Below are 41,810 nucleotides of genomic sequence, written 5' to 3'. Positions count from 1 at the left end.
CCCAATAAGCCCGAGGCCGAACGCAGGTATTGCGGAGCGGGTAAACCGGCAGGACGCCGGTTTAGCCGCGACGGGCCATGGATGGCCCGTCGCGGCGGCCCGCGGAGTAATGCCGGAGTGAACACCGAGCCTAGGCGAGGTGCCGACAGGCGGGGCAGAGCCCTTTGCTTACTTTGGGGCTTTTCCAAAGTGAGTCGCTGTAAGAGCGAAACCATAGGTAGCCGTTACCTAAATAACGGATATACACCCAGAGCCCCCCTCACCCCTCCTTCAACTCTTCAATCATAATTTCCCGCATCCGAAACTTCTGAATCTTCCCCGTCACCGTCATCGGAAACTCATCCACAAATTTAAAATGCTTGGGCATCTTGAAGTGCGCAATCCGCCCCTTGCACCACGTCTGCAGCTCAAGCTCATTAGCCACATGCCCCGGATGAAACTTGATCCACGCCACAATCGCCTCACCATAGCGCTCATCCGGAATCCCGATCACCTGCACATCCGCCACCGCCGGATGAGTAAAGAAAAACTCCTCCAACTCCCGCGGGTAAACGTTCTCGCCACCACGAATGATCATGTCCTTGTTACGCCCGGCGATGCACACATACCCATGTTCATCCATGGTCGCCAGGTCGCCGGTGTGCATCCAGCCCGCCTCGTCGATAGCCTCACGAGTGCTGTCAGGATTGTTCCAGTAACCCAGCATCACACTGTAGCCACGGGTACACAGCTCACCTATCTGGCCCCGCGCAACCGTGTTACCCGCCTCGTCGATGATCTTGCTTTCCAGCTGTGGCTGGGTACGACCGACGGTGGTCACCCGCCGCTCAAGGTCGTCATCCGGCCCGGTCTGCAACGACACCGGGCTGGTTTCAGTCATGCCATAGGCAATCTGCACCTCACTCATGTGCATCTCGCTGATGACCCGGCGCATCACTTCGATCGGGCAGGTGGCGCCGGCCATGATCCCGGTACGCAGGTGCGACAGATCGAATTCAGCGCGGCGCGGGTGATCAAGCATGGCGATAAACATCGTGGGCACGCCGTAAAGCCCGGTGGCCTGTTCTTCGGCGACGGCGCTCAGGGTCAGCAGGGGGTCGAAACCGTCATTCGGGTAGATCATTGTGGTGCCATGGGTGATACAGCCCAGGTTGCCCATCACCATGCCGAAGCAGTGGTACAGCGGCACCGGGATCACCAGGCGGTCTTGGGCGGTCAGGCCCAGACTTTCGCCAACCATGTAGCCGTTATTGAGGATGTTGTGGTGACTGAGGGTGGCGCCTTTGGGAAAGCCGGTGGTGCCGGAGGTGTACTGGATGTTGACGGGTTGATCGAAGTGCAGGCTGGCCTGGCGGGTTTGCAGTTGCTCGGGCGGAGTGCCAGCGCCGAGCGCCGCCAATTGCGACCAGGGCGTGAACCCTGGGGGCGGGCTGGGATCGAGGCTGACGATGCCGCGCAGGTCGGGCTTCAATTCCTGCAGCATGCCGTGGTAATCGGAGGCCTTGAACGACTCGGCGCACACCAGCCACTGGCAACCGGACTGCTTGAGTACGTACTCCAGTTCACTGCTGCGATACGCCGGGTTGATGTTGACCAGAATCACGCCGAGCTTGGCGCTGGCGATCTGGCTGATGCACCACTCGGCGCAATTCGGGGCCCAGATGCCCAGGCGGTCGCCGGCTTGCATCCCCATGGCCAGGAACGCACGTGCATGCAAATCAACCGTCTCTGCCAGTTGCCGCCAAGTATAGCGACGCTGTTGATGGCGCACGACCAACGCTTCGCCGTCGGGGTAGCGCGAAACCGTTTGATCAAAGGCTTGGCCGATAGTCATGGCCAGCAAGGCCTTGTCCTGAGAGCCACGGCTGTAGCTCTGATTCGATTGATCCATAACGACCCCTGTTGTCTTTTTTGTAGGTTGACGTAAACGTAAACTACGATTGACAGGCCTGCAACGCAAGCTTACGTTAACGTAAAGGTGATCGCCCTCCCCGGGCGCATTGGCCACACAAAAACAACGTTAGAAGGTGCCCGTCCATGAGTTACCCCTCCCTGAACTTCGCCCTCGGTGAAACCATCGACATGCTGCGCGACCAGGTGCAGTCCTTCGTGGCCAAGGAGCTGGCGCCACGGGCTACGCAGATCGATATCGACAACCTGTTCCCCGCCGACATGTGGCGCAAATTCGGCGACATGGGCCTGCTGGGCATCACCGTGCCGGAAGAATACGGCGGCGCCGGCCTGGGCTACCTGGCCCACGTGGTGGCCATGGAAGAGATCAGCCGGGGTTCGGCTTCGGTGGCGTTGTCCTACGGCGCCCACTCCAACCTCTGCGTCAACCAGATCAACCGCAACGGCACCCACGAACAAAAACTCAAGTACCTGCCCAAGCTGATCAGCGGTGAACACATCGGCGCCCTGGCCATGAGCGAACCGAACGCCGGTTCCGACGTGGTCTCCATGAAGCTGCGCGCCGACAAACGCGGCAGTATGTATGTGCTCAACGGCAGCAAGACCTGGATCACCAACGGCCCCGACGCCAACACCTACGTGATCTACGCCAAGACGGACCTCGAAAAAGGTGCCCACGGCATCACCGCGTTTATCGTCGAGCGCGACTCGAAAGGCTTCAGCCGCAGCAACAAGTTCGACAAGCTCGGCATGCGCGGCTCCAACACCTGTGAGCTGTTTTTCGATGACGTCGAAGTGCCGGAAGAAAACATCCTCGGCGCGCTGAATGGCGGCGTGAAAGTGCTGATGAGCGGCCTTGATTACGAACGCGTGGTGCTCTCCGGGGGCCCGACCGGGATCATGCAGGCGTGCATGGATTTGATCGTGCCCTACATCCACGACCGCAAGCAGTTCGGCCAGAGCATCGGCGAGTTCCAGCTGATCCAGGGCAAGGTCGCCGACATGTACACCCAACTCAACGCCAGCCGCGCCTACCTGTACGCGGTGGCCCAGGCCTGCGAACGCGGCGAAACCACGCGCAAGGACGCCGCCGGGGTGATCCTGTACAGCGCCGAACGTGCTACCCAGATGGCCCTCGACGCGATCCAGATTCTCGGCGGCAATGGCTATATCAATGAATTCCCGGCGGGCCGCCTGCTGCGTGACGCCAAGCTGTATGAAATCGGCGCCGGCACCAGTGAGATCCGGCGCATGTTGATCGGTCGCGAACTGTTTAACGAAACCCGCTGAACGGAGCGCGCACCATGGCTACCCTGCACACCCAGCTCAACCCGCGCTCGGCGGAATTCGCCGCCAACAGCGCGGCGATGCTCCAACAGGTCGACGCCCTGCACAGCCTGCTCGCCCAAGTGCAGCAAGGCGGCGGCGCCAAGGCTCAGGAGCGGCATACATCCCGAGGCAAACTGTTGCCCCGCGAGCGGATCAATCGCTTGCTCGATCCTGGCTCGCCGTTCCTTGAACTCAGCCAACTGGCCGCTTACCAGGTGTATGGCGAAGACGTGCCGGCGGCCGGGGTGATTGCCGGGATTGGTCGGGTGGAAGGCGTCGAGTGCATGATCGTCGCCAACGACGCCACGGTGAAAGGCGGTTCGTACTACCCGCTGACAGTCAAAAAACACCTGCGCGCCCAGACCATCGCCGAGCAGAACCGTTTGCCGTGCATCTACCTGGTGGACTCCGGCGGCGCCAACCTGCCGCGCCAGGATGAAGTGTTCCCGGACCGCGAGCACTTCGGGCGGATCTTCTTCAACCAGGCCAACATGAGCGCCCAGGGCATCCCGCAGATCGCGGTGGTGATGGGTTCCTGCACCGCCGGTGGCGCCTATGTGCCGGCGATGGCGGACGAAGCAATCATGGTTCGCCAGCAAGCCACCATCTTCCTCGCCGGCCCGCCGCTGGTGAAGGCGGCGACCGGTGAAGTGGTCAGCGCCGAAGACCTGGGCGGTGCCGATGTGCACTGCAAGATTTCCGGGGTGGCCGACCACTATGCCGACAGCGACGAACATGCGCTGGCCCTGGCCCGGCGCAGTGTGGCCAACCTCAACTGGCGCAAGCTGGGGCACTTGCAACAACGCACGCCGCTGGCGCCGCTTTATAGCAGCGAAGAGCTGTACGGCGTGATCCCGGCCGACGCCAAGCAACCGTTCGACGTGCGCGAAGTGATCGCGCGGCTGGTGGACGGCTCGGTGTTCGATGAATTCAAGGCACTGTTCGGCACCACCCTGGTGTGCGGCTTTGCGCACCTGCACGGCTACCCGATTGCGATCCTGGCCAACAACGGCATTCTCTTCGCCGAGGCTGCGCAAAAAGGAGCGCACTTTATCGAGCTGGCCTGTCAACGCGGGATTCCGCTGCTGTTCCTGCAAAACATCACCGGTTTCATGGTCGGCCAGAAATACGAAGCCGGCGGCATTGCCAAGCACGGCGCCAAACTGGTCACGGCGGTGGCCTGCGCCAAGGTGCCGAAATTCACCGTGATCATCGGCGGCAGCTTCGGCGCCGGTAATTACGGCATGTGTGGCCGCGCCTACGACCCGCGCTTCTTGTGGATGTGGCCCAACGCACGCATCGGCGTAATGGGCGCCGAACAGGCGGCCGGCGTGCTGGTACAGGTCAAGCGTGAGCAGGCCGAGCGCACGGGCCAGGGTTTCAGCAGCGACGAGGAAACGGCGATCAAGCAGCCGATACTCGACCAGTACGAAACTCAGGGCCACCCCTACTACTCCAGCGCACGACTGTGGGACGACGGCGTCATCGATCCGTTGCAGACCCGCTACGTGCTGGCCCTGGCCTTGTCCGCTTCGCTGAACGCCCCCATCGAGCCGAGCCGCTTCGGCGTGTTCCGCATGTAAATGGAGCTGCACCCCATGACCGATTTCAACACCCTCGAACTGATCACCGACCCCCGTGGTTTTGCCACCCTGTGGCTCAGTCGTGAAGCCAAGAACAACGCGTTCAACGCCGAAATGATCCGCGAATTGATCATTGCCCTGGACCAGGTGCAAGGCGACCCGGCCCTGCGCTTCCTGGTACTGCGCGGGCGCGGCAAACACTTCAGCGCCGGTGCCGACCTGGCCTGGATGCAGCAGTCGGCCGAGCTGGATTACCACACCAACCTGGACGATGCCCGTGAACTGGCGGAGCTGATGTACAACCTCGCCAAGCTGAAGATCCCGACGCTGGCGGTGGTTCAGGGCGCGGCCTACGGCGGGGCCCTCGGGTTGATCAGTTGCTGCGACATGGCAATTGGTGCCGATGATGCGCAATTCTGCCTGTCGGAAGTACGCATTGGTCTGGCGCCGGCGGTGATCAGCCCATTCGTGGTACAGGCGATCGGTGAGCGGGCTGCCCGCCGCTATGCCCTGACGGCGGAGCGCTTTGGCGGTCAGCGGGCGCGGGAAATCGGTTTGCTGGCGGAAAGTTATCCCGCTGATGATTTGGACGTACACGTCGAATTGTGGATTGCCAATCTGCTGCTCAACAGCCCGGCGGCCATGCGCGCCAGCAAGGACCTGCTACGGGAAGTCGGCCATGGCGCCCTGACGCCGGCGTTGCGTCGCTATTGCGAAAACTCCATCGCCCGGATCCGCGTCAGCGCCGAAGGCCAGGAAGGCCTGCGCGCCTTTCTGCAAAAACGCGCGCCCAACTGGCAGCCTCAGGAGCCGCGTTCATGAAGACGCTTACCACTGTATTGGTGGCCAATCGCGGTGAAATCGCTTGCCGTGTCATGCGCACCGCCAAGGCCATGGGCTTGACCACCGTGGCCGTGCACAGCGCCACGGACCGCGACGCACGGCATGCCCGCGAGGCGGATATTCGTGTGGACCTGGGCGGCAGCAAGGCCGCCGACAGTTACCTGCAAATCGACAAGCTGATCGCCGCAGCCCAGTCCAGCGGCGCCCAGGCAATTCACCCGGGTTATGGGTTTCTCTCCGAGAATGCCGGTTTCGCCCGCGCCATCGAAGCGGCCGGGCTGATCTTCCTCGGGCCGCCCGCCTCGGCCATTGATGCCATGGGCAGCAAGTCTGCAGCCAAGGCGTTGATGGAGACCGCCGGCGTACCGCTGGTACCCGGTTACCACGGCGACGCCCAGGACCTGGAGACCTTCCGTCAGGCGGCCGAGCGCATCGGTTACCCGGTGCTGCTCAAGGCGACGGCGGGCGGTGGCGGCAAGGGCATGAAAGTGGTCGAAGACGTCAGTCAGTTGGCCGAAGCGTTGGCCTCGGCACAGCGTGAAGCACTTTCATCCTTTGGCAACGCGCAGATGCTGGTGGAGAAGTACCTGCTCAAGCCGCGCCACGTGGAAATCCAGGTGTTCGCCGACCAGCACGGTCATTGCCTGTACCTCAACGAACGCGATTGTTCGATCCAGCGCCGCCATCAAAAAGTCGTGGAAGAAGCCCCGGCGCCCGGCCTGAGCGCCGAACAGCGCAAGGCCATGGGCGAAGCAGCGGTGCGGGCCGCCCAGGCCATCGGATACGTGGGCGCGGGCACCGTGGAGTTTCTGCTGGACGCACGGGGCGAGTTTTTCTTCATGGAAATGAATACCCGGCTGCAGGTGGAACACCCGGTGACCGAAGCCATCACCGGCCTGGACCTGGTGGCCTGGCAGATCCGCGTGGCCCAGGGCGAGCCGCTGCCAATGACTCAGGAGCAAGTGCCGCTGCTGGGGCATGCGATAGAAGTGCGCCTGTACGCCGAAGACCCGGCCAACGATTTCCTGCCGGCCACCGGGCACCTGGCGCTGTACCGCGAATCCACGCCAGGTCCGGGGCGACGAGTGGACAGCGGTGTCGAGCAAGGCGACAGCGTCTCACCGTTCTACGACCCGATGCTGGGCAAGCTGATTGCCTGGGGCGAGGACCGCGAGCAAGCGCGCCTGCGGCTGCTGGGCATGCTCGATGAGTTTGCCGTGGGCGGGCTGAAAACCAATCTGGGCTTTTTGCGGCGCATCATCGGCCATCCGGCGTTTGCCGCTGCCGAGCTGGATACCGGGTTTATCCCGCGTTATCAGGATGAGCTGCTACCTGTGCCAGGCGAGTTGAGCGATGAGTTCTGGCAAGCAGCCGGCCAGGCGTTCATGCAGACCCAACCGCTCAATGACGCCCGTTCACCGTGGGCAGATACCCACGGCTTTCGCGCCGGTTTGCCGGCCGAGGTTTCCCTGCATTTGAGCTGCAGCGGCCAGGATCGCCTGGTGACGTTGCAAGCTGGCGTCAACCCGCCACAGTTGCATGGCGAACAGTTGCTGATCGACCAGCAAGGTGTGCGCCGTTCCCATCTGGCGGTACGCGAGGGCGGCAGTGTGTTTTTGCGTTGGGATGGCGAGGTGCATAGCGTCAGCCTGTTCGACCCGATTGCCGTCGTAGACGCCAGCCAGTCCCATCAGGGCGGCCTGACCGCACCGATGAATGGCAGCATCGTGCGGGTGCTGGTGGAGGTCGGGCAATCGGTTGAAGCCGGTACGCAGTTGGTGGTGCTGGAAGCCATGAAGATGGAACACAGCATCCGCGCGCCCCATGCCGGAGTGGTCAAGGCGCTGTATTGCCAGGAAGGGGAAATGGTCGGCGAAGGCAGCGCACTGGTGGAGCTGGAAGCCGCGAGCTAAAACCTCGTGACCGCCTGCACCACCACGCCGATGATCCGGCATTCTTCGCTGAAGAGCATTTTCGGGTAGGTCGGGTTGAGCGGTACCAGGTAAAGCTGGCCGCTTTGCTTCACCAGTTTGCGCAAGGTCGCCTGGGGATTGAATGCCCATTGGGCCACCACCAATTTTCCGGGCTCGGCCTTGATGCCCGGGTCCACGAGAACCATCATGCCCTCGATGATGCTCAAGCCGCTGGGGGCAGCCATGGCATCGCCAATCACCCGCATCCAGAATGCCTTGCCACGGGCGTGGTAGTCGCTCATCTGGAAACGAGTCGCGCCATATGGCCGAGGTTCTTCCTGCAAGGGGTACCCTCCCTTCCCTTCGCTCACCGGGTAACGGTAATTCGGGTTGTAGTGCGGCGTCAGTTCCAGTTCCTCAGGAGATGGCGCAACCGCCTTTTCGCGGACCACCAGCGCCACCTCGAGGTCATCCAGGCCCAGCTCCTGCATCACCCGGTTCATGTCAGCCAGGCTCGGCACCCGACGCTTGTTCAGCCAATGGCCGACCCCGCCCTGGGACATGCCCAAGCGCGACGCCAGTTGATCCTGTGTGACCTTGCGGTCTTTCATGCTGGCCTTGACCAACGCTATCCACTTATCCATGGGGCCTGACAATACGTTGTGTACTCCCAACGACAATAAACAGTTTGTAGTAATCAATAAAACGCCATAAATACGATTAGTACTAATATCGGTTGCAGGCTTTCGACATCCACCCAGAGCACCGACCTTTATGACGACAACCCCATATTCCCTGCCCGAAATCTGCGATGAAGACGAGCTGCTGTTCATGCGCAGCAGTGGCGCCGCCCAACGCGCGCTGGACTATTACCTGAAAGAGGACGGTACGCCGCCCTCCGTTGACGACACCTTGTTCGAGGTCAAGCCCGGCATCAGCGACGAGGAAGCCCTGGTCCACGCTTCCGACCTGCTGCGTAGCGCGGCGGCCACTGCGTACGAATCGGCAAACAGCGCCCACGGCAATAGCCGGGACCTGGCATTTTCAGTGGTCTATTTGATTGATATGGCGAAGGTGATGGTGGAGCGGTCGCTGCGGCTTTCGGCAAGGGACACCGAACACCCGGCCAGGATGTAGCAGACACAAAGGAAAAATATTTCTATCGGACGGATAAAAACATTTGACTTGCAAATGATAATGATTATTATTGGACCCAGCTGATCGCGAGATCAGTCGATAGACCAAGAGACCTTAGGTCGGACTCTTGGAATATCTCCTCATCAGGCTAATCACGGTTTTTGACCCGGCTCTTTGGCCGGGTCTTTTTTTTGCCAGTTTTTCCTGGCGTGGCTTCAGGCTAATGAAGACTGTGTGTTGCTTGATGGCGCGCATGGTAGCAAAAGACTATCGCCCAATGAAAGTCGATCGAGCGCTCTAGGCCGGTTCTTTCAAAAATAGCACTTGAGAATCAATCTCATAGATCCTAAGCTGCTGCAGCGTCAAGGAGGACGCCCCCTCTTTCCCCTGCAAAAATTGCATCCAGGCTTTACCCCGCTCCGGTGTAAAATGCCCGCCACAACACTCATATTCAGGCAACCAGACTATGACCGTGGCCTTGACCTCTATCAAGATCAGCACCGACTTCGACAGCGGCAATATTCAGGTACTCGATGCCAGTGATGCCCACCAGTTGCTGCTGGCCATCAAGCCCGATACGCGCAGCCAGCACTTCCAGTGGTTCCACTTCAAGGCCGAAGGCATGCATGTGGGGCACACCCACACTTTCCGCCTGAGCAACGCGGGCCATTCTTCCTACAAGCACGCCTGGAGCGGCTACAACGCAGTGGTGTCCTACGACCATATCAACTGGTTCCGGGTGCCCACCCGCTTTGATGGCGAGACGCTGCACATCACCCTCGAAACCCGCGAAAAACAAGCCTGGTTCGCCTACTTCGAACCCTACAGCCGCGAGCGCCACAACTGGCTGATCGACCAGGCGCTGAACCGCGCTGGCACGCAATTGCTGGCCACCGGCAAAAGTGCCGAAGGCCGGGATATCCAACTGCTGCGCCGTGGCAAAGGCGAGGCCAATAAGCGCAAGGTCTGGATCATCGCCCAGCAACATCCCGGCGAGCATATGGCCGAATGGTTTATGGAAGGCATCATCGAGCGCCTGCAGCAGGACGGAGACGCCGAGCTGAAAAAGCTCCTGGCCGCCGCTGACCTGTACCTGGTGCCGAACATGAATCCCGATGGCGCCTTCCATGGCCATCTGCGCACCAACGCCATGGGCCAGGACCTCAACCGCGCCTGGCAGAACGCTAGCCAGGAGATCAGTCCCGAAGTGCTGTTCGTCCAGGAGCAAATGGAAAAATACGGCGTTGACCTGTTCCTGGATATCCACGGCGACGAGGAAATCCCCTACGTGTTCACCGCCGGTTGTGAAGGTAACCCCGGCTACACGCCGCGCATCGAGCAGTTGGAGAAACACTTCCGCAGCCACTTGAGCGGCCTCACCCGGGACTTCCAGACCGTTCACGGCTACACCCGCGACCTGCCGGGCGAAGCCAACATGACCTTGGCGTGCAACAGCGTCGGCGAGAAGTTCGATTGCCTGTCCCTGACCCTGGAAATGCCCTTCAAGGACAACGACGACGCGCCCAACCCGCACACTGGCTGGTCGGGTAAACGCTCGATGCAGTTGGGCAAGGATGTGTTGAGCAGCGTGGCGGATATCGTCAGCGTACTGCGCTAGGAATCCACCCTCCCGGCGACGGCTGCACCACGGCAGTCGTCGCCGGGCAAGGCTTCAGTCCTTGCTGCCGGTCATGCTTTGCAGCACGCCGTCACGCCGGATCAAACCGTGGAACAGCGCCGCCGCCAGGTGCAGCAGCACCGTCAGAAACAGCAAATACGCCAGATAACCGTGAGCCTTGCGCAACACCGCAAACAGTGGCGCATTCGCCCCCACCAGCGCCGGCAACTGCACCGAACTGCTGAGCATCACCGGATCGCCGGCCGCCGAAATCATCGCCCAACCCAGCAGCGGCAACACCAGCATCAACGCATACAGCACCACATGGGAGGCCTTGGCCGCCAACGCTTGCCACAGCGGCAAGTCCGCCGGAAGCGGCGGCTGACGGGTTGAAAACCGTACCACCAAGCGCACGATCACCAGTGCCAGGATCGCAATCCCCAGCGGCTTGTGCAGGTGGATCAGCCACTCATGACGTTCCGATACCGAGGCCACCATGCCCGCGCCGATAAACAGCATGGCGATGATCATCAACGCCATCAGCCAGTGCAGCAGGCGCGCCAGCGGGGCGAAAAACCGAGGTTGGACATTCATGGCTTCGACTCCTGAGGGGCGCTGTGCAACTGGCTGACTTCGCTGGTGCGACGCAGGTAGGAACTGGCGTACGCCGCCGAACGGGCGGCCAGCAGTGGGTCATTCGAAGCTTCAATACCGCTCGGCAAAACCAGTGGATCAAAGTTGATGTCGCGGCAATCACCGTCCATTTGCGGCTCGCTGCTTTCCAGCACTAGCGTCCCGGCATTCAGCACCTTGTGCTCGCCGGCCCAGGTCTTGCTGGCATCATCCACCGGGTCTCCCGGGTTGGCCAGGGTGACGTTCAACTGCCAGCGCAACGGCCCGGCCACCAGACGCTGGGCCAGGTCTTTTTCGAGGAAATCGCTGCCGGCAGGCGCCGTGGCCCCCGCGGCATCCTGGCTTTGTGGCACGACGCCCCAGCGCACGGCCTGGCGTTGACCGCTGGCGTTTACCAGGTAGAACGCGTTGATGCCGTTATAGGTTTCGGTGGCGTAGCTGGCAGACGGCTTGGCAGTCTTCACCCAGGCCAGGAACGGCGCGGTCTCGGGGTGCGAAGCGAAGAACGCCGGCATACCCGCCGGGTTCGGCTTGCCGGTGGCCGGGTCAGGTGCGCCGGCCTTGAGCATCTCAAAGAAGGCCTCGGGCGTGCCCACCGGGAACACCGGCATGCTGTTCATCCCGGTGCGCCATTGCTGGCCGTTTGCCAAGCTGAATTGCAAGGCAAAGCTGCGGATCGGCACGCTGCTGTCCGGTGCATACGGGTTGCCGCTGGGCAGCGCAAAACGCCCGATGATCGGTGTACGCGCCTCGCTGAATACCTGGGCACTGGAGTACTGGCGCGCCTCGGGGCTGCTCTCGAAATAACCGGCCACGCACACGCCCTTGGCATGGTTGCGACGGTAGCCAGGGTGCAAACCATTGTTGGTTTCCAGGGCGTTGACCAAGGTTTTGGGGCGCAACCGCTGTGGGTCGAGGCTACCGTTGACGTAGGCAAACGCCCCGGCCACAACCGCAACCACCACGCCGATGCTGGCCAACCGAATTATCAGGCTTGCGGTGCTCAGCGGCGGACGGGGCGGTGATGAGTGATCTACCATGAAATAACTCCAGGGCCAGGGGCCTTGAGTGGGTGAAACATAAGGTCGGAACACTTGGGACGAACGCCAGCGCACTCTATTCCCTGGCCTGCTGTTTATTTTTATCGGCCTGGAATAACCTTCAACGCCGGACGTCTTCCTAGTCCCAGCGTAGTGACTAGCCAGAATCCCATGCACGAACTCGACGAACAGTTACGTGAACTCATCCCCAGACTGCGGCGATTTGCCGTGTCCCTGACGCGTAACAGCAGCAGCGCCGATGACCTGGTGCAGGCGAGCCTTGAACGGGCGATCATCAGTTGGGCCGACAAACGCCTCGAAGGCGACTTGCGCGCCTGGCTGTTCTCGATCCTCTACCGGCAGTTTCTCGATGCCCATCGACGCTCCCGGCGGTACACGCGCATGTTGGAATTTTTCACCGGCCGCGATGATTCGCAGCCGTCGGTCGAGCGCACGGTCATCGCGCAATCGACCCTGCAAGCCTTCGATAAGTTGAACACCGAACAGCGCGCCCTGCTGCTGTGGGTTTCGGTGGAAGGCTTGAGCTACAAAGAAGTCGCCGACATCCTTGAGGTGCCCCTGGGCACCGTGATGTCTCGCCTGTCCCGTGCGCGCCAGGCCCTGCGCCAGCTCAGCGACGGCGAAATCACCAGCCCTGCCCTGCGGATACTCAAATGATCAGCCTGCCTCCCAGCGAACGCGATTTGCATGCCTACGTCGATCACCAGCTCTTGGACGCTGACCGCCGCCAACTCGAAACCTGGCTGGCGGCCCACCCGGACGTCGCCGCCCAGGTGCACGCCTGGCAACAGGACGCGCAGCATCTGCGGGCATCGTTGAGCGGCGCACTGCAACAGCCCGCCAACCCCGAGCTGGACCCTGCCCTGATTCGCCAGCGGGTCAAGCGCCAGTCACGCCGCCATCTCGCAACCGCCGCCATGCTGTTGATTGCTGTCAGTGTCGGCGGCCTCGGTGGCTGGCAGGCCCGCCAGGCCACCCTTCTCGAGAGCATGGCGCCCATGAGCGACGCGATGCAGGCCTACCGCCTGTTTGCCCAGGACGGCATCTTGCCCGCCGACTACCACGTGCAAAGCGGTGGCGACATGCAAGGCTGGCTCGACCGTTACTTCAACCAGGCCTACCGCCTGCCGGACCTGAGCCAGGCCGGGTTCAAGGCGGTCAGCGGGCGCCTGCTCAGCACCGAACAGGGTGCAGCGGCCATGGTGCTGTATGAAGACCCTCAAGGGCGACGCATCAGTTTCTATATCCGTCCGCCAGGCCCGGAAAACAAATTCCTGCCCCGTGGCAGCCGCAGTGCTGACGGGCTGCAGGCCGAATACTGGTCAGGCGCGGGCTACAACTATGCGATGGTCAGCCCGCAAGACCCGTCGACCACGCAAATGCTCAAGCAGACGATGCGGTTCTAGAAGGCCACATCCAGCACCACGTTATCGACGTAGGTGCCGGCCGGCGGTGTGGTCTGGTTGGTATAGATCGCGGCGTTGTAGTTGAACACCTGGCTACCGGTACCCAAGCCATTCCCGGGATTCACCTCAGCCGTGGAGCTGGCGCGCCGGGCGGTGCTCACGCTGCCCCAACGGGTGGTGGTGGCGCTTTTGAAAATGTCGTAATTCAGGAAATTGCTGCCAGACACCATCCGCCGCTGCCCACCCACACTCACCGGGTTCTGGCCATCGCTGATGCCCACGGTGTAGGCGCTGCCCTTGGTGCAGGCAATGGTGGCCTGCCCGTTCACGCTGGAAAAACCACTGACTACCGGCGCACTGCCGAAGGCGATGTTGGGTGCAGAGATTGTGCAGTCGTTGGCCACGGTCATGCTGACGGTCAGGGAAGCCGTGCCACTGCCGGTGTCCCGTATGACACAGAGAGAACCCACACCGAGGACCGAGCAATAATTCCAGGTCCAGGCAATGCTTAGTGTCTCAGTGTAAAGGCCGGCCGCCACATTGCTGCCGATGATGGAACTCAGATAAAGCGGCACGGTTTTCGTGCCTGGCCCGGATACCAGGCCCAGGCTTTGGGCGATGCCGGTGGCGCCGAAATCGAATTGGGTACCACGGGTGATCGGGTAACTGGTGCTGTTATTGCCGTAGATCGTATAGCTGATGATATCCCCAGTGGGGCCGACCATGCCGCTGGTGGCCGACGTGATGGTTGCATAGAAGTGATCATTGGCTGCCAGCAACGAGATCAGCGTGGCCCCACAATTCAAGCCGGCATTGGTGGTGGAACTGGTCTGGGGAGCGGTGCGCACCGTCATCGAACTGATCGAGCCAAAGCCGGCCGGCGAGGTGGTTCCCGGCACCGAGCACGCGGCCATCACCTGTGTCGAAAAGCCCAGCCCCGCCAGCACCAGCAGCCCCACTATGCATTCCTTGCCCCGCACACCCACACTCCTTATCTCATTGGCAAACCAGCGGCCCGATCAGCGGCACCTGTGCTTCGTTGATATCCAGATCGAACGTTGCCTGGCAGGAACGGCCCTCACCCACAGTGACTTGCAAGGTGTTGTGGGCCGCCAGGTTCTCCAGGTACACCAGGCCATCCCAACCCACCACTGCCCGCGCCCCGGTTTGCTCGTGGCGCACCTGGCTGCCCAGGGGCAACTCCTGATGCTGGGCATCCACCAGGGTGATACTGGCCGCGATCACCCGGCGCACCGGGAACTCCAGCAAATAGCCGCTGCCGCGACGTACCGCCACCCGCTGCTCGACATTCGGGGTCTGCACGTCGACCGGCAGGTTCAGCGGGTCGATTTCATACTTGCCGCGGTAATAAGCGCTGCTCCACGGCACCAGCAGATGCCCGTTGCGATCGGTTTCACCCACTAGCTGGTTTTCGTAAAGCACCGGCACCCCGGCATAACCGTCAGTGCTCACCACCACAAACGCGTCATTCACCCGATTAGCCGCGAACACTTGCTTGTCCATCCACACCAACGAGCCACTGGCATCCGCCCAGCGTGTCTCGGCGTCGCTGCTGCCATAGACGCCCGCCTGCAATTGCACCGACTGCATGCGCCAGGTCAGGTCAGCCTGGCGGTAAGCCGGCCCGTCGCCGCTGGCATACCCCAGGTTGTAGCCCACGCCGCCCTCGGACGGCACCGCCCGGCTGTAGTTGACCCGCTGGCGACTCTCGCCCGCCTGGCTGCGCTCGTTGCTCAGGGCCAGGCTGCCGTAGACGTCGAACGGAATCACCAACTGCGCCTGCATGGCCCAGTTGCTGTCGCCGACCTCACGGTTGGCCGACAGGTAGAAACTGGTGTTGCGCCACAACTGCTTGCTCCACGTCAGGTTCAACAGCCGGGTGCGGGAGTCATCGGCCGCCTGCACATCGAAATAGCCAGCACCGATGCTGCCGAAATCGTTGAGGTTCAGGCTCAGGGTCACCTGCTCGCTGCGCTTGCTAAGGCTCGCATAAGGAGTGTCGACCAGGGTCAGGTCGGCGTACTGGTCGCGGCGCTCTACCCGTTGGTAAGACAGGCTATAGCGCTGGTTGCTGTATTGATAACCGAAGCTCAGTTGCTGGCCGGTCTCGCCGTCAAACTGGCTTTGGCTGAGGGCCGTGTTGAGCACCCCGAAGTTGCCCAGCCGCACGTTGCCGCCGAGCCCGCCCAGGGTCAGGTCGCCTGCGGCTTCGGCATGGCTTTCCAGGGTGAAGTAGTCCGATACCCCGTAACGAAACGTGCCGCTGGCCACACCGGCGCCGTAGCCAAAATCCCGAAGGGTGTAGTCCCGGCGCAAATTACCGGCCGCTACCGAAAAGTCCGACAGGCCTTTTTGCAATAACGTACTGGTGACGTAGAACGGCACCGTGGTTGAAACCTGCCGACCCAACGCATCGGTGGTGACTACCACGGCTTCGCCGGCACCGTTGATAAACGGCACGTTGGTCAGGGTGTAAGGGCCCGGCTGCAGGTCGGCACTGCTGGATTTGTAGCCGTTGATAAACAGGTCCACCGACGACGGCACCGCCGCCTCCCCGGCAAACTGCGGCAAGGGGTAAGTCACCAGGTCCGGGCGTACGCCGAAATCTCGCGATACCTGCACCCCGCCCAGGCGCACCGAGCTGCTCCACGGCAACGCGCCGCTGATCACATCGCCCGCCTCGTAGGTCAGCAGGCGTTCATCGTCGGAAAAGCGCCAGGTGGTGTCATAGCGCCGGTAGCCATTGTCCAGGGTACTGCCGCTGGTCTGGCCACCAAAGGTGGTGCGGTACTGGCCGGTATTGGACAGCGTGCCCCACGTGTCGAACAGCCGCACTTCGTTGAAGATCCCCAGGTAAGTGCCGGCATCGTCGGTGTCATTCAAGTAGGCATCGTAGTTGAGCAACGCACCAAAACTGGTGAGCGCCTGGGTGCGCGGGTAGTTATCGCGGTTGCCGATGAACTGCGCCGGCAACCATGCCGGCGGTACCGTCAGCATCAGGCGCTGGCCCTGGCTGTCGTAATCGGTGTGCAGGCCGGGCACGTGGTCCAGCGCGACTTCGCTGGTGATGTCGGCCGGCAGTTTCATGCCGATATCCCGCAAGGTGGCCGCCGGCACAAACAGGCCGCCGGCACGCTGATCCACGGCGACCACCCGGCCGGTGTCCATCTGGTTGACCACCAATTCAAGGAACAACTGTGCATCGGCCACAGCCTCCATGTTGCTGGGGGGCGGCGGCAACGGAGCGGCCACGCCAAGCGGCGCAAGCGCCAGGCCAGACAGGCCGCCCACCACCCACACCGATCGCCATCGACTACGAGCCTGCTCAAGGCTCACCAAGGCATTGTGTCCATCAATGGACATCTCCATCCGTTAAGACCAAGGGCGACTCCATGCCCTATTCCATTGCGTTACCGTCCCGGTGCAAGGTTCTCCAGTTGCGTTGCGCCATTGACTCGTACCTGCAACGGCTGGTCGCCGGCTACACCTTCCGGCACCGGCCAACGCATGGTTGCGCCCGGCAGCACGTAGCCCAGCAAGCCGTCCACCAGCGGCCGGGTTTGCCCGCCCTGCTTGAACGCCACGTCGGTCAGCCGCGCATGCACTGCGCCCTGGTTGCGCATCTCCACATAGTTGCGCCCGCCCACCGTGACTTTCTTCCAGCTCAGGTCAGGTTTGCCCGCGCCCTTGGGGTCGCGCTGGCGGGTCGCGTCGTCCTTGCTCCACAGGCCTGCGCCGTAGGCGAACAAGGGCACCGAATAGCGCATTTGAAAGCGGATCGCGGCGGCCGTCTTGCCATCGGCGGCAGGCGTTTCAGGAACGGCGCCAGGAATTTCGTCGATGATGATTCGATACGCCAGCTCCTGGCCCGGCGGTATTTCGCGGGTGCGGGTCAGGCGCACCAGTTGCTTCTGCCCCGGCTCGATCTTCGCCACCGGCGGGCTGCCGATCACGTCACGCTGGTTCTGGTACTGCTCGTCAAACCCGCCCTGGCTCCAGGCAAATACCCGGATCTGCAAATTGGCGGTCTCCGTACCGCGATTCTCCAACCACAAGGCGCTGGCCTGTTGATCGGCCTCCAGTACCGGATCAATGGGCCAGATCAGCACCGAGCTGGCCGCCTGGGCCTGCCCCGCGCCCAACGCCGCCAAGCCAATAACACCCGCAACCCAATACCACCGGGAAGCTGCAAACATAGAGTCCACTCCTCATGCCAATCGCCTTACCAGGACAGCTGCACCTGCAGCACGTCGCTGTACGTCCCCCCAGGCTGGTTACCCGGTAACACCACCCGGCCGTAAATCGGCAGGGTTATATTGTTTGCGTTGCTATAGGCCACGCTGACGCTCTGGCTGATCCCCAGGCTCTGACTGAACGCCGCGTCCCGAAACAGCTGATACGCGACTTGGGCACTGCCGCTATTGAGCTGCATGTGCCGCCCACTGACGTTGTGCAAACCACCATCCACGGTCATGTTCAAGGTGACTCCCGGCGTGCACTGCAGCGTCACCCCGCCGCTCAGCGCCACCGACACCGTGCTGGTGGACAACGATGAGTAGCTGCCGAACGCCAGGCTGCCGTAATTCGTGCCACCGCCCACCACCAGGCAGCCTGCGGCAATCGTCGCGCTGACCTGGATGGTCTGGCTGGTCACGGCCAGCAACGACAACGGCATTCCCCAACCCGTAATGACCGCCAGCGCCGCCCAGCAGGCCCGTTTCATGGCATTAGAACGTCAGTTGCACGGACACCGTATCGGTATAGGTACCCGCCGGCAGTCCCGCCTTGCCCACGGCCTGGCCGTAGATATTCACGGTTTGCGCAACGCCCGTGCTCGCGCCCACGTTGATGGTGCCGTTGATGGCCAGGAGCGTTGAATGCCCGGAGTCGGTGTAAAAGTCATACGGCACATAATTGGCCACGCCGTCATACAGCGCCCGGGTGCCGCCGGTGGACTGGCCGTCATGGGACCCGGCGCCCACGGTGATCACCGGCGAGGTACCCGAAGAACACTGGATCGACAGTGCGCCGCCGCCGCCGCCCAGCACTTGGCCGGACTGGGTGGTGAACTGGCTGTTGGTGGTGCCGAAATTGATCGTACCGAAGTTCAAACCGGTGGTACCGCCCACGCCGTTGACCAGGCAGCTGTTGGTCAGGATCAGCGTGGAGCTGATCTGCCCGGTCACGGTGGTGGCTGCCTGGATGCCCGATACCCACACCAGCGCCACCAATGGAAAAACTGCTTTCGATACAAGTGCATGCATGATGTCCATCCTCATGTTTTACCAATCCAGAGTCACCGTCAGGGTGTCTGTGTAGATGCCGGCCGGTAAGGCCCTGGTATTCGCCACCACCGAGCCGAATACCGGGATCGGTACCTGAGCGCCCTTGGTCACGACGAAATTGCGTTGCTGGCCGATGCTGTAGGTGCTCCGGCCTGCGGGGTCGGCCGACAGCCGATACGGTATGGTTTGCCGGCCATTGCTCAAGCGCCGGGTGACGCCGTCACCATGGGCGCCGCCGTCGATGGTCACGGTGAAACTGCTCACCACCGACGGGTTGCAGGACACCGCCAGCGCCGCCTTGTCGCCATCGCTGATGCCGGCGCCCAGGCCCTTGTCCCAGGTGGGCCCGTGGCTGCCGAAATCCAGCAAGGCCGAGCCGCCATCCGGGCTCACCGGCGCGCTTTCGGTGCCCTTGCTTACCTGGCAACTGGCGGTGATCACCAGCCGTGCATGAATCTGCCCGGCCACCGCCGCCTGGGCGTCCTCGGCCAGCAGCAACAGGCCGCCCAGCGCGATGCAGGCCAGGGCGCGGCTTACCATGTCACCGTCACTTTGAGCAGGTCGGAATAACGCCCTACGGCGGGAATGTCCTTGAGCGGTTCGATGCGCCCGTAAAGTGGCAAGTCCACCGTGCCGGAGTCGGGCACGCGGCCGCTCACCGGCACGTCCACGGCCAAGGGGATGCGGCGCGCGGCGTCGGCATAAATTCGGTAGGGAATGGGTTTGATCGAAGGGGCGGCGGCGCCCAGGTAACGCACTTCGCCGACGCCGCCATGCAGGCCGCCGTCGACGCGCATCTGATACGGCGTGTCCGGGTTGCACTCCAGGCGTGGCTGGCGCTGGCTGATCAAGGCTGCACTCAACGGGCCAGCCGGGTCATCCAGGCGGGAGCCGCTGCCAAAATCCAGCACGCCGAGCTGCTCGATACCGGCCTCACGCGTGGTGCCGACCAACTGGCAACCGCGCTGCACGTCGATGCGCACCTCAACCTGGAGCTGTGCACCATAAACCGTGTTGCAGAGCATCGCGCTCATGATTGCCAAGACTGCTTGTCCCTTCACTGCCCCAAATCCTTATACAGGGGTGACCGCTGTGTATGAGGTTAGTCACTTGAGGGGAATCCGCCAGTCAAGCCGTTGTTTTGGATCCATTCAGCCATGCCGTTTCCAGATAGCTGGCGGTGTGCTTCTCTATTGGTCAAACCGTAACCGGCGCTCTAAAGTGAGCGACCACCGACATACAGAGTGACTGACATTGGCTGCTTTACCGCCCCTGCTCAAACGGTTGCTGGGTAAACCTGCGGCGACCGACGCCGACCCCGGCATCGCGGCTTTTTTTCAAGGCAAGGCCCGGCAACAGGGCTATACCCTCAGCCCCAGCCAGTTGCAGGTCATCGAGGACATGGCCCGACAAACCGCCCACCTGCTGGCCGGGCGCCCCACCCGCAGCCTGTACCTGCACGGCGCCGTAGGCCGGGGCAAAAGCTGGCTGCTGGACGGTTTTTTCCAGGCACTGCCGGTTGCCGAGAAACAGCGCGTGCACTTCCACGACTTTTTCGCCCGCCTGCACCAGGGGATGTTTACCCATCGCCAGCAGCGCGATGCGCTGGCCGTGACCCTGGACAAGCTGCTCGAGGGTTGCCGCGTGCTGTGCTTCGACGAGTTTCATGTGCACGACATCGGCGACGCGATGCTGATCAGCCGCCTGTTCAAGGCGCTGTTCCGGCGCGGGGTGTGGGTGCTGGTGACCTCCAATTACCCGCCTGCCGGGTTGTTGCCGAATCCGTTGTACCACCAGCGATTCAAGCCGGTGATCGAGCTGATCAGTGCGCGCATGGACGTGATGGAAGTCAGTGCACCCCAGGATTATCGCGGCATGGCTCAGGCCCATGGCGATCAGCGCTTTACGGCAGGCCAGTTCGTCTGGCCCGGCACATCTGCGCAGCGCGAGGCCCTGGGCCTGCCGTCAGTGGATCACCCACCACTGAACCTGGCGGTGGGTGCCCGGCAACTGATTGCCCGCAGGCATCAGGGTCGCAGCATCGCCTTCAGCTTCAGCGACCTGTGCGAACAACCGACCGCGGTCATGGACTACCTGCAACTGTGCCGCGACTATGACCATTGGATCATCGATGGCCTGCCGCATCTGGCGGAGTGCCCGATTGCCACCCAGCAACGGTTCATCAATCTGGTAGACGTGCTCTACGACCAAGACAAACACTTAGTGCTGATCGGCGAACAGCCGCTGGAAAAATCCCTCAGTGGCCAGGCCATCGATTTGGCCCGCACCGCCAGCCGCCTCGGGCAGTTGCAGAAGATCGGCCCGCAACCCGCTATCATGAGCGCCATTCACGCCCCTATTGCCGAGTGACGCGCTGTTCATGGATACCCTTGCCCAACTCAAGGCCGGCCAATTGGCCGGCATCAAACGCCTGGACCTGCGCTGCGGGCTGACGGAGTTCCCCCGGGAAATCTTCGACCTGGCCGACTCCCTGGAAATCCTCAACCTCACCGGCAATGCCCTCAGTAGCCTGCCGGACGACCTGCACCGCCTGCCCCATTTGCGCGTGTTGTTCTGTTCGGAAAACGCTTTTACCGAACTGCCGGAATGCCTGGGCCAGTGTGCGCAGTTGAGCATGATCGGCTTCAAGTCGAACCAGATCAGCAGCGTCCCGGCGGCATCGCTGCCGCCCCTGCTGCGCTGGCTGATCCTCACCGATAACCGCATCAGCCAGTTGCCGAGGGAGCTGGGTGAACGGCCCTTGCTGCAAAAGCTGATGCTGGCCGGCAACCACCTGGAGCAGTTGCCGCAAAGCCTGGCCCAGTGCAAAAACCTCGAACTGATCCGCATCGCCTCCAACCGCCTGACCCGCTTGCCGGACTGGCTGCTGACCTTGCCGAGCCTGACCTGGCTGGCCTACGCCGGCAACCCGGTAGAGATGGCCGTGGAAGAGGCCCGGCATGACGCGACGCCAAACATTCCCTGGTCCGAGCTGGAATTGGGCGAAGTGTTGGGGGAAGGCGCTTCCGGAATCATCCGCAAAGCGTCCTGGACCTCGCCAAACGGGGCGGCCAAGGCGGTGGCGGTGAAACTCTATAAAGGCAGCATTACCAGTGACGGCTCGCCCCTGCACGAAATGCACGCCTGCATCGCCGCCGGGTTGCACGCCAACCTGATCAAGGTGGAAGGCCGAGTGGTCGAGCACCCCCAAGGCCAGGCGGCGCTGGTGATGCAATTGATCGAACCGAGCTACCGCAACCTCGCGGCCCTGCCGAGCCTGGCATCGTGCACCCGGGATATCTACGAGCCCACCACCCGTTTCAGCGCGGAGGTGGCGCTGCGCATGGCCCGGGGCATCGCTTCGGTGGCGGCGCACCTGCACGAGCAAGGCATCACCCACGGCGATCTGTACGGCCATAACATTCTGTGGAATGAAGCCGGTGAATGTTTGCTGGGGGACTTTGGTGCCGCGTCGTTTCACGCCACGGTCGACAGCCAGGAAACCCGCGCGTTGCAGCGTATAGAAGTGCGCGCGTTCGGCGTGTTGCTGGAGGAGTTGCTGGAAAGGATTGATACGGGATTGAGCGAGGAAAAGCGCGTGGCGCTGGAAGCCTTGCGGGATAACTGCTGCCAGCCGGAGGTGCTGGCCCGGCCTGGGTTCGAGGCAATCACAACCCTGTTGCAGTCTTCCACACTCCGCTAAACCCAATGTGGGAGCGGGCTTGCTCGCGAATACGGTGTGTCAGTCAATACATACTTGGCTGGTACACCGTATTCGCGAGCAAGCCCGCTCCCACATTTGGGCCGAGTTCACATCCGGTTAGAATTAACCCGCCAACCCGACGAACATGTCCTGCACGTCATCATGGTTGTCCAAGCCTTCCAGGAAGGCTTCGACTTCAGCCATCTGCTCATCGCTCAAACCGCTCACCGGGTTCTTCGCGATGTAGCCCAGCTTGGCCGACAACACGGTGAAACCCTGCTCCGGCAAGGCTTTCTGCACGGCGTCCAGGTCGGTGGTCTCGGTGATGAACAGGGTGGTGCCCTCTTCTTCGCCTTCTTCGAAATCCTGGGCACCGGCTTCAATCGCGGCCATTTCCGGATCGGCGTCCGGGCTGTCCGGCGACGCTTCGATCAGGCCCACATGGTTGAAGTCCCAGGCCACAGAGCCCGAAGCACCCAGTTGCCCCTTGCGGAACGCCACACGGATTTCCGCCACGGTGCGGTTGATGTTGTCGGTCACGCATTCAACGATCAGCGGCACCTGGTGCGGGGCAAAACCTTCGTAGGTCACACGGTGGTATTGCACGGTCTCACCGAGCAGACCGGCGCCTTTCTTGATCGCGCGTTCCAGGGTTTCCTTGGGCATCGAGGCCTTTTTGGCCTGCTCCACCACCAGGCGCAAATGTGCGTTGGTGGCAGTGTCGGCACCGTTGCGGGCGGCAATGGTGATCTCTTTCACCAGCTTGCCGAAGATCTTGCCCTTGGCATTGGATGCCGCTTCTTTATGTTTGACTTTCCACTGTGCGCCCATGACTCACTCTCTTCTGTCCATCGCGCCGAGACGTCTACTGGCCGGCGCTTTGGGGGCAGAGTTTATAGCGCTGAAACACTCTAATCCACCAAAAAACCGGCCATGCCCCTCAGGTCCGCAAGGGATTGATGGCGCGCTCACGGTCGGGCACGAAGTCGCCCACCTGCGCCAGCACCGCGGGCCTGGCGTTCCAGTACGGCATCAACACCAGCGAGGAAAACAGCGCGGCGCCGGCAAACACGATAAACACCGTGACCGTGTCGAAGTAGCCTGGCAACAAGCCGCCAAGAATCGCCCCCACCGAACCGCAGCCGTTGACGAACCCCGCCGCCGTCGCGCCGGCCTTGGCGGTGCCGAAGTCGATGGCGGCGGTGCTGCTGATCATCGAGTCCGGCCCATACAGGGTCAGGCCCATCACAAACAGCAACGCCATCACCAGCACCACGCTGCCGGTGTGCAAGGCGCCCATGAACAACGCCAGCGCCACCGTCAGCGCCAACAGGCTGAGGACACAGGCCGGCATGCGCCGGGCGCCGAACAGTTTGTCGGACGCCATCCCGATCATGATCGGCCCCAGCAACCCCGCCAGTTCGAACGCCGTGGGCACAATCGCTGCGCCGACCTTGCCCACCGAGGGCATCTGCTCATACACAATCACCGGCCCCCACAACAGGATCGCGTAACGCGCCGGTTTCAACAGAAAGTACGCCAGCCCCAGGGTCAACACCGTGCGGTTGCGCAAGATGGCCCGCAACGGCTCCAGCACACTGGCACTCTTTTCGGCAGCGGTCTGCTCCGGCTCGGGTTCCACCGCTGGCAATCCCACATCCTGTGGCGTGTTGCGCTGGAAAATGAAGAACAGCACCGCCACCACCGCGACCACGGCCGCACTTGAGATAAACGCTGCATGCCAGGTGCCGATCAGCGTATACGCCCACCAGCCGGCAAACGGCGACGCCACCAGGCCGCCGAAGGCGTAGCACGAACTCCATAGCCCCAGCACCCGCCCACGCTGCTGTGCCGGGAAGAAACTGCCAAGGTTCTTGCACAGCCCCGACCAGCCGGTGGACTGGGCCAGGCCCTGGATCAACATGCAGGTGACAAAGATCGGCAAGGTGGCAAACGTGCCCATCACCAGGGCGGCGGCGGCGGAAATCAGCAACCCGCCGAGTACCACCACACGCGGCCCGAAACGGTCGGCGAGCATGCCCCAGGTGAACTGGCCAACGGCGTAGGCCGCCAGGTAGATGCCATCCAGGTTGGCCATCATCATCTTGTCCAGCGGAAAACTCGGGTCGTCGACGATCCCCAGTTTGGCCACCGAAAAAGCTTTGCGGGTGAAATAGAAGGCCGCGTACGCCAGCCAGGTGATGGCGAAAATCTGCACGCGCCAACGCTTGATGTTACTCAAGGGAGTATTCATGGTGGTTCTGACCTCGGGTGTGAGTGTGCCGGCAGAATGAAAAGCAAACGCCTGTATTTTTATTGTTGAGCACTGCAGTACCGGCGCTTGGAAAGGCGCGGTATTGGTCAGATGAGTCCCGCTGGTAAGCACGGAGAAGACCCATGGCCGCCGAAGGTGTAGGACTCGACTTACGGCGACTGGGGGCTATCAAAGCAATGGCTGACTAATAGGTAAAATCGATTTATCGTATTTCAAATATAAGCTGAGCTTGTAAGAGGATTCGCGATGTCGGTGTCCCACGCCCAACTCAAAGCCTTCCATGCGGTGGCCGTCCACGGCAGCTTTACCCACGCCGCCGAGCGCTTGTTCCTCAGCCAGCCGGCCATTTCCGACCAGGTGCGCAAGCTCGAAGAACGCTTCGGCGTGCTGCTGTTTCATCGCAACAAACGCTCAGTACGGTTGACCGACCTTGGCGAGCGCCTGTTGAGCATCACCCAGCGCTTGTTTGCGGTCGCGGCGGAAGCCGAAGAGCTGTTACAGGATTCCCGGGCATTGCAAACCGGCACCCTGACACTCGCGGTCGATGCGCCCGTGCATGTGCTGCCGCAGATCGCGCGCTTTTGCCAGCTGTACCCGGGCATCAGCGTGAAGATCGAAACCGGCAACACCGATGAATCGCTGTTTCGCCTCTACAACTACCAGGCCGACCTGGCGCTGCTGGGGCGCGATGTGGACGACGAGCGGCTGCTGTCATTGCCATTGCCGGATGATCAATTGCTCGCGTTTGTCGCCCGCAACCACCCGTGGGCGGGCCGTGAGTCGATCTGCCTGGCGGACCTGGACGATACGCCGCTGGTGTTGCGGGAAATCGGCTCGGTGACCCGCCAGACCCTGGAGCAGGAAATGCACCAGGCCGGGCTGCGGATTCGCCCGGCAATTCAGGTGGAAGGCCGCGAAGCCGCACGGGAGGCGGTGGTGGTGGGGATTGGCGTGGGGGTGGTGTCGGCTGCGGAGTTTGGGGCCGATTCGCGGGTGTATGCGATGCCGATCCGTGACTGTACGCAGCGGATGAAGGAAACCCTGGTGTGTTTGAAAGAGCAGAGTTCGCGGCGGGTGGTGGCGACTTTTCTGGAGATTGTGCGGGAAAGTTTGCGGTGAACTCAGGGGCCTCATCGCGGGCAAGCCCGGCTCCCACATTAGACCGCGTATTCCAGAACAACTCGGTCAACTGTGGGAGCCGGGCTTGCCCGCGATGGCGCCAACTCGGTCTTCAGCCAACCCCCCTCAGGGCGCCAACTCGAAAAACGCCTGAATCAACCGCAACTCCCGCCGCCGCTCCATGCACCCGATCACATGCCGGTTCACCAGCCCCTCACCCTGGATCGGAATCGCATGCACCCGCGGGTCCCGGCTGACTTCCATCGACGACACCACACCAACCCCCAATTCAGCCGCCACTGCTTCCGTCACCGCCTCACGGCTGTCCAGCTCGAGCAACACCTTGGGCTGCACACCGGCCTGGGCGCAGGCATCGTCGAAGGTCCGCCGCGTAATCGAGCTGGGTTCACGCAACACCATGATCACCTGATCCAACTGCTCCAGCCGAATCCCCGCAGGCTCCGCCAACCACGGATGCCCGGCAGGCACCAACGCGCAAATCCGGGACTCGATCAACGGCTGCAAATGCAGGCCCTTTCGTGGCTCCACCTCCGTCAACACCGCCACATCGGCGCGCTCCGACAGCAACGCCGCGAGGGTTTCCTGAGCGTTGCCCAGGCGCAAATTGACGGTAATCCCCGGATACCGCTGCCTCAGGCTGGCCAGCATCGGCATGACCATGTGCGGCCCGTCCGCCGCCACTTCCAGGCGCCCGGTAAGCAATTGCCGGTTGGCCTCCAGCAAGGTCTGCGCCTCCTCCACCAGGCCGAAGATCGCCCGGGTGATCGCCGCCAGCTTGGTGCCCTCTTCGGTCAACTCCACCCGCCGCGCGGTACGCCGCAGCAGGGCAATCTGGTAGTGCTCCTCCAGCGCCTTGATATGCCCGGTTACCGCCGGCTGGCTGATGAACAGGCGCTCGGCCGCCCGGGTAAAACTGCCCTCGCGGGCTACGGCATCAAACGCACGCAGTTGAAACAGGTTCATAGCTATCGGCCTCACTGATAGCTCGCATAACAACAAACAATTTGATTGATGACAAGCCAAACTGCAATTTAGGCGCCGTAACTTCATCCCATTGTTTTGCGAGGACACACGAATGAGCACTGCCGCGCCGATCCTGCTGACCCCCGGGCCCTTGACCACCTCGGACCGTACCCGCCAGGCCATGATGGTCGACTGGGGTTCATGGGATGACCGCTTCAACCAACTGACCGCCAGCCTCTGCGAGCAACTGCTGGTGATCGTCAACGGCACCGCCAGTCACCATTGCGTGCCGTTGCAAGGCAGCGGCACCTTTGCCGTGGAAGCGGCCATCGGCACCCTGGTGCCACGGGACGGCAAGGTGCTGGTGCTGATCAACGGTGCCTACGGCAAACGCCTGGCGAAGATCTGCGAAGTGCTCGGCCGCGAGTTCAGTACCTTTGAAACCGCCGAAGACGAACCCACTACCGCCGCCGACGTCGACCGCCTGCTGCACGCCGACAAGGGCATCACCCACGTTGCACTGATCCATTGCGAAACCAGCACCGGGATTCTGAACCCGCTGCCCGAGATCGCCCAGGTCATCGCACGCCACGGCAAGCGCCTGATCATCGACGCCATGAGTTCCTTCGGCGCGCTGCCGATCGATGCCCGTGAAGTGCCGTTCGACGCGCTGATCGCCGCCTCCGGCAAGTGCCTGGAAGGCGTACCGGGGATGGGGTTTGTGTTCGCTGAAAAGCGGGCGCTGGCCGCTGCCCAAGGCAACAGCCATTCCCTGGCGATGGACCTGTTCGACCAGCACAGCTACATGGCCAAGACCGGCCAGTGGCGCTTCACACCGCCAACCCACGTGGTGGCTGCGCTGCACGAAGCGCTGCTGCAATACAACGAAGAAGGCGGCCTGCCCGCCCGGCACCAGCGCTACGCCGACAACTGCCAGGCGCTGCTGGATGGCATGGCCGAACTGGGCCTGCGCAGCTTCCTGCCTGCCGCGATCCAGGCACCGATCATCGTCACCTTCCATGCGCCGAAAGACCCGCGCTACCAGTTCAAAGAGTTCTACGAACGGGTCAAGGCCAAGGGTTTCATTCTGTATCCGGGCAAATTGACCCAGGTGGAAACCTTCCGCGTGGGCTGCATCGGCCATGTAAACCAGGCCGAGATGCAAGCCGCCGTCGCCGCGGTGGCCGAGGTGCTGCAAGAAATGAACGTGCTCGACATCTGACTGCCCACTACTCACAGGATCTGAACCATGAACTACGCAAACCCAACCCAGCTTCAAGCCGCGATCCTCGACTGGGCCGGCACTGTGGTCGATTTCGGCTCGTTCGCCCCCACGCAGATTTTTGTCGAAGCCTTCGCTGAATTCGACGTGCAGGTCTCCATCGAAGAAGCCCGCGGCCCGATGGGCATGGGCAAGTGGGACCACATCCGCACCCTGTGTGACCAGCCGCAAGTGGCCGAGCGCTATCGCAAGGCCTTTGGCCGCACACCAACCGACGATGACGTGACCGCCATCTACCAGCGCTTCATGCCGCTGCAGATCGAGAAAATCGCCGAGCACTCGGCGTTGATCCCCGGCGCCCTGGACACCATCGCCAACCTGCGCACGCAAGGGATCAAGATCGGCTCGTGCTCCGGCTACCCCAAGCAGGTGATGGACAAAGTCGTCGAACTGGCCGCCACCAACGGCTACGTCGCCGACCACGTGGTCGCCACCGACGAAGTACCCAACGGCCGCCCATGGCCAGCCCAGGCCCTGGCCAACGTGATCGCCCTCGGAATTGATGATGTCGCGGCCTGCGTGAAGATCGACGACACCGTGCCGGGCATTCTCGAAGGCCGTCGCGCCGGCATGTGGACCGTGGCGCTGACCTGCTCAGGCAACGCTCTGGGCCTGACCTACGAGCAGTTCCGCGCCCTGGACGCCGACACACTCGCCAGCGAACGCACGCGCATCGAGGCCATGTTCGAAGGCTCGCGCCCGCACTACATGATCGACACCATCACCGACCTGCCTGCGGTGATCGCCGACATCAACCAGCGCCTGGCACGGGGTGAAATGCCACAGGGCTACTGATCGAGATCAAAAGATCGCCTATACACCCTTCTCTCACGGGCAAACCTTCTAAAACAGGCTTACATTGAAAGGACTCCGTCGCGAAAGAACGGAGGTTTGCCCTGATGAGTGAGGAAGAAAGCGATGCCCTGGAAGAATTCCGATACGCGTTACAGCACCATGTCGATTGCGTTGCACTGGCTGATGGTGGTGCTGCTGGCGGTGGTTTACGCCTGCATTGAATTACGCGGGCAGTTTCCCAAAGGCAGCGGCGGCCGTACGTTGATTGTGGAAATGCACTTCATGTTCGGCCTGACCGTATTTGTACTGGTGTGGCTACGGTTGTTCGCCCGCAGCCTGGGCGTGGCGCCGAAGATCGTGCCGGCCCCGCCGCAATGGCAATCCTTCCTGGCCACCCTGATGCACATGGCGCTGTATGCCTTGATGATCGGCATGCCCATCGCCGGCTGGCTGATCGTCAGCGCGGAGGGGCATTCAGTGATGTTCTACGGCATCGAGCTGCCGCCGTTGATTGCCGAAAACAAGGCGTTGGCCAAAGAGATTGAAAGCTGGCATGTGCTGTTCGGCAAGGTCGGTTACTGGCTGATCGGCCTGCATGCGTTGGCGGGGTTGGGCCATCACTATGTGCTGCGGGACAATACTGCATTACGGATGATGCCCGGCAAGAGAGGGAACCTTCAGTAACCGTGGGAGCTGTCGAGCCCCAGCGAGGCTGCGATGGGATCACCGCGCAGTACCTGCCAGACCGCAGCGCCTGCATCGCAGCCTCGCTAAAGCTCGACAGCTCCTACAGGGAATCCTCGGCGGCCTTGCAGGCCACCGGTGTGGACAAAGATCAGACGGGTGCCGGGGGAAAATCTCCCGGCTTCAATCTGCTGCTTCAACGCCAATAACGCCTTGCCGGTGTACAGCGGCTCCAGGGGCAGGCCACAGGCTTGCTCGGTGGCGTCGATAAAGGCCAGCAACTCCGGATCAACCTTGCCAAAGCCGCCCCGGCTGGCCTCCAGCAATTCATAACCCTCTTGCACAAGCGCCCGTACCTGCTGCGCCACGCCGTGGTCGTCGGGCACCGCCAGCGCACCATATACCGGATGCGCGCCCGCCTCGGCCAACACCAATCCCGCCAGGGTGGTGCCGGTGCCTGCTGCCAGCCACCAACCGTGATAGTCCGCCCAGCCCAGGCCGCCTAACTGCGCCTGCGCCTGACTGACCAACACCCCACAGCCCAACGCACCGGCCAAGCCACCACCGCCCTCAGGCACCGGGTGCAGGTGCGGATACTGCTCGCGCCACGGTAGCCAGAAGTCCGGCTCATTGCGCGCGCGATAGCCGCCATACCCCAGCCAGTGCAGTTGCATGCCGAAGGCCTTGAGGTCGAGCACCGTGGGCGTGTCTTGAGGATGGCCACGCAGCAAGCCAACGGTAGGAAAACCGAAGCGTTTCCCGGCCGCCGCCAGTGCATGCAAATGATTGGAGTAAGCCCCGCCCAGGCTGATGATCCCGCTGGCACCCGCCGCCCGGCCTTGCGCCAGGTGTTCGGTGAGCTTGAACCACTTGTTGCCGCTGATCAGCGGGTCGATGCGATCCAGGCGCAGCACGGTCACTTCCACCGGCCCCATCCAGTCCAGCTTCAGGGGTTCAAGGGGCGCGTGGGGAAGCCAGTCGAAAGGACCCATAAGGGCGGTTCTGCACAAGAAAAGGGGCGGTAGTCTACCACCGCCCCTTTGGCGTGTTTACAGCTCGGCCGCCAGGCGCGAACCCTGGTTGATGGCGCGCTTGGCATCCAGTTCGGCCGCCACGTCCGCACCGCCGATCAGGTGCACGTTCTGCCCGGCTGCGACCAGGCCATCCTGCAATTCCCGCAGCGGATCCTGGCCGGCACAGATGACGATATTGTCCACCGCCAGCACCTGCGGCTCACCCTCGGCGCCAATGCGGATATGCAGGCCCTCATCGTCGATCTTCAGGTACCCGACGCTGTTGAGCATCTGCACCTGTTTGTTCTTCAGACCGGTGCGATGAATCCAGCCGGTGGTCTTGCCCAGGCCGTCGCCGACCTTGGAAGTCTTGCGCTGCAGCAGGAACACTTCACGCGCCGGCGCATGGCGCTCGGGCTTGATCCCGGCCACACCGCCGCGGGCTTCAAGCTGGGTATCGATGCCCCACTCTTTCCAGAATGCCTCGCGGTCCAGGCTGGTGGACACGCCCTGGTGCACGAGGAATTCCGACACGTCAAAGCCGATACCGCCGGCACCGATCACCGCCACGCGACGGCCCACAGGCTTGCGCTCCAGGATCACGTCCAGGTAGCTCAATACCTTGGCGTTTTCCACGCCCGGGATGGCCGGTGTGCGCGGCGCGATGCCGGTGGCGAGGATGATCTCGTCGTAACCGCCCGCAACAAGCTGCTCAACGTCGACCCGAGTGTTCAGGCACAGCTCGACGTGGGTGGTCTGCAACTTGCGCTTGAAGTAGCGCAGGGTTTCAAAGAACTCTTCCTTACCCGGCACGCGCTTGGCGATGTTGAACTGGCCACCGATCTCGCTGGCCGAATCAAACAGCGTCACCTGATGCCCGCGCTCGGCAGCGACGGTGGCGGCCGCCAGGCCCGCAGGCCCGGCACCGACCACGGCGATTTTCTTGATCTGCTTGACCGGCAGGTAGTTGAGCTCGGTCTCGTAGCACGCACGCGGGTTGACCAGGCAGGTGGTCAGCTTGCCGCCGAAGGTGTGGTCCAGGCACGCCTGGTTGCAGCCGATGCAGGTGTTGATCTCATCGGCGCGGCCTTCGGCGGCCTTGTTGACGAAGTCCGGGTCGGCGAGGAATGGGCGGGCCATTGAGACCATGTCGGCGTCGCCTTCGGCCAGGATCTGCTCAGCGACTTCCGGGGTGTTGATCCGGTTGGTGGTGATCAACGGAATCTGCACCGAACCGCGCAACTTGGCGGTGACCTTGCTGAACGCACCGCGTGGCACTTTGGTAGCGATGGTCGGGATCCGCGCTTCGTGCCAGCCGATGCCGGTGTTGATGATCGTTGCACCGGCCTGCTCGATGGCCTTGGCCAACTGCACGATTTCTTCCCAGGTGCTGCCGCCTTCCACCAGGTCGAGCATCGACAGGCGGAAGATGATAATGAAATTCGGGCCTACGGCTTCGCGCACCCGGCGCACGATTTCCACCGGCAGGCGCATGCGATTTTCATAGCTGCCACCCCAGCGGTCGGTGCGATGGTTGGTGTGAGCGGCGAGGAACTGGTTAATGAAGTAGCCTTCGGAGCCCATGATCTCCACGCCGTCGTACTCGGCGACCTGGGCCAGCAGCGAACAGGTGACGAAATCGCTGATCTGCTTTTCGATGCCTTCTTCGTCCAGCTCTTTGGGCTTGAACGGGTTGATGGGCGCCTGGATTGCGCTTGGCGCGACCTGTTTCGGGCTATAGGCATAACGCCCGGCGTGGAGGATCTGCATGCAGATCTTGCCGCCCGCCTCGTGCACCGCTTTCGTGACGATCTTGTGCTTTTGCGCCTCTTCGTCGGTGGTCAGCTTGGCTGCACCGCCATACACCCCGCCTTCATCGTTCGGGCCAATGCCGCCGGTGACCATCAGGCCCACGCCGCCACGGGCGCGCTCGGCAAAATAGGCCGCCATGCGCTCGAAGCCGCCGGGTTTCTCTTCAAGGCCGGTGTGCATCGAGCCCATCAGGGTGCGGTTACGCAGGGTGGTAAAACCCAGGTCCAACGGGGCCAGCAGGTGCGGGTAGGCAGCAGCGGTCATGGTACAGCTCCACAACGGATCATCACGGGACGTGGAGCGCTCGAATGGCACTCCATCGGTTTATGTCCCACAGCCTAAGAGGCTGCCGGTTGCCGCTCAATGACTGTAACTGACAAGTTATTGATCCAAATGCGCAGCGCCCCTTGGCAACCGCGTACATGAGCCCTACCCTAGGTACCGAACCCTGCACCCGGTCCGTTGTCTTTTTCCCATGCGTAAACTTCTTGGATTCACCCTCATCATGGCCCTGGTCGCCGCCGTTTCCGCCTATCTGGTCTGGACCCAGGAGCGCCCCGTGGGCCATTACCTGTCCGACCTGCGGATCAACCTGGCCGTCGACCAAGGCGTGCCCGCCGACCGCGGTAACCTGCTGGGCATCCAGCCGGAACTGTTCCCCGCCGACTACCAGAGCCTGGAACGCCTGCACCTGAAGCTGGCGGCCTATCTGCAAAAGGCCCGCGACCAGGGCTTGATCAACGACAAGACCATCGTGGTGCTGCCGGAACATATCGGCACCTGGCTGATGGTCAGCGGCGAAAAGAACGAGCTGTATCAGGCCACCAACCTCAAGGACGCGATGAACTGGCTGTCGGCGAGCAACCCGCTGCTGTTCCTGCGGGCATTGATCAGCGCCAAGGGTGATGACCGTATTGACGACGCCTACCTGCGCATGAAGGCTCCGGCCATGGCCCGCGACTATCAGGTGCTGTTCGGCGGTCTGGCCAAGGAATTCGGCGTGACCCTGGTAGCCGGCTCCATTGCCCTGCCCAACCCGAGCGTCAGCCAGGGCCAGCTGCAGATCGGCCATGGCGCGCTGTACAACACCAGCGTGGTATTCGACCGTGATGGCTTGGCGGTGGGCCAGCCGCAACGCCAGCTGTATCCGATTTTCGATGAGCGCGGTTTTATCGAACCCGGCGACGAAAACACCGTCAGCGTGGTCGACACCCCGGCCGGGCGCCTGGGCATTCTGATCGGCAGCGACAGCTGGTACCCGGACAATTACCGCAAGCTCAACGAGCAAGGCGCCCAGTTGGTGGCCGTCCCGGCCTTCGTGATTGGCCGCGAGACCTGGGACAAGCCGTGGCGCGGCTTCAAAAGCGTGTCGACGCCGCCGGAAATCAGCCTCAAGCCCGAAGAACTCAGCGAAGGCGAAGCCTGGCACCGCCTGACTCTGATCAGCCAACAACCCATCAGCCAGGCGACTGCCGGCATGAGCGTGTTCCTGCGCGGGCAGTTCTTTGACATGGGCAGCGCCGGGCAAAGCTTCCTCAGCAGCAACGGCCAGGTGTTCGCCGACGGCAATGCCCGTGGCGCGCGCCTGCTGAACGTGTGGCTGTAACACGATGAAACCGGTGCGGCTTGGGGATTTGTCGGTGGGCTTCGTCCACACCTTGGCCGATGCGATCCACAGCCATGGCCTGGACCCGCAACCGTTGCTGCTGCAATACGGCCTTGACCCGGCCCGCCTGGCCGAGGCCGGCGCGCGCTTGTCGATCCCGCGCTATATGCGCCTGGGCCACGCCGCCATCCAGCTGACCGGCGACGCCAGTCTGGGGCTGCGCATGGGCCAGCTCAGCCGCTTGAGCCAGGCCGGCCTCGCCGGTGTCACCGCCGCCCAGGCCCCTACCGTGCGCGAAGCCGCCCGCACCCTGACACGCTTCGAAGCCTTGTACGGCTCCAACTATCGCGGCCAGTCGAGCTTTCACGAGGATACGGACGGGGCCTGGTTGCGCTTCTATTCCATCAGCCCGTACAACGCCTATAACCGCTTTGTGGTGGACTCGATCATCGCCGGGTGGCTGCATCAGTTGTCGAGCCTGAGCCTGCAACCGGTGCAGGCGCAGCGCATCGAAATCGAATTCGAGGCACCGGACTATAGCGAGCGCTACAGCGTGCTGGGGGACTGCCCGATCCAGTTTGGCGCCGAGCACAATCAACTGCGCCTGAGCCAGCAAACCCTGGCCATGCGCAACCCGGAACATTGCCCGAGTACCTGGCAATTACTGGTGCAATTGTGTGAACGGGAACTGGAGCAGTTGACGCGCACCCGCAGCCTGCGCGAGCGCATTACCCGGTTGCTCGGGCCGATGCTCAATGGTGGCCGGGAACCCGACCTGGAAGAAGTGGCGTCACGCTTGAAACTGCCGACCTGGACCTTGCGGCGCAAGCTGGCGGAAGAAGGGACTCAGTTCCGGGCGATTCTCAATGACACTCGCCGCGACCTGGCCATGACCTACATTCGCGATACCGAACTGGCGTTCGGTGAAATTGCCTATTTGCTCGGCTTTGCTTCAGCAGAAGCCTTTCAACGCGCCTTCAAACGCTGGAACAGCCAGACCCCAGGGGAATTTCGCCGCAGTCAGCGGCATTCCGCCTGACGTCTGTCTTACAGCTCGGTGGCATCATCGACCGGATCCAGCGGATCCAGTTCAAAGGCCTGGTACTCCAACAGTTCTTCCTGGTAATCGTCCATGGTTGACTCCTTGTTTTATGAAAAGGGGTTGCTTAATGACCTGCACAACCAGCCTAAAGTGCCGCCATGACGAAAAAATGTCCGTGGCATGACGTTCCTGCACTTCAAGATTAAACGTAGCAGTGTTGCGTTGATTTAGCCGGATGAATTTTAGATGCAACTGCAATCATTGCAATTGCAATCAAAAGCGGAATTCCATTAGGGTATGGGCACCCGTTGCCAAGCGACCCTGCTCATGACTGCCAGCACCGAACGCTCTGCCCTGATCTGTATCGACGCCCTGAATGCAATGCAGCAGCCCCGCTGCTCGCCCCTGTATAGCGTGATGACCATGGCCAACACCCTGGAGTCCAGCCGGCAGGCGTGGGTGATTCGCGGCCAGTCGCGCTCGCGCCGGGTGATGAGCTGGCCCACGTGGTTTGCGCGCAACACCGGGGAAAAGCCCATGTTGTACCTGCACACGGCCGCGTCATCGGCGCAGTTGCGCGCATTGTCCAGCGAGACCCGCCAGCGAGGCATCTTGTGCAACGACAATGAAACCCGGCCCTCCCCATCACTGCCCTTGTGGTTGGCCAGTAATCCCCACTGCACACCTTATGACCCGGCCTCCGGCGAGGAAGCGCGGGCGGTAGTGCTGGCGGCTTTGCAGGCGCTGTATGTCGACGGAGAGCCGGGGTTTTATTACCTGGCATTGCACGATCAATACGACGGGCCAGGGCTGAGCCCGCAGGATCGTGACCATGCACTCAGGGGCATGTACCGGGTCCGGCGCTCATACACGAGTGAATTGAAGGTGCGGTTGCTGGGCGCGGGTCGAGCGTTTGAAGAAGTCGTGCACGCCGCGCAGTTGCTCGAAACGGATTGGAATGTCGCGGCACAACTGTGGAGCTGCCCCAGCTACACACGGCTGGCCCGTGAGGCGGATGCGGCGCAACGCTGGAACCGCCTGCATACGTTGGCACCGAAGCGCAGTTGTCATTTAAGGGATTGCCTGGCTGGGGATGGCGCGCCGGTGGTCGCGGTTACCGGGTATCCGCAGCCGATCGTTGATCAGTTGGCGGGGTATGTGGATGCGCGGTTTGTAGCCTTGGGCGCGGGCTCGGTGGAAACGTCACCACCCAGTCGATATTGGGTAGCGGTGCTGGCATTGAAGGCGCTGGCGGATGACGGCCGTATCGAAGTAGAACAGGTAGAAGCCGCCCTGCATCGATATCACCTTAGATGAATGGAATGCGATCAAATGTGGGAGCTGGCTTGCCTGCGATAGCGGGGTGCCAGGCGCCGATACTTTGGCAGACCGTCCGCTATCGCAGGCAAGCCAGCTCCCACCCTGGATCTCGGTGCTATCTGATATTTGCTTCAGGTCTTACGCCGCCCACGGGTCTGCACGCCCGCCTCCATCGCCAGCCCCGCCGTGCGTTCCAGCGCCTCGGCAAAGCCCCGGCGTTGCTCGCTGTCGAGCTGCGACAAAAACAACTCATCCACGCTGCTTTCGTAGATTTTCCACATCTTTTTGCGCAACACCCGGCCCGCGTCGGTGATTGAGACAAAGGCAGCACGCCCGTCACCGTCGGAGCGCGAACGCACCACCAGGCCGTCCTTTTCCAGACGGTCCACCAGGCGCGTCAAGTTGTAGCGCTCGATGGCCAGTACATCGGCCAATTCGTGCATGCGCCGGGTGCCATCGGGGCCACTTTCCAGGCCCCACAAAGCGTCGTACCAGGCATACGGCGGCAGACCGGCATCGGCCAGGCGCCGTTCGATTTCACGGATGACCGTCCTGTGGGCCCGAACAAAACGAAACCAGACATCAGGCTCTTTCGACGACATGCAATACCAATCCGGGGAATTTCAAGAAGGTTGCAATAGTAGCTCATCCCGCGCTAGATTCAGTCATGTAGTTGCAATTGCAACTACATTCGCAAAGCTCCCACAAGGAGCCCACACGCTGAAACCCGTCCACCCTGGAGCCTGACATGACCCCGAACACTGCAGTACGCCTCGACGACGATCCACAGGAAACCCGCGAATGGCTGGAGTCCATCGAATCGGTGCTGACCACCGAAGGCCGCCCGCGTGCGCATTACCTGATTGATCAGTTGCTGGATTTCGATGTGGCGCGGCATGGCGACTTCTACGGGCGGGTGACCACGCCTTACGTAAACACCATCCCCGTGGACCGCCAACTGCCCTACCCCGGGAACCTGGCCACCGAGCGCCGGCTGAATGCGTTTATCCGCTGGAACGCCATGGCCATGGTGCTGCGCGCTGGCAAACATTCCGGCGTGGGTGGGCATATCGCGACCTACGCGTCGGCTGCCGTGCTGTATGACGTAGGCTTCGACCACTTCTTCCGTGGCCGAACTGACAGTTTCGATGGCGACCTGGTGTACATCCAGGGCCACTCGGCACCGGGCATTTACGGGCGGGCGTACCTCGAAGGCCGAATCAGCGAAGCGCAACTGGACAATTTCCGTCGGGAAGCCGGCGGCGACGGCTTATCGTCCTATCCGCACCCACGGCTGATGCCGGACTTCTGGCAATTTCCTACGGTGTCCATGGGTCTCGGACCAATCACCGCCGCCTATCAGGCGCGCTTCATGCGCTACCTGGAGTTCCGCGACCTCAAGCAGCACCAGGGCCGCAAGGTGTGGGCGTTCCTCGGTGATGGCGAGATGGATCAGCCGGAATCCCTGGCGGCCATTTCCCTGGCCGGGCGCGAGAAACTCGACAACCTGATCTTCGTGGTCAACTGCAACCTGCAACGCCTCGATGGTCCGGTGCGCGGCAACGCGAAGGTGATCCAGGAATTCGAAAGCCTGTACCGCGCCGCCGGCTGGAACGTGATCAAGGTGATCTGGGGTGGCGGCTGGGATGCGCTGCTGGAAAAGGACAAAAGCGGCTTGCTGCGCCAGCGCATGATGGAATGTGTGGACGGCGACTATCAGAACTACAAATCGCAAAACGGCGCCTACGTGCGGGAACACTTCTTCGGCAAATACCCCCGAGTTGCTGGCGCTGGTGGCGGACATGTCCGACGACGATATCTGGAAACTCTCACGGGGCGGCCATGACCCGGACAAAGTCTACAACGCCTATGCCGCCGCAGTGCGCCACAGCGGCCAGCCGACGGTGATCCTGGCGAAAACCGTCAAGGGCTTCGGCATGGGCGAGGCCGGCGAAGGCCAGAACATCAACCACCAGTTGAAAAAGATGGGCGCTGATGCCGTCAAAGCCTTCCGTGATCGCTTCGGGCTGGAAGTGGCCGACGATCAACTGGCCGAAATCCCGTATCTCAAACCGGCCGCCGACAGTGAAGAAGCGCGCTATTTCGCCGCTCGCCGCCAGTCGCTGGGGGGTTACGTACCGGCTCGCCACAGCGCGGTCGAGTCGTTGAAGATCCCCGAACTGGAGGCCTTCGCCACCCAACTCAAGGACACTGGCGAGCGCGCGATTTCCACCACCATGGCCTTTGTGCGCATCCTCGGCACGCTGCTCAAGGACCCGAACCTGGGCAAGTTGATCGTGCCCATCGTGCCGGACGAGTCCCGCACCTTCGGCATGGAAAGCCTGTTCCGCCAGATCGGCATTCACTCCGCTGTCGGCCAGCTCTACACCCCACAGGATGCCGGCCAGCTGTCCTACTACAAGGAGAGCAAGGACGGACAGATCATGCAGGAAGGCCTGAATGAATCCGGTGCCATTTCCTCGTGGATCGCCGCGAGTACGTCTTACGCCAACCACGGGTTGATGACCGTGCCGTTCTACATCTTCTACTCGATGTTCGGCTTCCAGCGGGTCGGCGACCTGGCCTGGGCCGCAGGCGATGCGCGGGCACGGGGCTTCCTGCTGGGGGCGACCGCCGGACGCACCACACTGATGGGCGAAGGCCTGCAGCATGACGATGGCCACAGCCATGTGCTGTCATCGGTGATCCCGTGCTGCGTTTCCTACGACCCGACCTTTGCCTTCGAGCTGGCAGTGATCATTCGCGAGGGCATGCGCCGGATGTATGTCGAGCAAGAGGACATCTACTACTACATTACCCTGCTCAACGAAAACTACCCGCACCCGGCGATGCCCGACGGCGTCGAGGATGGGATTCTCAAGGGCATGTATCGGTTGAAGGCGGCTGAAGACACCGTGCAACCACGGGTACAACTGATGGGCAGCGGTTCGATCCTGCGGGAAGTCATCGCCGCTGCTGATTTGCTGCGGGATGACTTCGCCGTGGCCAGCGACGTGTGGAGCGTCACCAGCCTCACCGAGCTGCGCCGGGAAGGCCATGCCGTGGAACGCTGGAACCTGCTGCACCCGGAAAGCGAACCGCGTGCCAGCTATGTCGAGCAGTGCCTTGAGGGCCAGGGCGGGCCCGTGGTGGTCGCCACCGACTACATGAAAATCTTTGCCGACCAGATCCGCCCGTTCGTGCCGGGTCGACGCTTTGTGGCGCTGGGCACTGATGGCTTCGGGCAATCGGATACCCGCGAAGCCTTGCGCGAGTTCTTTGAGGTGGACCGTTACTTCATTGCACTGGCGGCCTTGAAGGCGCTGGCGGATGACGGCCTGATCAGCCGCGCCAGGGTGGCGGAGGCGATCAGCCGCTACGGGATCAACGTCGACAAGGCCAACCCCGTAGCGGTGTAGTTACTGCGCAGGCGTCGGCAGGGGCGGAATCGCTTCGGTCGGCGCCGGCAGCGTCGGGGTGGTTGCCTCTGGGGCTGGTGCCGGGGTTTCCTTGGGAGCAATCGGCGCAGGTTCTGCCGGCGGCACAACCGGCTCCGATGCCGCAGGCACAACCGCCGGCGTCACCGGGGCTGCCGGTGCGGCCGGTGCGTCTTTCGGTACTTCTTTCGAGGATTCTTTAGGCGCCTCAACCTTATCGGCCGCCGGAGCTGCCTTTGGTTCCGGAATGCCCAGGTCAGCCTTGGGCTTCTCTGGAATATGCGCAGCCTTTTTCACTTCCTGGGGCAGGAAAACATCCACCAGCGCGAAATAACGCTCATAGAACTTTGGCGCAGACACCGTCTCGCTGGCCACCTTGACCATCGAATCATCGGTGGAGCCAATCGGCATCGACACCGAACCCAATACCCCCACACCCAGGCTGGCGGAGTTATTGACCTTCTTCAGCGCGTAGCGGTCCTGCAAGGCGTTGGCGAACATCGTCGAGTGATGATTGCCACTGCCATCGTCGGCACAGACCACGTTGAAGCTGATCTGCAGGTGAGTTTCGCCGGTCTGCTGGAAGCTCTTGTTACCCGCCACCAGCTTTGGATCGCTGCTGGTAATGATGTAACCCTGGCTCAACAGCGCACGCCGCGCCGCTTCACAGGCCGCGGTGTCACTGACCGGGTAATCACGGGAAAACGTACCGGAGTCGTCGAAATTCTCATGTTCATAAATAGCGGTCTTGGGTGACGAGCAGCCCGCAGCGCCCGCCAGCACCAGCGCCAACCCGAGGCTACGCAAGTGAAATGATGTCGACATCGAAAATCCTGAGGAAAACAGTCAGGGCGGTATTGTGCAACAGAACGTGGCCTTGGCGCGCGAATTCCTGTCGGTAAAACGTCACAGCCTTACGGGACGGTGTCTGCAGGAAAAAGCCGCTCGCCCATATGGTCGATAAACACGCGCAATTTCGCCGACGCATGGCGACTTGATGGCCAGAGCATCCAGAAACTGCCGCTGTGGTCCAGGTAATAGTCCAGCACCCGCTGCAACCGGCCCTGCTCCACCGATTCGCGGACCATGAAGTCCGGCAGGCAGGCAATCCCCAGGCCTGCATGGGCCACATGCATCAACGATTCGATGGTGGTGGAGACGAGCGGCGCACGCAGGACCGGCTCCGGCACGCCCGGTTCCGGGCGCAGTGGCCAGGCTTCCAGCTTGCCGGTGGCGCAGAACTTGTGGCGCAGGCAGGCGTGGTCGTTCAAGTCCCGAGGCTGACGCGGCGTGCCCTGCAAGCGCAGGTATTCCGGGGAGGCCACCAGCACCAGCCGGTAATACCCGAGGTGGCGTGCCATCAAGCGCGAATCCTCGGGTTTGCCGGTGCGGATCACCGCGTCGAACCCTTCCTCGATCACGTCCACCATGCGGTCGGAGAAGTCCACATCCAGCTCGATCTCGGGATAGGCCCGCATGAAATCCGTCAGCACCGGCATCAACAGGCCGCGCACTTGGGGCAGGCTCACACGCAGCTTGCCTCTGGGTGTGGCGGATGCCTGGCTCAGTTCCTGTTCTGCAGCCTCGACTTCGGCCAGGATCCGTCGGGAGCGTTCGAGAAACAGCGCGCCCTCGCTGGTCAACGTGATACTGCGGGTGCTGCGATGGAACAGCCGAACACCCAGGCGCTCTTCAATGCGCGCGATGCTTTTGCCAATCGCCGAGGACGACACCCCCAGCAAACGCCCGGCCTCGGTAAAGCTGCGGGTTTCCGCCACCTGCACAAACACTGAAATACTGCCGAGGCTGTCCATCGTCTCGCTCCCGAGGATTGCGGACGTTGGCGTCCGATAAGTTCGGAACCTTAGCCTGTTTTTCTCCAGCGTGCAGCACCCTACTCTGGCTCCCTGCCCCTACATCTGAACACCGGAGCCACCCAACATGAGCGACAGCGCCTTACCTTCCCCGCCCCTTGCGGCCAGCCGTGAACGCTTGCCC

The 41,810-nt window shown here is 62.2% G+C and carries 37 protein-coding genes and 1 pseudogene (1 of these 38 only partly in view); 19 read left to right on the top strand and 19 right to left on the bottom strand.

Features of this window, described 5'->3' with window-relative positions:
• Window positions 1-259: 259 nt before the first annotated feature.
• Window positions 260-1,891, bottom strand: coding sequence for an AMP-binding protein (locus tag K0H47_RS20855; RefSeq protein WP_219273550.1), 1,632 nt, complete (start codon window positions 1,889-1,891; stop codon window positions 260-262).
• Between the two features lie 146 nt (window positions 1,892-2,037).
• On the opposite strand from K0H47_RS20855, the gene K0H47_RS20850 reads away from it, so the two are divergent.
• The 4 genes from K0H47_RS20850 to K0H47_RS20835 are packed head-to-tail and all read left to right on the top strand — an operon-like array spanning window position 2,038 to window position 7,579.
• Window positions 2,038-3,201 (top strand): isovaleryl-CoA dehydrogenase, encoded by a 1,164-nt coding sequence (locus K0H47_RS20850; protein ID WP_219273549.1) that lies wholly within the window; start codon window positions 2,038-2,040, stop codon window positions 3,199-3,201.
• Window positions 3,202-3,215: 14 nt separating this feature from the next.
• Window positions 3,216-4,823, top strand: a complete 1,608-nt coding sequence (locus tag K0H47_RS20845; protein ID WP_219273548.1) for a carboxyl transferase domain-containing protein — start codon at window positions 3,216-3,218, stop codon at window positions 4,821-4,823.
• Window positions 4,824-4,838: 15 nt separating this feature from the next.
• Window positions 4,839-5,645, top strand: a complete 807-nt coding sequence (locus tag K0H47_RS20840) for a gamma-carboxygeranoyl-CoA hydratase (RefSeq protein ID WP_093208040.1) — start codon at window positions 4,839-4,841, stop codon at window positions 5,643-5,645.
• Window positions 5,642-7,579, top strand: coding sequence for an acetyl/propionyl/methylcrotonyl-CoA carboxylase subunit alpha (locus K0H47_RS20835; protein WP_219273547.1), 1,938 nt, complete (start codon window positions 5,642-5,644; stop codon window positions 7,577-7,579). The genes K0H47_RS20840 and K0H47_RS20835 overlap by 4 nt, the downstream gene beginning before the upstream one ends.
• Here the strand turns inward: K0H47_RS20835 and K0H47_RS20830 are convergent.
• Window positions 7,576-8,223 carry a LexA family transcriptional regulator gene (locus tag K0H47_RS20830; protein ID WP_219273546.1) on the bottom strand — a complete coding sequence of 216 codons (648 nt, stop codon included), beginning with the start codon at window positions 8,221-8,223 and terminating at the stop codon, window positions 7,576-7,578. The genes K0H47_RS20835 and K0H47_RS20830 overlap by 4 nt on opposite strands.
• A gap of 130 nt (window positions 8,224-8,353) precedes the next feature.
• On the opposite strand from K0H47_RS20830, the gene K0H47_RS20825 reads away from it, so the two are divergent.
• Entirely contained in the window at window positions 8,354-8,716 is a 363-nt protein-coding gene (locus K0H47_RS20825) for a DUF6124 family protein (RefSeq protein ID WP_063028656.1), read from the top strand.
• A gap of 466 nt (window positions 8,717-9,182) precedes the next feature.
• The gene (locus K0H47_RS20820) at window positions 9,183-10,334 is read left to right on the top strand and encodes a carboxypeptidase family protein (RefSeq protein WP_177026928.1); all 1,152 of its coding nucleotides are present in this window, start codon (window positions 9,183-9,185) and stop codon (window positions 10,332-10,334) included.
• A gap of 54 nt (window positions 10,335-10,388) precedes the next feature.
• Here K0H47_RS20820 and K0H47_RS20815 read toward each other — a convergent pair whose 3' ends face one another.
• A complete protein-coding gene (locus tag K0H47_RS20815; RefSeq protein ID WP_219273545.1) occupies window positions 10,389-10,928 on the bottom strand; it encodes a cytochrome b in 540 nt (179 codons plus the stop codon).
• Entirely contained in the window at window positions 10,925-12,007 is a 1,083-nt protein-coding gene (locus K0H47_RS20810) for a catalase family peroxidase (protein ID WP_219273544.1), read from the bottom strand. The genes K0H47_RS20815 and K0H47_RS20810 overlap by 4 nt, the downstream gene beginning before the upstream one ends.
• Window positions 12,008-12,178: 171 nt before the next feature.
• On the opposite strand from K0H47_RS20810, the gene K0H47_RS20805 reads away from it, so the two are divergent.
• Both K0H47_RS20805 and K0H47_RS20800 read left to right on the top strand, forming a co-directional pair.
• A complete protein-coding gene (locus tag K0H47_RS20805; RefSeq protein ID WP_167663100.1) occupies window positions 12,179-12,685 on the top strand; it encodes a sigma-70 family RNA polymerase sigma factor in 507 nt (168 codons plus the stop codon).
• Window positions 12,682-13,434 (top strand): anti-sigma factor, encoded by a 753-nt coding sequence (locus K0H47_RS20800; RefSeq protein WP_003212454.1) that lies wholly within the window; start codon window positions 12,682-12,684, stop codon window positions 13,432-13,434. The genes K0H47_RS20805 and K0H47_RS20800 overlap by 4 nt, the downstream gene beginning before the upstream one ends.
• Here the strand turns inward: K0H47_RS20800 and K0H47_RS20795 are convergent.
• The 7 genes from K0H47_RS20795 to K0H47_RS20765 are packed head-to-tail and all read right to left on the bottom strand — an operon-like array spanning window position 13,431 to window position 19,765.
• Window positions 13,431-14,414, bottom strand: coding sequence for a spore coat protein U domain-containing protein (locus tag K0H47_RS20795; RefSeq protein ID WP_373568929.1), 984 nt, complete (start codon window positions 14,412-14,414; stop codon window positions 13,431-13,433). The two genes, K0H47_RS20800 and K0H47_RS20795, sit on opposite strands and share 4 nt — an antisense overlap.
• Before the next feature lie 16 nt (window positions 14,415-14,430).
• The gene (locus K0H47_RS20790; protein WP_063028644.1) at window positions 14,431-16,824 is read right to left on the bottom strand and encodes a fimbria/pilus outer membrane usher protein; all 2,394 of its coding nucleotides are present in this window, start codon (window positions 16,822-16,824) and stop codon (window positions 14,431-14,433) included.
• 41 nt (window positions 16,825-16,865) lie between these two features.
• The gene (locus K0H47_RS20785; RefSeq protein WP_063028642.1) at window positions 16,866-17,651 is read right to left on the bottom strand and encodes a molecular chaperone; all 786 of its coding nucleotides are present in this window, start codon (window positions 17,649-17,651) and stop codon (window positions 16,866-16,868) included.
• A gap of 26 nt (window positions 17,652-17,677) precedes the next feature.
• A complete protein-coding gene (locus K0H47_RS20780; protein ID WP_063028640.1) occupies window positions 17,678-18,178 on the bottom strand; it encodes a spore coat U domain-containing protein in 501 nt (166 codons plus the stop codon).
• Between the two features lie 4 nt (window positions 18,179-18,182).
• Window positions 18,183-18,719, bottom strand: a complete 537-nt coding sequence (locus K0H47_RS20775) for a spore coat protein U domain-containing protein (protein WP_063033935.1) — start codon at window positions 18,717-18,719, stop codon at window positions 18,183-18,185.
• An 18-nt stretch (window positions 18,720-18,737) separates the two neighbouring features.
• Complete coding sequence (locus K0H47_RS20770; protein ID WP_219273543.1) at window positions 18,738-19,280, bottom strand: spore coat protein U domain-containing protein; 543 nt, start codon at window positions 19,278-19,280, stop codon at window positions 18,738-18,740.
• The gene (locus K0H47_RS20765; RefSeq protein WP_219273551.1) at window positions 19,274-19,765 is read right to left on the bottom strand and encodes a spore coat U domain-containing protein; all 492 of its coding nucleotides are present in this window, start codon (window positions 19,763-19,765) and stop codon (window positions 19,274-19,276) included. The genes K0H47_RS20770 and K0H47_RS20765 overlap by 7 nt, the downstream gene beginning before the upstream one ends.
• A 229-nt stretch (window positions 19,766-19,994) precedes the next feature.
• Here K0H47_RS20765 and zapE point away from each other — a divergent pair, with 229 nt between their 5' ends.
• Complete coding sequence (gene zapE / locus K0H47_RS20760) at window positions 19,995-21,110, top strand: cell division protein ZapE (protein WP_219273542.1); 1,116 nt, start codon at window positions 19,995-19,997, stop codon at window positions 21,108-21,110.
• A gap of 10 nt (window positions 21,111-21,120) precedes the next feature.
• Window positions 21,121-22,443: a leucine-rich repeat-containing protein kinase family protein gene (locus K0H47_RS20755; RefSeq protein WP_219273541.1), complete on the top strand. Its 1,323-nt coding sequence runs from the start codon at window positions 21,121-21,123 to the stop codon at window positions 22,441-22,443.
• A 123-nt stretch (window positions 22,444-22,566) separates the two neighbouring features.
• Here K0H47_RS20755 and K0H47_RS20750 read toward each other — a convergent pair whose 3' ends face one another.
• Both K0H47_RS20750 and K0H47_RS20745 read right to left on the bottom strand, forming a co-directional pair.
• Window positions 22,567-23,274 carry a YebC/PmpR family DNA-binding transcriptional regulator gene (locus K0H47_RS20750; RefSeq protein ID WP_008431478.1) on the bottom strand — a complete coding sequence of 236 codons (708 nt, stop codon included), beginning with the start codon at window positions 23,272-23,274 and terminating at the stop codon, window positions 22,567-22,569.
• A gap of 109 nt (window positions 23,275-23,383) precedes the next feature.
• A complete protein-coding gene (locus K0H47_RS20745) occupies window positions 23,384-24,697 on the bottom strand; it encodes an MFS transporter (protein ID WP_093208018.1) in 1,314 nt (437 codons plus the stop codon).
• Window positions 24,698-24,964: 267 nt separating this feature from the next.
• On the opposite strand from K0H47_RS20745, the gene K0H47_RS20740 reads away from it, so the two are divergent.
• Entirely contained in the window at window positions 24,965-25,837 is an 873-nt protein-coding gene (locus tag K0H47_RS20740) for a LysR substrate-binding domain-containing protein (protein ID WP_003212428.1), read from the top strand.
• Between the two features lie 126 nt (window positions 25,838-25,963).
• On the opposite strand, the gene K0H47_RS20735 is transcribed toward K0H47_RS20740, so the two are convergent.
• Window positions 25,964-26,821, bottom strand: a complete 858-nt coding sequence (locus K0H47_RS20735) for a LysR substrate-binding domain-containing protein (RefSeq protein ID WP_093208012.1) — start codon at window positions 26,819-26,821, stop codon at window positions 25,964-25,966.
• Between the two features lie 112 nt (window positions 26,822-26,933).
• On the opposite strand from K0H47_RS20735, the gene K0H47_RS20730 reads away from it, so the two are divergent.
• The 3 genes from K0H47_RS20730 to K0H47_RS20720 all read left to right on the top strand — a co-directional run bounded on the left by K0H47_RS20730 (window position 26,934) and on the right by K0H47_RS20720 (window position 29,582).
• Complete coding sequence (locus tag K0H47_RS20730) at window positions 26,934-28,043, top strand: 2-aminoethylphosphonate--pyruvate transaminase (RefSeq protein WP_219273540.1); 1,110 nt, start codon at window positions 26,934-26,936, stop codon at window positions 28,041-28,043.
• Window positions 28,044-28,070: 27 nt separating this feature from the next.
• On the top strand, window positions 28,071-28,898 hold the full coding sequence (gene phnX, locus K0H47_RS20725; RefSeq protein WP_177026934.1) for a phosphonoacetaldehyde hydrolase: 828 nt from the start codon (window positions 28,071-28,073) through the stop codon (window positions 28,896-28,898).
• Between the two features lie 123 nt (window positions 28,899-29,021).
• Window positions 29,022-29,582 (top strand): cytochrome b, encoded by a 561-nt coding sequence (locus K0H47_RS20720; RefSeq protein WP_017476948.1) that lies wholly within the window; start codon window positions 29,022-29,024, stop codon window positions 29,580-29,582.
• Between the two features lie 86 nt (window positions 29,583-29,668).
• Here K0H47_RS20720 and K0H47_RS20715 read toward each other — a convergent pair whose 3' ends face one another.
• Both K0H47_RS20715 and K0H47_RS20710 read right to left on the bottom strand, forming a co-directional pair.
• Window positions 29,669-30,574, bottom strand: coding sequence for a 1-aminocyclopropane-1-carboxylate deaminase/D-cysteine desulfhydrase (locus tag K0H47_RS20715; protein ID WP_219273539.1), 906 nt, complete (start codon window positions 30,572-30,574; stop codon window positions 29,669-29,671).
• A gap of 57 nt (window positions 30,575-30,631) precedes the next feature.
• On the bottom strand, window positions 30,632-32,671 hold the full coding sequence (locus K0H47_RS20710; RefSeq protein ID WP_177026936.1) for an NADPH-dependent 2,4-dienoyl-CoA reductase: 2,040 nt from the start codon (window positions 32,669-32,671) through the stop codon (window positions 30,632-30,634).
• 211 nt (window positions 32,672-32,882) lie between these two features.
• Between K0H47_RS20710 and K0H47_RS20705 the strand changes: the two genes are divergently transcribed.
• The 3 genes from K0H47_RS20705 (at window position 32,883) to K0H47_RS20695 (ending at window position 36,372) form a co-directional block, all read left to right on the top strand.
• Entirely contained in the window at window positions 32,883-34,013 is a 1,131-nt protein-coding gene (locus K0H47_RS20705; RefSeq protein WP_063028619.1) for a carbon-nitrogen hydrolase family protein, read from the top strand.
• 4 nt (window positions 34,014-34,017) lie between these two features.
• Complete coding sequence (locus K0H47_RS20700) at window positions 34,018-35,052, top strand: AraC family transcriptional regulator (protein WP_017476944.1); 1,035 nt, start codon at window positions 34,018-34,020, stop codon at window positions 35,050-35,052.
• 300 nt (window positions 35,053-35,352) lie between these two features.
• Window positions 35,353-36,372 carry a pyruvate dehydrogenase gene (locus tag K0H47_RS20695; protein ID WP_201141394.1) on the top strand — a complete coding sequence of 340 codons (1,020 nt, stop codon included), beginning with the start codon at window positions 35,353-35,355 and terminating at the stop codon, window positions 36,370-36,372.
• Between the two features lie 134 nt (window positions 36,373-36,506).
• Here K0H47_RS20695 and K0H47_RS20690 read toward each other — a convergent pair whose 3' ends face one another.
• Window positions 36,507-36,977 (bottom strand): MarR family winged helix-turn-helix transcriptional regulator, encoded by a 471-nt coding sequence (locus K0H47_RS20690; protein ID WP_008431958.1) that lies wholly within the window; start codon window positions 36,975-36,977, stop codon window positions 36,507-36,509.
• Between the two features lie 146 nt (window positions 36,978-37,123).
• Here K0H47_RS20690 and aceE point away from each other — a divergent pair.
• Window positions 37,124-39,794: pseudogene (gene aceE, locus K0H47_RS20685) on the top strand (pyruvate dehydrogenase (acetyl-transferring), homodimeric type).
• Here the strand turns inward: aceE and K0H47_RS20680 are convergent.
• The gene (locus K0H47_RS20680; protein WP_177026939.1) at window positions 39,795-40,637 is read right to left on the bottom strand and encodes a DUF2242 domain-containing protein; all 843 of its coding nucleotides are present in this window, start codon (window positions 40,635-40,637) and stop codon (window positions 39,795-39,797) included.
• A gap of 89 nt (window positions 40,638-40,726) precedes the next feature.
• Window positions 40,727-41,626, bottom strand: coding sequence for a LysR substrate-binding domain-containing protein (locus tag K0H47_RS20675; RefSeq protein ID WP_219273538.1), 900 nt, complete (start codon window positions 41,624-41,626; stop codon window positions 40,727-40,729).
• A 127-nt stretch (window positions 41,627-41,753) separates the two neighbouring features.
• Here K0H47_RS20675 and K0H47_RS20670 point away from each other — a divergent pair, with 127 nt between their 5' ends.
• Window positions 41,754-41,810 carry the 5' portion of an MFS transporter gene (locus tag K0H47_RS20670; protein WP_219273537.1) on the top strand. The gene runs 1,122 nt beyond the window's last position, so the window shows 57 of its 1,179 coding nt (coding positions 1-57); it begins with the start codon at window positions 41,754-41,756; its stop codon lies off the right edge, out of view.

Source organism: Pseudomonas sp. Xaverov 83 (assembly GCF_019352905.1).
Taxonomy (GTDB): domain Bacteria; phylum Pseudomonadota; class Gammaproteobacteria; order Pseudomonadales; family Pseudomonadaceae; genus Aquipseudomonas; species Aquipseudomonas yamanorum.
The sequence above is the reverse complement of the archived record's forward strand: the minus strand, read 5'-3'. Positions and strand labels throughout refer to the sequence as shown.

Bases quoted from the DNA above. Each gene is read 5' to 3' on its own strand.
- K0H47_RS20830 (WP_219273546.1), bottom strand. From the start codon at position 8,223: ATGGATAAGTGGATAGCGTTGGTCAAGGCCAGCATGAAAGACCGCAAG.
- K0H47_RS20775 (WP_063033935.1), bottom strand. From the start codon at position 18,719: ATGCATGCACTTGTATCGAAAGCAGTTTTTCCATTGGTGGCGCTGGTG.
- K0H47_RS20815 (WP_219273545.1), bottom strand. From the start codon at position 10,928: ATGAATGTCCAACCTCGGTTTTTCGCCCCGCTGGCGCGCCTGCTGCAC.
- K0H47_RS20770 (WP_219273543.1), bottom strand. From the start codon at position 19,280: ATGGTAAGCCGCGCCCTGGCCTGCATCGCGCTGGGCGGCCTGTTGCTG.
- K0H47_RS20700 (WP_017476944.1), top strand. From the start codon at position 34,018: ATGAAACCGGTGCGGCTTGGGGATTTGTCGGTGGGCTTCGTCCACACC.
- K0H47_RS20765 (WP_219273551.1), bottom strand. From the start codon at position 19,765: ATGCTCTGCAACACGGTTTATGGTGCACAGCTCCAGGTTGAGGTGCGC.
- K0H47_RS20695 (WP_201141394.1), top strand. From the start codon at position 35,353: ATGGGCACCCGTTGCCAAGCGACCCTGCTCATGACTGCCAGCACCGAA.
- K0H47_RS20705 (WP_063028619.1), top strand. From the start codon at position 32,883: ATGCGTAAACTTCTTGGATTCACCCTCATCATGGCCCTGGTCGCCGCC.
- K0H47_RS20785 (WP_063028642.1), bottom strand. From the start codon at position 17,651: ATGTTTGCAGCTTCCCGGTGGTATTGGGTTGCGGGTGTTATTGGCTTG.
- K0H47_RS20790 (WP_063028644.1), bottom strand. From the start codon at position 16,824: ATGGAGATGTCCATTGATGGACACAATGCCTTGGTGAGCCTTGAGCAG.
- K0H47_RS20755 (WP_219273541.1), top strand. From the start codon at position 21,121: ATGGATACCCTTGCCCAACTCAAGGCCGGCCAATTGGCCGGCATCAAA.
- K0H47_RS20720 (WP_017476948.1), top strand. From the start codon at position 29,022: ATGCCCTGGAAGAATTCCGATACGCGTTACAGCACCATGTCGATTGCG.
- K0H47_RS20820 (WP_177026928.1), top strand. From the start codon at position 9,183: ATGACCGTGGCCTTGACCTCTATCAAGATCAGCACCGACTTCGACAGC.
- K0H47_RS20750 (WP_008431478.1), bottom strand. From the start codon at position 23,274: ATGGGCGCACAGTGGAAAGTCAAACATAAAGAAGCGGCATCCAATGCC.
- K0H47_RS20710 (WP_177026936.1), bottom strand. From the start codon at position 32,671: ATGACCGCTGCTGCCTACCCGCACCTGCTGGCCCCGTTGGACCTGGGT.
- K0H47_RS20675 (WP_219273538.1), bottom strand. From the start codon at position 41,626: ATGGACAGCCTCGGCAGTATTTCAGTGTTTGTGCAGGTGGCGGAAACC.
- K0H47_RS20835 (WP_219273547.1), top strand. From the start codon at position 5,642: ATGAAGACGCTTACCACTGTATTGGTGGCCAATCGCGGTGAAATCGCT.
- K0H47_RS20810 (WP_219273544.1), bottom strand. From the start codon at position 12,007: ATGGTAGATCACTCATCACCGCCCCGTCCGCCGCTGAGCACCGCAAGC.
- K0H47_RS20735 (WP_093208012.1), bottom strand. From the start codon at position 26,821: ATGAACCTGTTTCAACTGCGTGCGTTTGATGCCGTAGCCCGCGAGGGC.
- K0H47_RS20740 (WP_003212428.1), top strand. From the start codon at position 24,965: ATGTCGGTGTCCCACGCCCAACTCAAAGCCTTCCATGCGGTGGCCGTC.
- K0H47_RS20715 (WP_219273539.1), bottom strand. From the start codon at position 30,574: ATGGGTCCTTTCGACTGGCTTCCCCACGCGCCCCTTGAACCCCTGAAG.
- K0H47_RS20780 (WP_063028640.1), bottom strand. From the start codon at position 18,178: ATGAAACGGGCCTGCTGGGCGGCGCTGGCGGTCATTACGGGTTGGGGA.
- K0H47_RS20855 (WP_219273550.1), bottom strand. From the start codon at position 1,891: ATGGATCAATCGAATCAGAGCTACAGCCGTGGCTCTCAGGACAAGGCC.
- K0H47_RS20730 (WP_219273540.1), top strand. From the start codon at position 26,934: ATGAGCACTGCCGCGCCGATCCTGCTGACCCCCGGGCCCTTGACCACC.
- K0H47_RS20850 (WP_219273549.1), top strand. From the start codon at position 2,038: ATGAGTTACCCCTCCCTGAACTTCGCCCTCGGTGAAACCATCGACATG.
- K0H47_RS20680 (WP_177026939.1), bottom strand. From the start codon at position 40,637: ATGTCGACATCATTTCACTTGCGTAGCCTCGGGTTGGCGCTGGTGCTG.
- K0H47_RS20745 (WP_093208018.1), bottom strand. From the start codon at position 24,697: ATGAATACTCCCTTGAGTAACATCAAGCGTTGGCGCGTGCAGATTTTC.
- K0H47_RS20845 (WP_219273548.1), top strand. From the start codon at position 3,216: ATGGCTACCCTGCACACCCAGCTCAACCCGCGCTCGGCGGAATTCGCC.
- K0H47_RS20825 (WP_063028656.1), top strand. From the start codon at position 8,354: ATGACGACAACCCCATATTCCCTGCCCGAAATCTGCGATGAAGACGAG.
- K0H47_RS20840 (WP_093208040.1), top strand. From the start codon at position 4,839: ATGACCGATTTCAACACCCTCGAACTGATCACCGACCCCCGTGGTTTT.
- phnX (WP_177026934.1), top strand. From the start codon at position 28,071: ATGAACTACGCAAACCCAACCCAGCTTCAAGCCGCGATCCTCGACTGG.
- K0H47_RS20805 (WP_167663100.1), top strand. From the start codon at position 12,179: ATGCACGAACTCGACGAACAGTTACGTGAACTCATCCCCAGACTGCGG.
- K0H47_RS20690 (WP_008431958.1), bottom strand. From the start codon at position 36,977: ATGTCGTCGAAAGAGCCTGATGTCTGGTTTCGTTTTGTTCGGGCCCAC.
- K0H47_RS20800 (WP_003212454.1), top strand. From the start codon at position 12,682: ATGATCAGCCTGCCTCCCAGCGAACGCGATTTGCATGCCTACGTCGAT.